The following is a 55617-nucleotide window of genomic DNA, read 5'->3' as shown; positions in this document are numbered from 1 at the left end:
GTACGAAATGGACTACGGACATTTACCCTGTTACGCGCCTTCCGGTGGCAATGTCCTGCAACGCCTGTCCCACCCTTCCTTCCGAACTCGCAGGTTCGCCCGACATACCTGCGCCGCCTTCCCCGGCATGCTTGCGTCTCTGTTTCCAGAATGCGGAAGACCCGATGAGCCAGCTCAAACCTGCTGATACGCAAGACCATAAAATCGATTCACTGCTAGGCGAACTGGGCGAGCTGATTCGCCAGGCGCGGCAAAAAGTGCTACGCGCGGTCGATACGATTCAGGTGCAGACTTGTTGGCAAATCGGCCGGCATATCGTCGAGTTTGAACAACAGGGAGCCCAACGTGCGGGATATGGGAAAAAATTGATTGGCCTACTGGCTAAGGATCTAACCGGGCAATTCGGGAAAGGGTTTGATGAAACCAATTTGTGGAAGATGCGCCTGTTTTATCAAAAATTTCCAATTCGAGACGCACTGCGTCCCGAATTGAGCTGGACCCACTACCGCCGGCTACTGCGGGTCGAAAGCGAGAAAGCGCGCCTGTGGTACATGAACGAATGCGCCGACCTCAACTGGTCAAGCCGCGCCCTTGATCGTCAGATCCTGACGCTCTACTACGAGCGCCTGCTGATGAGTCAGGACAAAGCCGAGGTGGTCGAGGAAGCCACGACCAACATCGACGCGATGAAATGCAATCCGCGGGAATTCATTCGCGATCCGGTCATGCTCGAATTCCTCGGCCTGCCCTCGGCAGGCAAAGTCAGGGAAAGCGGACTCGAACAAGCCCTCATCGATCACTTGCAAAGCTTTCTGCTTGAACTTGGCAAAGGCTTTTCCTTTGTCGCCCGCCAACAACGCATCAGCACTGACGGCGTCGACCTCTATATCGATCTGGTGTTCTACAACTATCTGCTCAAGTGCTTCGTGATCATCGACCTGAAACGCGGCAAGCTCAGCGCCCGCGATGTCGGGCAGATGGACATGTATGTGCGCATGTACGACGAGCTCAAGCGCAGCGAAGGTGACAAGCCAACCGTCGGTATCATTCTGAGCGCGGAAAGCAATGACTCGGTGGCGCGCTATTCCATGCTCAAAGGCAATGAGCAACTGTTCGCCAGCAGCTACAAGACGATACTGCCGAGCGAAGAAGAGTTACGTGCTGAACTCAACCGCGAACAGGCGTTGATCGAAGAACGCATGCTCATTCAATCCAGTGAATGAACCGGCCGGATTGTTCTTGATCAGCGCGGCGACTATGGTTGGCATCTAACCGCCGAGGTCAAGCACCATGAGCTGTCAGCAGACATCCGATGTGGGCGACCCAGAGTTGAGCCAAGCAGCTTTGACTGTAACTGAAGCTACGCCCTTCAAGGAAACCGCAGCCGACGGCTACGCACTCGGCGGCTTCACCTGGCGCCATAGTTCGCCCGATCCACAGCGCCCGGTGGTCATCATCAACGCCGCCACCTCCGTGCGCTGTCGCCATTACTCAAGGTTCGCGGCCTATCTGTTCAGCCACGGCTTCGACGTGATGACCTACGACTACCGGGGCATCGGCGAATCACGCAGCGAATCGATCAAAGGGCTGCGCGCCTCGTGGACCGACTGGGGCGCGCTGGATTTCGAAGCGATGCTCAAACGGGCGCAGCGGGAGTTTCCCGGTCAGCCAATCGATGTAGTCGCCCATAGTTTCGGCGGCTGTGCGGCAGGCCTGGCCGCGTCGGGCACGGTCATCCGACGGCTGGTTACCGTCGGTGCGCAGTTCGCTTACTGGCGCGATTACGCCCCCGAACATCGCTGGCGGATGTTCGGCAAGTGGCATGTGGTCATGCCTTTGATGGCGCTGCTCTGCGGCTATTTTCCAGGCAAGCGGATCGGCTGGCTGGAGGACACGCCAACCGGCGTAGTTTGCGACTGGAGCACGCCCACCGCACGTTACGAGCAGCGCCCAAGCGGTCGCGCGCTGATGAAAAAGGCGGGCGCCCTGCCCTTCGCCAACGTCCGCGCGCAGACCCTGGCCATCAGCCTCAGCGACGACCCTTACGGCACGATCCCGGCAATCGAACGCTTGCTCGACTACTTCTGCAACGCAACTAAAACCCACTGGCGTATCGCACCGCAGGACATCGGCGAACAACAAGTCGGACATTTCGGCTTTTTTCGTAGCGCATACCAAGCCACACTATGGCCCATCGCTCTGACCTGGCTGCAAACGGGCGCACTGGCCCCCGACACACCCGGGCGGCAAGTCCCGCGCAGTTGAGCCCTTCTCCACGCACGACGGAACACACCATGGCCTCCGCCAACAAGCAGCAAAAACGCGCCACCCGGGCCAAAGCCAAGGCCAAGCAGAACCGCACCAAACGCGCCGAAGCGCCGGTCGAGCTGGACCCGAACGATGACCGCATCGATTTCGAATCGGTAGACCTTACCGAACTGTTCAAGAAAATGATCGACGCCGAGAAGATCAGCCAGCAAGCCATGTGCACCGCGTTCCTCGAAGATCCGCTGCTGGAACTGGTGTACGAGCAGGAAGGCGAAGAAGGCGCGATGGATTTCATCCTCGCCGCGCTGATCGAGTATCGCCAGTGGTCGCAGGAAACCGACGAGGCTGGCGCGCTGGCGTGGATCGAATCACCGGCATTCCAGGCTGACTATGTAGCGGCATCCGACGCGATCGCCGCACAAACCCAACAGAAGAACTGAGCTCCCATGGCATCCCTGAACAAGCAACACAAACGCGCCAAACGCGCCAAGGCCAAAGCCAAGCAAATCCGCATGGTTGGGCGCAAACCGCTGGATCAGGACGAAGACCTCGGCCACCTCGCCGAGCCGATCCCGGAATACACCCTGGCGATGTTCAGCAAAATGCGCGACGCCGAAGCGGTCAGTCGCGACGAAATGCTGCTGACCCTGCTGCGCGAACTGGCCTTCATCATTGTCGACCACCCTGAACTGCTCGACATGGAAAACGCCGACAACGAAGGCATGGCCGCCACCCACCTGGCCGCCGACATGCTCATCGACTACCGCATGTGGGCCGACGGCATGACCATCGAACAGGCCCAGGCCTGGCTGAGCGAGCCGCAGTTCATCACTGATTTCGGGGTGGCGCTGGATGCTTATGGGAAGTCGGTAGACACCCAGGAAGACAAGAGCGAATAAGCCCTTCTCAGAAACAAAAAACGGCCGCTAGTCATCCCTGACAGCGGCCGTTTTTACATCACGCGTTGCGACTCAGTTCAACACCACCGCACCACGCTTCTCCAGCTTGCGCCGGCGCGACACCAGCAGACCAGCCACTACCACCATCAGGCTCAGCAGGCCGGTGGCGAGGATTTCCACGCGGTGGGCTTCCTGGAACAGCATGATGGTCAGCGCGGCGACGATGAAGATGATCACCGCCCAGGTCAGCCCCGGGAACAGCCACATGCTGAAGACGATTTTCTCGCCGCGCGCCATGCGCTGCTTGCGCATGCGCAGTTGCGAGAAGGCAATCACCAGATACACCAGCAATGCAATGGCACCGGAGCTGGCCAGGAGGAATTCGAACACCGCAGCCGGCGCCACATAGTTGGCGAAGGTGCAGAGGAATGCTGCGCCGGTAGACAGCATCACCGCCCAGTAAGGCGTGCCGCTCTTGTTGGTGCGGGTCGACATGGCCGGGGCGTCGCCACGCTTGCCGAGGGAGAACAGCATGCGCGAGGAGGTGTACAGCGCCGAGTTCAGGCAACTGGTTACTGCCACCAGTACGACGATGTCGACGATCATCTTGGCGTTGGGAATGCCCATGCGCTCAAGCACTGTCTGATAGGAACCGAGGTTGGCCAGGGTAGGATCGTTCCACGGCACCAGCGCCACCACGATGAAAATCGAAACCAGATAGAACAGGCCGATCCGCCAGATCACCGAGTTGGTCGCCTTGGAGATCTGCTTGCCTGGGTCCTTCGATTCCGCCGCCGCGATGGTGACGATCTCGGTGCCCATGAACGAGAACATGGTGGTCAGGATCGCGCCCAGTACAGCGCCCATGCCGTTGGGCAGGAAGCCACCGCTGTCAAACAGGTGCGAAACGCCACTGACCTGGCTGGTCGGCAGCAAACCGAAAATCGCTGCAAGGCCGAGGCCGATAAAACCGATGATCGCCAGCACTTTGATCAGGGCGAACCAGAATTCGAACTCACCGTAATTCTTCACGCTGAACAGGTTGGTCACGGTCAGCAGCAGGGTGATGACCAGCGCGAAAGCCCAGATGTCCACGCCCGGGAACCACGCATGCAGGATGGTCGCGGCGGCATTGGCTTCCAGCGGAATCACCAGCACCCAGAACCACCAGTACAGCCAGCCGATGGTGAAACCGGCCCAGTGACCGATCGCGCGGTCAGCGTAAGTCGAGAACGAACCGGTGTCCGGCGAAGCCACGGCCATTTCGCCGAGCATGCGCATCACCAACACCACCAACGTACCGGCGGCGGCGTAAGCCAGCAGCACGGCCGGGCCGGCGGCAGCAATGGCGTGGCCGGAGCCGACGAACAGACCGGCGCCGATCACACCGGCGATCGACAACATGGTCACATGACGCGGTTTGAGCCCCTGTTCGAGGCCAGTGGAGCTTGGGGTACTGCTCATAGAGACTACCTTTGCAAGGAAAGCGAGTGCGTCCGGCGCGTCTGAAAATTCTTTCTCGTAAAAAGAATCCAACGGCCTGTTCCTTATTCTGCACGCAATATTTGCGCCAAAATGTTTCAAGTCCTTGAGGGCCGGGGGCTTCGGCATCCGATGCAAGTCCTTGAGTTTAATGGCTATTCGCCAGAGCGTTACCCGGCGACTCACTTTCAAGACGAATCAGCGCACCAGAAACACACAGATAAAGTGTGCGACGCACAGAAAAAGGGCGAATAAGGAACGTTCGGCCGGATAGCGCTTCCAACACCCCGCCAAAGCTGGCAACATCGCGCCTTTTTTTACGCGGCACCCTCGGGTTTGCACGATCAAACACCCGTTCGGTTGTTGACGGGGCGACAGTCTGCTGCGCCGATGCGACAACCCGCCACATGCCACCCGTTTACCGCTCGTAGCGCTGTTGGCTGCCATTGAAACGCTATGCTAGCTTGGCCGCCTCGCCAGGAAGGCCCGCCAACAGCAGGAGCGCAACATATATGAGGAACGCACATGGCTGAGGCCACGCCCGCGCTGGAAATCCGCAACTTGCACAAACGCTACGGACAGCTGGAGGTGCTCAAAGGCATCTCGCTGACCGCCCGCGACGGCGACGTGATCTCAATCCTCGGCTCTTCCGGTTCCGGCAAGTCCACGTTCCTGCGTTGCATCAACCTGTTGGAAAACCCGCACCAGGGCCAGATTCTGGTGGCCGGTGAAGAACTCAAGCTCAAGGCCGCGAAGAACGGCGAACTGGTCGCCGCCGACGGCAAGCAGATCAATCGCCTGCGTTCGGAGATTGGTTTTGTATTTCAAAACTTTAATCTGTGGCCGCACATGAGCGTGCTCGACAACGTCATCGAAGCCCCGCGCCGCGTGCTCGGCCAGAGCAAGGCCGAGGCCATCGAAGTCGCCGAAGCGTTGCTGGCCAAGGTCGGCATCGCCGACAAGCGCCACGCCTACCCGGCGCAATTGTCCGGCGGCCAGCAACAACGCGCAGCGATCGCCCGCACGCTGGCAATGCAGCCGAAAGTTATTCTGTTCGACGAGCCTACCTCCGCGCTTGACCCGGAAATGGTTCAGGAAGTACTTAGTGTCATCCGCGCATTGGCCGAAGAAGGCCGCACCATGCTGCTCGTGACCCACGAAATGGGCTTCGCCCGTCAGGTTTCCAGCGAAGTGGTGTTCCTTCATCAGGGCCTTATAGAAGAGCAAGGATCGCCACAGCAGGTGTTCGACAACCCGCTTTCGGCGCGCTGCAAACAATTCATGTCCAGCAACCGCTAACGGAGCAACATGCATGCAGAATTTCAAAAAGGTCTTCCTGGCCGCCGCCGTCACCCTCGCGTTCAGCGCCGGTGCCATGGCTGAAACCCTGAAAATGGGCATCGAAGCGGCCTACCCGCCGTTCAACAATAAAGACGCGAGCGGCCAAGTGGTCGGTTTCGACAAGGAAATCGGCGACGCCCTGTGCGCGAAGATGAAAGCCGAATGCTCCGTCGTCACCTCTGACTGGGACGGCATCATTCCGGCGCTGAACGCGAAGAAATTCGACTTCCTGATCTCCTCGCTGTCGATCACCGAAGAGCGCAAAGCGGCGGTGGACTTCACCGACCCGTACTACTCAAACAAGCTGCAATTCATCGCGCCGAAAAACGTCGATTTCAAAACCGACAAGGACTCGCTCAAGGGCAAGACCATCGGCACCCAGCGCGCAACGCTGGCCGGCACCTGGCTGGAAGACACCTACGGTGACGACATCAAGGTCAGCCTCTACGACACCCAGGAAAACGCCTACCTCGATCTGACCTCCGGTCGTGTCGACGCGATCCTCGCCGACAAGTACGCCAACTATGACTGGCTGAAAACCGACGCTGGCAAGAACTACGAGTTCAAGGGCGACCCGGTGGTGGAAAGCGACAAGATCGGCATTGCCGTGCGCAAGGGCGACAACGAACTGCGCAACAAGCTGAACGCCGCACTGAAGGAAATCGTCGCTGACGGTACCTACAAGAAAATCAACGACAAGTACTTCCCGTTCAGCATCTATTGATCTGACCTGTGGGACCGGCGCCGTGATCAAGCGGCGCCGGCTCCCGACTTTGCCTGCCGCAATTTGAACAGAAACCCATGATTATCGACCTCTACGGATTCGGCCCGGCGCTCGCCGCTGGTGCGCTGATGACCGTCCAACTGGCCCTCACCGCCCTCTGCCTGGGCCTGGTGCTCGGCCTGCTCGGCGCCTTGGCCAAGACTTCCCCGTACAAGCCGCTGCAATGGCTTGGCGGCACCTATTCGACACTGGTGCGCGGCGTCCCGGAATTGCTCTGGGTGCTGTTGATCTACTTCGGCACGGTCAACCTGATGCGCGCCCTCGGTGAGTATTTCGGCAACCCCGACCTGCAACTCAATGCATTTGCCGCCGGTGTGATCGCACTGGGCCTGTGCTTCGGCGCGTACGCCACGGAAGTGTTTCGCGGCGCCCTGCTGGCCATTCCCAAAGGTCACCGTGAGGCCGGCCAGGCCCTGGGCCTGTCGAAATGGCGCATTTTTACCCGGCTGATCATGCCGCAGATGTGGCGCATCGCCCTGCCGGGCCTGGGCAACCTGTTCATGATCCTGATGAAAGACACCGCGCTGGTTTCAGTGATCGGTCTCGAGGAAATCATGCGTCACGCGCAGATCGGTGTGACCGTGTCGAAACAACCGTTCACCTTCTATATGGTCGCCGCCATCATGTACCTCGGCCTGACGGTGCTGGCGATGACCGGCATGCACTTGCTGGAAAAACGCGCCGCTCGCGGCTTTGCGAGGAGCGCGCAATGAACTGGGAAGTCATCATCAAATGGCTGCCGAAACTGGCACAAGGCGCGACCCTGACGCTGGAACTGGTCGCCATCGCGGTCATCGCCGGCCTGCTCCTCGCCATTCCGCTGGGCATCGCGCGCTCTTCGAAGCGCTGGTACGTGCGCTCGCTGCCTTACGCCTACATATTCTTTTTCCGCGGCACGCCGCTGCTGGTGCAGTTATTCCTGGTCTATTACGGTCTGGCGCAGTTCGATGCAGTGCGTGAAAGCGCGTTGTGGCCGTACCTGCGCGATCCGTTCTGGTGTGCCACCGTGACCATGACGCTGCATACGGCGGCGTACATCGCCGAAATCCTGCGCGGCGCGATACAGGCAATTCCACCGGGCGAGATCGAAGCCGCGCGAGCCTTGGGCATGTCCAGGCCCAAAGCGATGTTCTACATCATCCTGCCCCGTGCCGCGCGCATCGGCCTGCCGGCGTACAGCAACGAAGTGATCCTGATGCTCAAGGCCAGTGCCCTGGCCAGCACCGTGACCCTGCTGGAACTGACCGGCATGGCGCGCACGATCATCGCCCGCACTTATCTGCCGGTTGAGATCTTCTTCGCCGCCGGCGTGTTCTATCTGGTCATGGCTTACGTGCTGGTACGCGGCTTCAAGCTGCTGGAGCGCTGGCTGCGCGTCGATGCCTGCCAAGGCCGCTGACACTTCCTGCGTGCTGACGGGCGAGGACTTACTCGCCCGCTTCACCGCGCTGGATGCTTTTCTGATTGAGCATCAGGCGCTGTGGAAACCTCGACCGTTCACTCACCTACAACTTCCATGGGAAGCGTCCTACCCGGAGTTGTCTGCGTGGCTACGCGGGCGGTCGCTGGAAGATGCAGAACGCGCGCATAACCATCCTGCTGAACTCGTGGATGCGCCTGAGCCGTTCGCTTCATTGGCGAAGTCGTCGGCGCAGCTGAGTGCGGTCGGTGAGTTGCCGGGGCGTGCGCTTGAAGCTGCCGGGCATCGTTTGAATGTCGATGTGCCCGGGCGCAAGTGGCAGCAGATTGAAGCGTTTGCCAGTCGTTTATCTTTCGCTTCGCAGCCGACGCATTGGTTGGACTGGTGTTCGGGCAAGGGACACTTGGGCCGGCGCTTACTGGGGTCGGGACAACAACTGACTTGCGTTGAATACGATCCGCTATTGGTCGCCAGCGGTCAGGCACTGAGTCAGCGTCATCACTTGCACGCCCTGCATCTCGAACAGGATGTACTCGCGGCAGACGCCCCAGCGGTATTGAACGCCGCCCACACCCCCGTCGCCCTCCACGCCTGCGGTGATCTGCATGTGCGCCTGATGCAACTGGCCAGTGCCGCAGATTGCCAGCAAATGGCGATCGCGCCCTGCTGCTACAACCGCATCAGTCGTAACGAATATCAGGCCTTGTCCTGCGCGGGATCGGCATCGCTCCTACAGCTCTCGCTGGAAGATCTGGCGTTGCCGATGAGCGAAACCGTCACCGCCGGTGCTCGCGTCCGACGTCAGCGCGACACCTCGATGGCTCGTCGCCTGGCTTTCGACTTGCTGCAACGGCAACTGCGCGGCGTCGACCAATACCTGCCAACGCCCTCCCTGCCCAGCGCCTGGCTAGACAAACCGTTCGCCGATTACTGTCGCGATCTGGCTGTGCTCAAAGAGTTATCCACAATCGGCGAGCCAGATTGGCCCGCACTCGAAGCAACCGGTTGGCAGCGGTTGGCCGAAGTTCGCAACCTGGAATTGCTTCGCGGATTGTTCCGACTACCCCTGGAGCTTTGGCTGAATCTGGATCGGGCGCTTTTCCTCGCAGAACAGGGATACGTTGTACGCCTCGGCACCTTTTGCGACACCTCACTCACACCCCGTAACCTACTGCTGCTCGCCGAACGCGCTTAAAACGTTACAGCCTGTGGATAACTCTGTTGATGGATTTGCCGTGGATCCAATATTTGCGCCTATTTCGTCGCCTTAACAACACTGGTCATTTTTTGTACACACAAATAAAAACCTGTAAAACAGGGATTTGCGAACAAAATGAGAATGGGTTCACAAAACCTCGCCTTAGCAGTCCTCGCCCCCCCTCAGTTGTGCATAAGCTGCCAATCAAAACGACATAACCGCCGAATAATGGGCGAGCCGAGTGAATAATTGCGGGTCACGAAAGCCGAAGCTGACCTGTACGCCCTGCGTAAATGCCTTACTGCGCGTGAGGTACAAAAGCTGCGCATAAATTTTCGCAGGGCCTGATTTTTCCGGAATGCAAAAATAGTCTGAATTCAGGGGTTTACAGGATCTACCCAATCGCTATAATCGTCGCCCACACGCCGGTATAGCTCAGTTGGTAGAGCAACTGACTTGTAATCAGTAGGTCCCGGGTTCGACTCCTGGTGCCGGCACCATATTCAAAGCCCCGCAATGCGGGGCTTTGTCGTTTCTGGGCTAAAAAACACCTCGCGTCAAATCGTGAAAACGTCCACAAAGTGTCCACACTTCATTTTTTAAACCAGTTCCAAGGCGCTAATTTGCTCCCCCGCTTGGTGGACGTGAGCTTGCGACCAATGCTGAGAATCCTCTCCAAAATATCCGCCGCGTCTTTAAAATCTTCTGAGTCGGATGATCCGCGATAGAGGATACCGCCGGGAGTGATATCGGCCACGACGCTATCCGCCAATTGATAAAAACGTACTATTTGAGTTGCCTCATGCGCGCACATACTGCCTAACTTCGACACGTTGGCTTGATATACAGCGTTGTAAGGTCTGGTGATATTGGCCGAAAACTCATAATTAAAGTCCTCCCGCTGCTCGTCACTCCATCCAGCTATTTCCTTCTCCGCATCTCGTAGCCCTTCTAGGTATCCACGAATCTCAATCAGCTCCACAAGTATTGCTACCTCAACCAGCAAAGCAGCACGGACACTTTTCCGCTCCCTCCTCACTTGACTGTGCCAAACCCACACTGGCCCAGCCACAGCCGTACACCCCGTCACCACGGCGACGAACACAGCTGTCCAGTTAGTCGTAGCAAGCGACTGCACCACTGGAGCCCAATCAATTCCCTCAGTCATTCCCCTTCCCCCTTATCAACCCCACCAAACGAAAGCGGATTCAAATTCACCACCTCAGCCAAATGCCCAGGGCTAAAGTGCGCATACTTCATCGTCATCGCCAACGAAGAATGCCCCAGCACCCGCTGCAAAGTCAGAATATCCCCGCCATTCATCATGTAATGACTCGCAAACGTATGCCGCAAAACATGCGTCATCTGCCCCGCCGGCAACTCCAACTTCACCGCCTCGACAGACTCCCCAAACCGTTTGTAGCAATCACCAAACGGCAACGCAGCCTTGATCATCTTTTGCAGATCACTGGAGATAGGAATAGACCGATTCTTCGACGACTTCGTCCGCGCATAATGAATTCGTCCATTGCGCACTTGCCGGCTCTGCAACTCCTCCGCCTCAGACCACCTTGCACCCGTAACCAAACAGATCCTGGCAACCGTCCCCGCCGCCGCTGAACGCCTATCCAACTCCGCCAACAAAGGCGGAATCTGCTCAGCATCGAGATAAGCCATCTCGGTCTCGTCGTACTTCAACGCCCGAACCTTCCCGATAGGATTCTCCCCTTTCCACTCCCCCAGCCGTTCAAGCTCATTGAGCACAGCCCGCAGATAGCCAAATCGTGATTTAACGTGTTCGCACTGACAGGCTTAGCCTTTTCACCTTTCTTGCGCCCACTGCCGATCGTCGACCTGACGAACTTGCCCGCCAGCCGATCGGCTCGATAAGGTGTGAAATGGCTTGTACTGATATCTTCAGCTCTTCAGCTCTTCAGCTCTTCAGCGAGTGGATTGACCATACGCTCAGCCATGGAATCAAGCGCCCGCTTGCGCTCTTCACCGCGCTTGAGCGTGCGGCCATGGCTATCAAACCAAAGCAAAATGAGGCATCTACGCGCTAGGGTTTGGGAGCGCCGTAAACGGCAATTCCGATCGTAGCGTCAAAGCGCTTCTTCATCGTGGACAGCCATGGTGGACCACTGCGGAAAACTAGCCTCGACACTGCGTGGTAACGATTCATCACGTTAGCGATTGCAGATGTACCATTAATCCGGAAGACCGCTTAGCCTTGCATGATTTGAAGCGGCGAGGTATCACTGACACCGTTGGTACCAGGGCGGATAAACAGGTAGCAAGTGGTCACAGGGATCAGGAGGTGATGGACGTTTACGACCATAGTTTACCGATTGTAAATCCATCAGCAGAATAGCCAGCACACAAAAACCGCTTCATCAAAGAATAAAAATTTCCAATAAGCAATGAGGCGCATATGGAGACTTATCTGATAGAAGGAACTGTCCACCCAGAGCGAGCCCAGATATCAATGAAATTTGGGTTTTCGTGTCAGCATCTTGCGAGCAACACGACAACCTCGATCAGTGTAAATATTCAACTGAACAAAATTGTCGCGTGGGTCGACACCGAGGCTGAATGGCCCCTTTACGACCTTAGAAACTTCATTAAAACAGCCATCTCAAATGAGCTTTCAGTAGTCGGCTTTCTGCACGGTTATGCCTATGAACTGGACGTTACGCGGATTGTTCAACGGGAGCGGGATATAGATTGGGTGATTGGCATCGATGTCCCTTGCATCGCTGAAAGGAACGCGTCACTAGATAAAGAGGCGATGTATTCACTGATCCGAGAAAAAACTATCGGAAAGGAAGGAACGTTGCTGCACCGCTGCTTCATCGATTTATCCATGGCCATGAAGCACGCGGACGACACCGGGTTTTACTGCTATCGAGCAGTGGAGGCACTACGACAAGACTGCATCATAAAATTTGGTCTTCCCCCTGGTGACAGAAATAAGGCCGCTCAATGGGCCAAGTTACGAGAGATTGCTCAATGTTCAGAAGCTACAACTCGAGAAATTGAAGCGGCAGCTGCCCATACGCGCCATGGCGGGATTAGTACCGCGTCCGACCAAGAACGTGCGAGGTTATTTACGATCACTTGGGACGTCGTTGAGGGATATATTAGAAATCTATGAATGACGCTAATCGCATGCGCGGAAAGGCACACGTAACACGGCCACCACTCCCCATTGATCTAAGCGGATCGCAACGATCATCATGTAACAACATTAGCGCTGACCTGTTGATTTTGTTACAGGTAGCAGCTTCCATGTAATTAGTAGGTCCCGGGGTCGACTCTTGGAGCCGGCACCATACAAAACGAAGCCTCTGCAGAAATGAAGGGGCTTTGTTGTTTATGGGTGTTTATATTTTTAGCCGCGTTTCAGCTTCAGTAGAAATAGCGCCTCTCCTCCGCACATGTCGATCTATACGCAAGACGCCCTTCTTCCACAAAGCACGGCTTTTGCCCAAAACCCCCGAATTTCCGCCTTTATGCCAAATTATGAACTGGCAATAATTATGGCGCGCCCATAAAAAGGTGTAATTGCGTGAGCAGCGTTTCTCAGCTCACTGAACCGGCGGAGTCAATGGCAACGCGGCTTCCCAGTGAAGAGTGCTTGATGCCTCGACGCTTGGGTCCTCCGCCGCAAAGAACCGCATCGGCGTTACGCGCGCGACCTCACCGGCCTTCATCTGACGTACAGACTCCAGTGAGTCCTGCTGGAATTGCTCCAATTCTTCGACCACTGATTTTCCTCTTTTTGCTGCTTAGAAAGGGCTAAGGAAAACTCGCGATCGACGAAACGGGTGGTGCGAAACCCTTAGAAATTCGTTGTAACGAGAAGCCACTACTAGCCACCGTTGCTCATCCGCCCTTCGCAAAGCTACCGTTCAGCTCGTCGCTGCCAATTCAGCGACCGGGCCTGAGAACCCGGGTAAGATGCAGGCGCACCAGCGCCCCAACTCACGTTTGCCGGCGCATTTTTTGTGTCTGCATTACTGTGCAATGGCGGCTGTGCGTGGGAGACCTTCGGGTCTGCCGGGTTCCTGTATCTCCGGTTTCTCAGCCTGCGCATAGCTGCCACCTTTTCGCCTGAGAACGAAATGGCAGCTCTCATTTGATACAGGGAGTTCACAAATGAAAGCCATTGATCCGTCACCAACACCGGTCACTTCACACCGCCCATCTCGAACGGCAGGTGAAACGAAATGACCAACTCTCAAGATCTGAAAACCCTCGGCCTCACACACTTTTCCTTTCAATCCAATCAAGCGATGTTCCGCACCAACCGTGGTGTGCCGGTAATAGCCGCCCTTTCCCACGCCTCACACTTGCTTCACATTTCACGCCTGCTCATTGCGGACACGTCAGTCTCGCGCGATCCGGACCTTCACGCTTATGCCTCGCAGTATCTGCAGGAGTTAAGCAAGGCGCTGATCGATGATGTAGTGAAAGTGATGGATGTGCCGCCGGACAAGCCGTTGATGTAAACGCCGGTGTCAGGCCCTCGCCGATGCGAGGGCTTTTGCGTTTCAGACCTGACTGATCTCAAGCACAAACGAAATCTTCTGCTGACTCGCACTCCACACATACCGCAAATGCTTGCCCTGCTTCGGAATCGATACCGCTGGAGGTCGAAACGCGGCTACACATTCATGGCCCGGCAGGCGAACGCTGTTGTAGAGCAGTCCCCACGACTCGGTTTCGCGCAGTTGACGGGCGAATAGCTGAGACGGCCCATAAGCCTCCGGATCCGGATTGTGTAGCTCGGGGTGATCGTGACGAATGTCGTGTAACGCTTTAACCACCCGATTGACGTAAGTCCGCATGGTCAACTCAAGATCCGCTTCCTGAGTCGCCGCAAGAAATCGCTCCTGGTGATAACAGGTTTCGGAGATGGCCGCGGCTTGGCTGCTCGCAGCGTAGTAAACGCCGAAGGTGCCGTCACAGAAACGGCTGCGTTTGCCGAGGTGAGTGAACGCGGCCATCACCGGGCTGGAACCGGGGCCGGACAGGCGATCTTCGGGACGTACGCGGGCGAGTACGCCGGCCTGTTCGATCAGGCGATCATTGGTCAGCGCTTCGATGGCGTAGGCAACTTCGAGGTCCTCGGGGTCGAGGACGTCTTCGAACAGCGCAATCGGCGGGAAGCTGCTGTTGACGATCCGGTAGGCTCGCGGCCATTGCACATCCACCAAATCGGGCACTTTCAACCGCGCACACCGTCGAGGTAGCGGCGCACATCGGCAATGTCGACCACCCGGCCCGCCAGCATGTAATCCAGCGCGGTTTTGCCGTTGAACGGTGCCGCCGTGTTGGGGCTGCTGACCCAATCGTAGGCGCGCTCGCGGCTGTTGCTGAAGATGATGCTCAACGCCTTGTGAATACCCATCAGATAAGAGATGCGCTCGAGGGTGTCATGGGGCAGGCGTATGTTTGGCAGGTGTTTGTATTTATAGAATGTGGTGTTGCCGACTCCACCGAGCAGGGTGCGTTGTTGCTCGGCGCTACAGCCCCAATGCTCCATGAGGCTGAAGAAGAACTTCAGCGCAACCCGGCCGGCTTCGGGGGCGTCGAGTTGTTCGCGTGGATTTAACGCAGTAGATGAAGTTGGCATGTGGCCGCCTCCAGAGAAATCATCATGCCTTGAGGTTAGTACATATCTGTACATTTACTCAAAATTAATACACTGATGAACAACCGTGCAGACTGAAAAATCCATACTGCTTGCGCACATTTTTTGATCTCAATCACCTCCATCCCAGCAAAAACCCCGATCCTCTGTCAGCCTCCAGCCATCGGCGGGGAAATCAATTCGCTACTAAATCCGCGACAACTATGCTCAGGTGCAGGAATATAGCCGGCATATGGCGCCGTTTCGGTCGTTTCGTAAACAACAATACCCAGCCCACTTCAGAGGGCATTACCCATGGATAGCAGAACCTTACGCAACCTCATGCGCATCGTGCAGACCGGCTCGTTGTCGGCTGCAGCCGAGCATTCGTGCCTGACCGTGCAGGCGTTGGCCGCACAGTTGAACAAGGTCGAAGAGCAGTTCGGTTTCCGCTTGTTTCGCCGTTCCAACAAGGGTCTGACGCTGACGCCGCAAGGCACGGAGCTCACGCCTTACATCGACAAAGTGTTAATTGCCACGCGACAGATGGAAGAAAAGGTCGAGGCGCTGAAGGTACCCGGGCAGCGGACTTTGAAGGTGGCGTTGAACAACACCCTGTCGCCTGATTTCAACCGGCGCATGATCGGACGCCTGATCGAGGTGTTTCCCGATTACCAGATGGAATTCAGCTATGCCGAGTCGATGGAGAATCTCAGCAAGCTGAAGAATGAGGATTTCGATCTGGCGGTGCTGATCGGCCCGCAGCGGCCGGGGCTACCGAGCATCGTGCTGCCGGATGTGCAGGTGCAGGTGGTCGGTGCGCATTGCGGTCAGGAAAACGATCCGCTGACCTTGCTGGGCAACAAGTTTCAGGTGCGTCCTGCGGAAGATTGTCCGTATTCCCACAGCTTCTTGCGCTTTCTCGACGCCGGATTGGGCAATCACGAGAACGGCCAGCGTATGGTTTATTCGTGCAGCGAAACCCTGACGCTGTCGTTGATCACGCAGATGGACGCAGTCGGCATGGTCTCGCGGGAAGCGGCGCAGAAGAACGGCTTGACGATTTTTCCCGGTTTCGAGGATTTCCTCGAAGTGCGCCTGGCGGTGAACAATCCGGAGTTGTCCCACCAGGCGCTGAACGACGTCGTTGATCTGCCGCTACATGAACGAACCGAGCGCAATGTACGCAGCCGTCCCCACCGCCACACTGAGAAAGAGGTTTTTGCTGAAATACGCACATAGCAACGTCGGAATCGCGGCATAGAATTCCGGGCGATCGAGCTGGATCTGCCGGTCCTTGATCAACAAGGGCGTGAGGCTGATCGCAGCGACGATCGCCACTGGCAGATATTCCAGCGCCCGCGCCACGAACGGCGGCCAGTGTTCGGTGTTGATCTGCAGCGGCAAGGCGCGTGGCAGAAAGGTCACGGCCATCATCAGCACCACCACCAGAATCAGGAACGTTTGGTCAGGCATACACCCACTCCGCAGCCCACAAACGTGGCGATAAATACGTTGAAGGGCGAACTGCCGATCAGGCTCAGCGCACCCATGCAGACCACGGCGGCAGCGGCAGCGATCAGTTTGTTGCGCGTGTTGCACAGCGAGACCAGCACGTAGAGCATCATCGCCGTCAGCGCGTAGTCGAGCTGATACTTGATCAAGTGCGCCGCGTACTGCGCGCAGACCGCGCCAAGCAAACCGCCGAGCACCCACGAGGTGTGACAAAACAGGTTGAAGCCGATCAGGTAACGCACGTTGACCGGTGCGCCCGTGCCGAGCTTGACGCTATGAAAGGCGAAGGATTCATCCGTCAGGCCACCGGCGTAAGCCCAACGCTCCATGCGACTCAAACCCAGCGCGCGCAGGGCCTTGGCCATGTACACCGACATCAGCATGTGCCGCGCATTGATCAGAAACGTGGTCAGCACAATGGTCGTCAGCGATGCGCCACTGGAGATCAGCGCCAGCGCGGCGAACTGCGAAGCGCCGGCATAGACAAACAAGCACATCGCCACCGGCAGCCACATCGGCAGGCCGGCGTTGACCGCCATCAACCCGAAGACAAACGACACGGTGAAATACCCGGCGACCACCGGGCTGGCTTCGGCAAACGTGCGCGACGGCTGATGAGTCGCCATCAGCGGCGCGCTGCCGGACCTTTCATTCATAGATCCCTCTCAAATGTCCGTTCGCCGTGAGGCTCGCAAAAACCCTGGGCGGTCCAGAATCGCTTGCCCGCGAGGTTAGCATCGTCGACGAACAGAAACATCCGCAGCACCCCGACCCGTTTCATGTCGGACGACGCCGCTTCGACCAGACGCTGACCAACGCCCTGGCTGCGGTAGCGCGGGCTGACGGCCAGATGATTGATCGTGCCACGACTGCCAAGCATGCCACCAAGCACCGCGCCGACGATCTCGCCGTCCACATCGAAAGCCAGATACGCCGTGGTGGTTTTCTGGATCAACACGCCGCGCAGGCATTTGGCGTCCTGCCATTCGCAGAACGACACTTCGTCGAACTGGCGGAAGAAGCGCTCCATGCGTTGCGCATCCTTGGCGGTGGCGCGGCGCAGGACCACTGGCATCGAGCACTCGACGCCGTCGATTGGGGTGATCTGATTAGCGAACAATGTCGAAAGCGGTCCCGGGCCGCGAGAAGGAAATCGCCAGAATCTGCCGGTACGCCATGGCATGGGTGTGGGTATTGCGCGCCGGGGTCACGTAATGGCGCATGTCGCGATCGAGGAAGTACGTGGTGTCGAGAATTTCCTCGTAGGTGGTCGCCGCCAGTTGATGCTCGTGGATGTCGTACAGTCGACTCTCGGCACCCTCTACGTTACTGCGGCCCCAGAAGTGCACACCGCTGAACGGATAGCCGTCGCAATGAATACCTTCAGGAGTGATTTCCAGCTGTTTGCCGGGTTTGATCTCGATGCGGATCTGATGGATCTGGCACTGCCAGATTTCATCGTGCAACTCTTCCGGCAGCACACTTTTGTACACTTCGAAATCGGTGTCGATCAGGCTGCGCATCACCGGTGAAGAAATCACTTCCTCGGAAAAGTCCTGAAAGTGCCGTACCACGCCGCCGACGTAAGCGTTGTTCTCTTTCGATTGCACGTAAGCGCGATGCTCAAGTTGTTTGAGCTCACGGGTTTTCGGGTTGTATTCAAAGTCGCTGTAACGACGGTAACGCATGCCGGCCTCGGCCTGACCGTAGTAGCTGTCAGGCTCCATGTTTTCCCAACTTTTGGTCAGTCTGACGAAGTCGGCAAAATGACCGTAGAGATTGAAGTCACCACCCTGGACGTTGACAAACTTGTCGCGCCGTAGCGATTCGCCCACTTCTCTGTTCAAAACGATCATTACCCAATTCTCCGCTGCGTTGAACGCCCTAATCTATTGGGTGGAGAATTTGCGTCCATGAGAAAGAATTTCAGGCATTTGAAGTACTGCTTGAAACGGAATCTGCAGCGCTTGAAAAACGACTTTTACATGACAAGAACACCGGTTATTTCCGGTTTTCGCTAAAAAACCGTCGAAAAAAAACCCCGAACGAATCGGGGTTTTCTCATTTTCTTACAGCGGATCGATCATCAGAAGATGTTGATCGGATAGTCCACGAATACACGCAGCTCGTTACCGCTGACGTTGTACTCGCTGGATTTCTGCGATACGCGCAGGATCGAGCTGCGCAACTTCACGCTCAGGTCTTTGGCCGGGCCACTTTGCACGACGTACTTGAACTGGTTGAAGATCTCGCGCTCGGTGCCACCTTCGCTGGTGGACGTGGTGATGTTGTCGCCGCGCACGTAAGCGAAGTTGTAGCTCAGACCCGGAACGCCGAACGAACCAAAGTCCAGGCCGTAACCCAGCTGCCAGCTGCGTTCGTCTTCGGCGTTGAAGTCAGACCAGTAGGAGTTGGCCAGATAGATGGAGTTTCCACCGTCGCCGACACGACCCTGATCTTTCTGGTAGCCGCCATAGGCGTAGCCCAAGTTGCTGTCGCCAGTGGAACGCTGATGCGCCACGGTGAACGAGTGCGGGCCGGTGGCGAAGGTGGCTGCCAGGCTCCAGATCTTATTGTCGTCGCCAGTTACACCGTTTTCGCGGACATAGGAGTTGTCCAGCTTGGTGCGATAGCCGTTGAAGTCCAGGGTCAGCGACTGATCCTTATTGAACGGGATCACGTAGTTGGCGTTCACGTACTGTTTCTTCAAGACGTCTTCAACGTCGGAGGCGTACAGCGCGCCTTTGAAGTGTTCGGTGAACTGATAGCTGCCGCCCAACACGTTGATCGACTTCAGACCGCCGCTGTCACGGCCTTCATCGCTCTTGCGCGACTCGGCGGTGAAGCGGCCGGCGTTCAATTCCAGGCCTTGGATTTCACGGGAAGTGATCAACGTACCGGTATAGCTTTCCGGCAGCAGACGCACGTTGTCGTAGCTCAGCACCGGCAGGGCCGGCATCTGATCACCGTAGGTCAGTACGGTGTTGGACACGCGGAACTTGACCGCAGCACCGCCCTTGGCGATGTCGTGGTTCGCGCGACCGTCATTTTCCTGTTTGAAGAAGTCGATGCCTTGCGCGCCGGTGCGACCTTTGCCGCCGTCCAGACGCAGCGCGTACAAACCAAAGGCGTCAACACCGACACCTACGGTGCCTTGGGTGAAGCCGGACGAGAACGTGCCGATTGCCGCCTGGCCCCACTCGGCTTTGTCCGGGCGGCCGTCTTTGTAATCACGATTGATGTAGGCGTTGCGCAACAGCACTTTGAGGCTGCTGTCTTCAACGAAACCCTTGGATTCGGCCTGGTCGTTAGCCATGGCCTGTGTAGCACTCAACATCCCCAGTGCGATCAGACTGATTCGCTTGTTCAACATTTTGTTTTCCTTATTACGGGTTGAAACGCGCTGTGTCGAACGGCTGAAACGGCGCTTTCTGCACTCTTGTATTCACCCCGAAACAAAAAAGCCCGCCGACGTTAACGTCATGGCGGGCCTGCTCCTTATTTTGAGTCATGGCGGTTAGCCACAGGCGTTGGGCCGAATCGTAGCCGCGCCCTGAACTGTGTGTCAATTTCAAGAATCGTCTTTAAATAGGCGAAAAACGTCTAAGAAAGGTAATTTTTTTGCTGGGCTGTTGCAGAAAAAACGAATTAAACAGGGAGTTTGAATTGTGGGAGCGAACCTGCTCGCGAAATCGGTGGGTCACTCAGTGAACTCATTGGCAGGGCTAACGTCTTCGCGAGCAGGCTCGCTCCCACCTGTGAATACCTGTAGATAAAATTCAGGCAAAAAAAGCGCCGCCATCCCGGCAGCGCTTTTGACCAATCCCTGTTGTTCCTATCCTTCCATCACATCCCACAAGGCTTCCAGCTCGGCCTCGCTAAACAAACCAGCGGGATAACGCTCGATCATCATCCGGCGCGGATCAGGTTGTCTGATCTGACGCGTTCCATTGGACTTCAACCAGTGCGCGACCAGCTGGAGCGATTCGCCGTTGACGGCCATGGGATGCACAGTCCGCTCGCTGACTACGTTCACTTCGGCGTTCATTTCAGCGCTCTCTCCCCGTTCATGAGCGGCTAAGTTATCCAAGGTTTGTGACAGAACTGTTGAAGTTCCCCGCCCTCCCTAGTGCACCAGGAGCAATACAAGAGGTATGCCAAGGCGCACGGATTCCCGACAAGCGCACATAAAAAAGCCCGCAGTCCTGATGGGCTGCGGGCTTGCTTTCATGCCTGGCGAGCTAACCGTTGCGTCGCTGTTTTACTAACCAACTCAAGCTGTTACGACTCAACTCACTCTTTGTGCGGCGCTGGCTGCTGTTGGGTAAGGCAGTGAATATTGCCGCCGCCCAGTAACAGTTCGCGGCCCGGTACCATCACCACTTCGTGCTGTGGGAACAGCTTCTGCAGGATTTCCCTGGCCGGCGCGTCCATCGGGTCGTTGAAGCTCGGCGCGATGATGCCGCCGTTGACGATCAGGAAGTTCACGTAGGAACCGGCCAGACGCACGGAAGGATCGCGTTCCTGCGAACCGTCCACCGCATCAACCCCGGCGCATTCTTCTTCGGTCGCATACAGCGGCCCCGGAATCGGCATTTTGTGCACCGTGAACGGGCGGCCCTTGGCGTCGGTGCTGCTTTGCAGCACTTGCATTGCGGCCTGGCAGCGCGGGTAGTTCGGGTCCTGTGGATCATCGGTCCACGCCAGCAGCACTTCGCCCGGACGCACGTAGCAGCAGAAGTTATCCACATGGCCGTCGGTTTCATCATTGAACAGGCCGTCCGGCAGCCAGATGATCTTGTCTACGCACAGGTTGTCGCTGAGTACGGCCTCGATTTCTTCGCGGCTCAGGTGCGGATTGCGATTGCGGTTCAGCAGGCATTCTTCGGTGGTGATCAGCGTGCCTTCGCCGTCGACATGAATCGAGCCGCCTTCGAGTACGAAACCTTCAGTGCGATAACGCGGGCTGCGCTCAATCTCGAGGATCTTGCCGCCGACCTGCGAATCGCGATTCCATGGCGCATACAGGCCGCCATCGAAACCACCCCAGGCATTGAAATCCCAATTAACGCCGCGCACTTCGCCCTGGTTGTTGATGACGAAGGTCGGGCCGCTGTCGCGAACCCAGGCGTCGTCGCTGGACATTTCCACCACGCGGATATTCGGCACATCGAGGCGCGCGCGGGCGTTTTCGTACTGGCCGGCGGAGACGGCAACGGTCACCGGCTCGAAGCGGGCGATGGCTTTGGCCACGGCGGCGTGCGCGGCCTGCGCCGGCTTGCCGCCCAGACGCCAGTTGTCCGGGCGCTCGGGCCAGATCATCCAGGTCTGGGTTTGTGGCGCCCACTCGGCCGGCATGTAGAAGCCGTCGGCGCGCGGGGTACTTTTCAATGTGGTCATCAGGACTCCAGGGAACCGTCGAGGGTTTTCAACGCGCCGTACAGATTCGGCCGGCGGTCGCGGAATGAACCCCACGCGCTGCGAATATGTTCCAGCTCGTCGAGGTTGAACGTGTGCACAAGAATACCTTCTTCGGTTTTATTCAGCTCCTGCACTTTTTCGCCAAACTGGTTGGCGATGAACGACGAGCCGTAAAAGGTGATGTCGTAGCCGTCCTGCTCTTCATTGCCGATGCGGTTACTGGCGATCAGCGGCATCAGGTTGGCGCCGGCATGGCCCTGCTGCACCCGCTGCCAGTGATCGCGCGACGAGATGGTCTTGTCATGCGGCTCGCTGCCGATTGCGGTTGGATAAAAGAGAATTTCCGCGCCTTGCAGGGCCATGCTGCGCGCCGCTTCCGGAAACCACTGGTCCCAGCAGATGCCGACGCCGATTTTCGCGTAACGGGTATTCCACACCTTGAAGCCGGTGTCGCCCGGGTTGAAGTAATACTTCTCGTGATAGCCCGGGCCATCGGGAATGTGGCTTTTACGATAAATCCCGAGGTTGCTGCCGTCGGCGTCGATGATCGCGATGCTGTTGAAACGCGCGCGGCCTGCCAGTTCGTAGAAGCTGATCGGCAGCACCACCTGCAACTCCTTGGCGATTTTCTGAAAATGCTTGATGGCGACGTTGTCTTCCACCGTCGTTGCCAGTTGCAGGTAATCCGGATTCGGCTTCTGGCAGAAGTACGGCGCTTCGAACAGTTCCTGGATAAGGATGATCTGCGCGCCTTTGGCGGCGGCTTCGCGGACCAGTCTTTCAGCAGTTTCGAGGTTGGCTTCCAGGTCCCAAGAACAGGCCATCTGCGTGGCGGCGACGGTAACGATACGGCTCATGAATCATCTCCGGGCTAGTGCTTTGACGGTTGAAGAATTCAACCGAAAAGAAAACGCGCGCACCGGACAAGAGATCGCCATGCCGGAGCAATGGCGACTTTATAACCGATAAATATCGACTTTAAAAGCTGTAAAGAAGGAATACCTCTGCTTCAACGCAAATTAAATCGATACAAATCGGACTTCAGACCAAAAACAAATGTGGGAGCGAGCCTGCTCGCGAATGCGCTGTGTCAGGCCACCGCATGTGGCGGCGGATACACAACTTTCGCGAGCAGGCTCGCTCCCACAGGGGATGTGCCTTGCTTACAGGCCCTCGGTAAGCACCCGATCCAGCATATCGACGAAGAAATCCACACTCTGGCGCGACGTCACCATCGGTGGCTTGATCTTGAGGATATTCAAGTCATCGCCGGTCGGCTGCATGAAAATCCCCAGCGCACGCAGGCGATCACACAACAATGCAGTCTCGGCAGTTGCCGGTTCCAGCGTCTGGCGATTGCGGATCAGCTCCAGCCCCAGATAAAACCCGGAGCCGTGCACCGCGCCGACCAGCGGATGTTTATCGATCAACGCTTCCAGGCGCGCCTTGAAGTGGCCGCCGACCACCTGGGCGTTCTCCCAGAGTTTTTCTTCTTCCATCACATCGAGCACCGCCATGCCGATCTGGCAACTGACTGGACTGCCGCCCGCCGATGAAAAGAAATACCCCTCGGCCTCCAGCGCCTCGGCGATTTCCCGGCGAGTGATCACCGCGCCAAGTGGCTGACCGTTACCCATGCCTTTGGCCATGGTGATGATGTCCGGCACCACGCCCTGCTCTTCGAAACCCCAGAAAAAATGGCCCATGCGCCCATAACCGACCTGTACTTCATCGGCGATGCACACCCCGCCCTGCGCGCGGACCTTTTCATACACCTGCGGCAAATAGCCCGGCGGTAAAGAAATGCCCCCGGCATTACCGTAGACCGGCTCGCAGATGAAACCGGCCAGTTGGCGCTTTTGCTCGGCAAGTTTCTGCAGGTGATGGTCGACGCTGCGCACGTAATCCGGCGCCGAATCGGGGCCACGGTATTCGCCGCGATAAGTATTCGGCGCCGGCACTGGATGCACCCAGTCCGGACGACTGTCGAGCGCTTTTGGGTTGTCGGCAATCGATGTCGAAACCGCGTCGGCGCCGACCGTCCAGCCGTGATAGGCCTCAAGCACGCTGATCATGTCGCGCCCGCCGCTGAAGGCCCAGGCCAGACGGATCGCCAGATCATTGGCCTCGCTGCCGCTGTTGACCAGAAACACCCGATCCATGCCCTTCGGCGCCAGCTTCAGCAGGCGCTCGGAAAACTCGGCCACCGCCGCATAGTTGAAGCGCGAGTTGGTATTGAGCAGTGACCACTGCCGCGCCGCGACCGCCGCCATGCGCGGATGACCATGACCGAGCACCGCGACGTTGTTGAGCATGTCGAGATATGAACGGCCGTGCATGTCGATCAAATGATTGCGCCAGCCGCGCTCAATACGAGGTGGATCGACGTAATAGTGTTTTTGCGTGCGGGCGAAACTGGCGTCGCGGCGTTCGAGCAGGGTTTTCGCGTCCAGCTCCGGCTCGGCGTCGCAGGCCAGCCCGAGCAAGGTCGCCGGCGACGGGCACAACGCCTGCCACGCGGATGCACGGGACGGCGTGCAGAACAGTGGCGCGTCGAGCTCTGCTTCTCGGCACAACTGCACAATCAGCGGCCCAGTGACTTCACCGAGTTTCTGGCCTTTATCCAGTGCCGCGCCATGGTCGACAACTGGCGTCACGCCCCACAGGCGAACACTGAACTGTGGGCCATCGAGTTGCAGCGCACCGTTTGCCGCTTGCTTCAGAACGCCGGCGAACGGCGTTTGCACTTCGCTTCCAGACGGCACACGCAATTCGACATGCAATGGGAACGTGTCCGGCTCAGTCGCGCTGTCCGGCCGAGTACGTGACAAGCGGTACTGGCCATAACGCGTCGCCGCCAGCCCATGCACCGCTGCGGCTTCTGTCAGCAAGCGCTGATCGCTGCCCGGCTGCTCCCAGTTGCCAGCCTCGAAGTGCGGGCTCAGCACGCCCAGATCGATCAGCGCAAATTCGCGCCCGACCAGTGCGGGCAACAGCGGCGCGAATTCTGCGTGTTCGTTCCTCGGTAAGGTCTGGCCCACGGCAGTGAGAATGGCCGCCTCCATCAATGCCAGTGGCACCGAGGTCGCGACACGGAAGATCTCCCATTCATGACTCAGATTGTCGCGGCTGTAGGTATTGGTGGGATCGATGCTCACCTGTTGCTCGCCACTGAGCACCAGCACCGCCGATCGCGCCACGATCAATGGCCACAGCGCTTGCAACTCTGCGTACTGCAACGGATTGACCGCGTGATACGCCTTGACTGCTGGCAGGATGACAAACGGATCGCCATCGGCGTGATGCAGCAATGCCGCACAGGTCACCGACAGATCGGTGATGCGCCAAGTGCGTACCAGATCACCGAAGTCGATAACCCCCTGCAGTTGCCAATGCCGCTGGGTATCGCGCGCCCAGACGACGTTGTCATCGGTGATATCCATGTGAATCGCCTGCACCGGCAGTTTGTCCAGCAACGGCTGCAAACGGCGCTCGGCCTGCTCGGCGGCAGCGCTGATCGCCGCACGCTGTTGCGCGTCTGTGATGACCGGCATCAGATGACCGATCAAAGCGTTGGCGTGACGCGCGTCCCACTGCAAGGTGCGCTCAAGGCCCGGGTGATCGAAGCCTGCCAGGGCCAGATCCATCTCGCCACAGAGCCGGCCAAACCCGGCGACGACGTCCTGGCCAAGATGAGCGAAATTGGTTAACGGCTGCCCTTCGATGTACTCCAGCAACCGAACATGTACCGCTTCGCCATTGGCTTGCAGCGACAACAGATCTGCACCGTTATTGGCAGCGATCACGCGCGGTACTTTGATCGCCGAGTGCTCGGCCAAGTATTTGAGTCCTGCGTGCTGGGCTTGCAGCTCCACAAGGGCGTAATCGCCACGACAGACTTTCAACACGAAGCGCCCACGCGCACTGTCGACGCGATAATTCAGATCCTGCTGACTGCCCAGCGCCTGCAGCGTGCCGCTGAGCCCGTAATGTTCGGCCAGCCATTGCAGCGCCTGCGCCTCTGAAACCTGCGGACCGGGCAAACTGGCGCGATGAATCAACGTGGCGAGCGGCATGAAACGACCCCTGAAGTTTTATTAGGCGCTTATATCGCCATTGCCTCAGCGGTTACGCAACCCCTCATGACGTTGGCCGGTCAAACGAAAAGCGGCAATGCCGTCGCCGAAAGCCGTCCAGGCAAACTTTCCTACAAGACATTCAGATTGTGTTTCAGTGCAGCTCTGTGCAATCTGCGCCGCAAATTCACAGCACGGATGCAAGCCCACGTCATGTCCCATCGTCGCCTCGCCCTTACGGACAAAAAAGTCCGCAATATCCCTCGCCGCTTGCGAGCTCTGGCCGCTTGGGCCGCCGATTTCGAGGGGTATTTTCCAGCTGACCTTACTCTTGAGGACAAATACTGGAACTGGAAAATTCCGATCCACATGGCGATGGTTGAAGGAAAACAGGCAACAACCGATCTGAAAAGGCAATGTGCCCAGCACTTGATCGACGCGGCACAGCACATTCGCCTGGCTCGCCCGGAGCATGCGCTTGATTGCAAAGTGGTCGCAGCCCTTTGTGTTCCCGGCATGTTTTCCAGCGAAATCTGTATCTATACGGATCTGGAATACCACCGCGGTCATATCCCGGCCTCCGACAGCGAATATGTCGAAACCGGCAAAAGCCTGGCTCAGGAATGGGGGCTTGTGTTGCCACAGGGCATGGGCGAACGAGGTTTGCGCTACGAGGTTGAAGGCTGGGATGGGCAGACTTATGAAGAGGAACGCTGGTATTTTGGCGAGGTCGATTGACGCTACGGCGCAGTCCGCGCTCGCGCCCGGCAGCACTTTGCGCAAGAATGTCGGCCATTCACACCTATCACTGGAAATCCTCATGAATGTCATCACCACCGACCTGCCCGGTGTTCTGATCATCGAACCCAAGGTGTTCGGCGACGAGCGCGGTTTTTTCTACGAGAGTTTCAACGCCAAGGCGTTCCAGGAAGCCACCGGTCTGGATACGCAATTTGTCCAGGACAACCATTCGCGCTCGCAAAAAGGCGTGCTGCGTGGCCTGCATTACCAGTTGCAGAACACTCAGGGCAAACTGGTTCGCGTGACCGTGGGTGAAGTGCTCGACGTGGCAGTGGACATTCGTCGCAGCTCGCCGCATTTCGGTAAATCGGTGGCGGTGCGCCTGTCGGCGGAAAACCATCGTCAGCTGTGGGTACCGGAAGGTTTCGCTCACGGTTTCGTGGTGCTGAGCGAGTTCGCCGAATTCCTCTACAAGACCACCAACTACTACGACCCCTCTTCCGAGCGCAGCATTCGCTGGGACGACCCGGCGCTGGGCATCGACTGGCAATTGGACGAAGCGCCGAAGCTGTCGGCCAAGGATCAGGCGGCCGCGCTGCTCAAGGACGCTGACGTCTTCGCCTGAGGCCGGGCATAATGCGCCTGTCCCTACAGGCGCATCCGGCTCATGAAACCAACCCTCCCCCGCAGACCTCGCTGGCGCAGCCTCGCGCTGTTGGCCCTGTGCCTGGCGCCGCTGCTATGGCCGTTGGAACACCTCGCCGAACGCTACTACCGCAGCGAACTCGCCGGGCAGAATCGCCAGACCCTCGATCTCTACGTCGCCAACCTGCTCGGTACCCTGCATCGCTATGAAGTGTTGCCGCAGATTCTCGGCGATCTGCCGGCCCTGCGTGCCGTGCTTGGTGCGCCGGACGACGGCGTCACCCAAGGCAACGCCAATCGCCTGCTGAAAAACATTGCTGCGCAGACCGGCGCTGAAGTCATGTACCTGATGGACACGTCCGGCCAGACCCTGGCGGCATCGAACTGGGACAAGCGTGACAGCTTCGTCGGGCGCAATTTCGCCTTTCGCCCGTATTTCAGTGAAGCCATGGCCGGGCGCCTCGGACGCTTCTTCGGTCTCGGCACCACTTCGGCCAAACGCGGCTACTTTTTCGCCGCTGCGGTGCGCAACGGCGAGAAAATCATCGGCGTGCTGGTGATCAAGGTCGACCTCGACCACACCGAAAGCCTGTGGGGCAAAACTCCGGAACAATTGTTGGTCACCGACCATAACGGCGTGGTCATCCTGACGTCGCGTCCGGAATGGCGCTTCCGCTCCACTCGCGGGTTGAGCGATGCCGAGCGCGCTGCAATCACCGCGATCCAGCCCTACCCGACCCGCGAACCACGGCCGCTGAATCTAAGCCCCGACGCCTGGCTGACGCAGACTCACGACATCGCCGAAACCGGCTGGAGCGTAAGCATTCTCGCCCCGCGCACACTGATCGATCGCCCCGTGCGAACGGTAGTCGCGATCGGCGGCGCCACGCTGTTGGTGGTCATGCTGCTGGTGGGTCTGATGATGCAGCGTCGCCGGCATTACCTGGAGCGCATCGCTTTTGAGGCCAAGGCGCGCCGCGAGCTGGAGGGTCGGGTTGCCGAACGTACCAGTGATCTGGAAGGCCTCAACCGCCGTTTGAAGCAGGAGGTGCTTGAGCGCGAGCACGCCCAGCAGGAGCTGGTGCGCGCTCAGGACGATCTGGTTCAGGCCGGCAAACTGTCGGCGCTGGGCACCATGTCGGCGAGCATCAGTCACGAACTCAATCAGCCGCTGGCGGCGATTCGCAGTTATGCGGAAAACGCCGAAGTGCTGCTCGATCATCAGCGCACCGACGACGCGCGTGGCAACCTCAAGCTGATCAGCGAACTGACCGGGCGCATGGCCTCGATCATCGCCCACCTGCGCGCCTTCGCCCGCCGCGATCGCCACGCACCGGAAAGCGTCGCCCTGCAACCGGCGCTGGACGACGCGCTGGCCTTACTCGCCAAACGTCGGCGCAGCATGGAAGTTGAGCTGATCCGCGACTTGCCCGCAGCCACGCTGTGGGTCGAGGCCGGCGAAACCCGCTTGCGCCAGGTGCTGGGCAATCTACTGGCCAATGCTCTCGATGCCCTGACCGAAAAAGGCCCGCCGCGCAAATTGTGGCTGAGTGCCGAAGCCACCGCCGACGGCGTCAATCTGTACATTCGCGACAACGGCCCCGGGTTCTGCATGGAAGCCCTTGGCCGCGCCAGCGAGCCCTTCTACACCACCAAGACCCGCACCCAGGGTCTGGGTCTGGGGCTGGCCATTTGTGAAACGCTGATGCGCGCCTTTGGTGGCGAGCTGTCGTTCGCCAACCACAAGCAAGGCGGCGCCCTGATCACCCTGCGCCTGCGCGCCGGTGCGCCCGGAGTCAGCCTGCAACCGTCCGAGGATCGAAGTGCATGACCATCGACAATCGCATCCAGGTAGTGTTGATCGACGACGATCCGCACCTGCGCCAGGCCCTCGGCCAGACCCTGGACCTGGCCGGCCTGAAAATCCTGCCGCTGTCCGAAGCCAAGGGCCTGGCCGCGCAACTTGAGCGTGACTGGCCGGGCGTGGTGGTCAGCGACATCCGCATGCCGGGCATGGACGGCCTCGAACTGTTAAGCGAGTTGCACGCCCAGGACCCCGAGTTACCGGTGCTGCTGATCACCGGCCATGGTGACGTACCGCTGGCGGTGCAAGCGATGCGCGCCGGCGCTTACGATTTTCTGGAAAAACCCTTCGCCAGCGACGCGCTGCTCGACAGCGTTCGTCGCGCCCTCTCGTTACGGCGGCTGGTGCTGGACAACCGCAGCCTGCGTCTGGCCTTGAGCGACCGCAACGAACTGAGCGCGCGGCTGGTGGGGCACTCGACGCCAATGCTGCGCCTGCGTGAGCAGATCGGTGCGCTGGCGGCGACCAAGGCCGATGTGCTGATCCTCGGCGAGACCGGTGCCGGCAAAGAGGTGGTGGCCCGCGCGCTGCATGATTTGTCGAGCCGCCGCAATGGCCCGTTCGTGGCGATCAACGCCGGCGCCCTGGCCGAATCGGTGGTGGAAAGCGAGCTGTTCGGCCACGAGCCCGGCGCCTTCACCGGCGCGCAGAAGCGTCGCATCGGCAAATTCGAATTCGCCAACGGCGGCACGCTGTTTCTCGACGAAATCGAAAGCATGAGCATGGACGTGCAAGTGAAACTGCTGCGCATGCTCCAGGAGCGGGTCGTCGAGCGCCTGGGCGGCAATCAGTTGATCCCGCTGGACATCCGCGTCATTGCCGCGACCAAGGAAGACCTGCGCCAGGCAGCAGATCAGGGCCGCTTCCGCGCCGACTTGTATTACCGCCTCAATGTCGCGCCGCTGCGCATCCCACCGTTGCGCGAACGCGGCGAAGACGCACTGGTGCTGTTCCAGCATTACGCCGATGAAGCCAGCGCCCGCCACGGCTTGCCGCCCCACGAACTGCAACCGGCGCAACGCGCCCTGCTGCTGCGCCACACCTGGCCGGGCAATGTACGTGAACTGCAAAATGCCGCCGAACGCTTCGCCCTCGGGCTTGAGCTGGCACTGGACAACAGCGCTGATGGCAGCGGTGGCACGCCGGTAGAAGTGGTCAGTGGCGGCCTCAGCGAGCAAGTGGAAAACTTCGAGAAATCGCTGATCGCCGCCGAACTGGCGCGCTCGCACAGCTCGGTGCGCAGCCTCGCCGAAGCCTTGGGTATTCCGCGCAAGACTCTGCATGACAAGCTGCGCAAACACGGTCTGAATTTCGGCGACAGCAGCCACGGGGACGACAACGAATGAGCAGCGAAAGCGAATACCTGCAAACGGTGCTGCATCACGACATTCCGCTGACCGCCGAGATGGGTCTTGAGGTGCTCGAGTGGCGCGAGCAGCAACTGAGCCTGCACCTGCCCCTCGCACCCAACGTCAATCACAAGAGCACCATGTTTGGCGGCAGCCTGTACTGCGGCGCGGTGCTGGCCGGTTGGGGCTGGTTGCATCTACGTTTGAAGGAAGAAGGGATTACCGACGGACACATCGTCATTCAGGAAGGGCAGATCAGTTATCCGCTGCCGGTAACCGGTGACGCCGTGGCCCTCTGTCCGGCACCGGATGCGGCCGTGTGGAAGCGCTTTGTGGCGATGTATCGGCGTTATGGGCGAGCACGGTTGACGCTGGATACGCGGATCCTGAATGCGGGAAGCAAGGACGATGCGGTGAGGTTTACCGGGCAATATGTCTTGCACCGGTGAAGCACAAGATCGTCCAAACTCGGGCCGCGTTCGGACGATCTTTTGATCTCAGGAGCGTGCCAACTCCAACAGTCGCGCACGCCATGCAGCCTTCGCCGGCAGTGCCAGAAAGAATTCATTCAACAGCGATTCTCGCGGCGGATAACTGAACGCCTTGCCGTTCAGATCCAGCACCTCGCCCCCCGCGCCTTCCAGCACCCCCTGCGCTGCCGCCGTGTCCCACTGCGAAGTCGGCGCAAGACGTGGATAGCAATCGGCAGCACCTTCGGCCAGCAGACAAAACTTCAAGGAACTGCCGATATTGGCCAGTTGCAACTCACCAAGACTGGCGCTCAACCCGGCCAGCAACCGCTCTTGCTCGGGACTTGAATGTCGACGGCTGGCGACCACGGTGAACGCCTCCCCCGGTGCAGGCACATCGCGCACCTGAATCGTCACTGGCGTTGCGTCCTTGTCGCCGCGCCAGGCACCCAGGCGGCTACCGCCGACGTAAAAGCGCCCGTTGGTCGGCATCGTCACCACGCCAAACACCACCCGGCCGTTTTCAATCAGCGCGATGTTGACGGTGAATTCTTCGCTGCCACTGATGAATTCCTTGGTACCGTCCAGCGGATCCACCAGCCACCAGCGCTGCCAACCGGCGCGTACGCTCTGCGGGATATTGGCGTCCTCTTCCGAGAGCACCGGAATGCTCGGATCCAGCGCCGTCAGCCCGGCAACGATAAGGTGATGCGCAGCCAGATCGGCAGCCGTCACCGGTGAATCATCGGACTTGGCCGTGACTTCAACGCCGGCACGCCAGAACGGCAGAATTACCTCGCCAGCCTGCAGCGCCAACTCAATTACCGGTGCCATCAACGGATGGGGAAAATTCATCGACGTCTCACTCATAGCTGAACACCCCGCGCTGGCTCAGCAGGTCACGAGTCAAATACAGTGCCGCCAATGCGCGGCCTTCGGTAAATTGCGGATTGAGCGCCAGCGCCGACAGTTCGCGCAGGTTGACCTTGTCGACCCGCATCGGCTCCGGCTCATCGCCTTCCAGCCGTTCTTCGTAGAGATCGGTGGCCAGCACCACTTGGATCTTCTGGCTCATGTAACCGGGTGACAGCGACAGTTCGGTCAGATGTTCCAGCTGACGCGCGCCATAACCGGCCTCTTCCTTGAGCTCCCGCTCGGCTGCTGCCAGCACGTCTTCGCCCGGCTCGATCAGGCCTTTGGGCAGAGACAATTCGTATTCGTCGGTGCCGCCGCAGTATTCCTCGATCAACACCGCGTGTTCGGCATCAAGCATGGCGACGATCATCACCGCGCCGTAGCCCGCACCCTTGCCGACCAGACGCTCGTAAGTGCGCTCCACGCCATTGGAAAATCGCAGCTTGAGTTCTTCGACGCGAAACAGGCGACTGGTGGCGACGATCTCGCGGGCGAGTACGGTGGGTTTCTGGCGCATGCAAAGCTCCTTGGCGTGAACGCGCTACTATAACGCGGCTTTCCCGATTGTTTGCGTCGGATATCTTTTCACCGTACGAGACGTTGCCATGCCTTCTTTACCGTGGTCCGAGATCGATACCGTCCTGCTCGACATGGACGGCACACTTCTGGATCTGCACTTCGACAACCACTTCTGGCTCGAGCATCTGCCCCAGCGCTACGCCGAACTGCACGGCATCAGCCGGGCCATGGCCGAGCTGGAGTTGCAGCCATTGTTCGAACGCCACGCCGGCCAGTTGCAATGGTATTGCCTGGATTTCTGGAGCACGGAACTGAAATTGTCGGTGCGTGAACTGAAACAGGAAACCGCGCACTTGATCGCCCTGCGCGCGGATGCCGATACCTTTCTCGACGCAATCAAACGCGCCGGCAAACGGGTGATCATGATCACCAATGCGCATCGCGATTCGCTGTCGTTGAAACTGGAACGGATCGAACTGGCGCCGTACTTCGAGCGGCTGATCAGCTCGCATGACTATGGTTATCCGAAAGAGAACCCGCAGTTCTGGGATGCCTTGCAGGCCGACATCGGTTTTGATCCGGCGCGCAGCCTGTTTATCGATGACACCTTGCCGATCCTGCGCAGTGCACGGGACTTTGGCGTGGCGCATCTGCTCGCGGTGAAAGAACCGGACAGCCGCAAAGGGCCGAGGGACACCGCAGAATTTGCCGCAGTCGAGGATTATCGCGATCTGATTACTGGACTCTGATCCCTGTAGGAGCTGCCGCAGGCTGCGATCTTTTGATCCTGATTTTAAAAATCAAAGTCGAAAGATCGCAGACTTCGGCTGCTCCTACATGACTGCGTTATTTTGGAATGCGCAGTTTTTGTCCCGGATAGATCTTGTTCACATCCTTGAGCATCGGTTTGTTGGCATCGAAGATTTTCTGGTACTGGTTGGCATTTCCATAGACGCGTAGCGAAATCGCACTAAGCGTGTCACCTGCCTTGACCTCGACAAACTCGGCGGCCACCACGACCGGGCCGGTCACGGTGATCTGATCATCGACGCTGCCTACGCCCGAAATGTTGCCTACCGCAAGCAGGATCTTTTCCTTTTCTTCCTGGCTCGCCACTTCACCGGTGACCGTCACCTTGTCGCCATCCACGGTCGCCTGCACGTTAGGATTGCCCAGCCCGACCTTGCTGATATGTTCCTTCAACTGCTCACTGGCGTTGGCATTGCCCGGGGTCAACAGATCGATCAGCTTCTCCCCGGCCTCTTTCACAAAGCTCAACAGACTCATAGCGCACACTCCTTGATTTGGGTTCCAGTCGTCCAAGCCTAGACCACCCCAGCCAAACCCGGTTCCAGTCCGACCAATGACGCTGCCGCGCCGCAGGCGGTAGAATCGCCAGACCCCGCCAACCGCCCGGAGCGAAGATGGACATCAAGCAACTGAAATTCCTCATCGCCCTCGACGAAACCCGCCATTTCGGCCAGGCGGCCGCGCGCTGCCACATCACCCAGCCGACCCTGTCGATGCGCTTGCGCAGCCTCGAAGAAGAACTCGATCTGCCATTGGTCAATCGCGGCCAGCGCTTCGAAGGCTTCACCGCGCCGGGTGAACGCGTGCTGGCGTGGGCGCGTACGGTGCTGGCGGCGTATGACGGCTTGCAGGCGGAAGCGGCGGCCTGTCGCGGCAACCTGATCGGTACGCTGCGCCTGGGTGTGGTGCCGCTGTCGAGTTTCGATCCGTTGCCGCTGATGCAACGTCTGCATGCGGCGCACCCGGAACTGCGCTTCGAACTGTCGTCGCTGAGCTCGGAGCAGGTGCTCGAACACTTGGCGAACAACCGCATCGACATTGGCGTTTCGTATCTGGAGCGTCTGGACAGCGAGCGTTTCGATTCACTGGCCTTCAACGAGACGCGCATGGGCCTGCTCTACGACGAGCGCTCGTTCAGCTTCGGCGAAGCACCACTGAGCTGGGAATCGCTGATCGAACTGCCGTTGTGCATGCTCACCAGCGGCATGCATTTTCGCCAGTCCATCGACCATAACTTCCACAGCCGTGGCCTGACGCCGCAACCGCTGCTGCAAACCGACGCTGTGCATCAACTGCTGCAAGCGGTCCACGGCGGTTTTTGCTGCGCGATCATGCCGCTCGACGGCGGCGCGGAAAACCTCGCCGATCACCTGCGTCTGCAACCGATCGAAAATGCCCACACCCTCGCGCCGCTGGGGCTGATCATGCGCCGTGGGGCACCGCGTTCGGCGCTGGCTGAAGCCTGCTTCGCGCTCTATCAAAAATCGCCGAAGGAGGCGTGATCGACGGCATCTATCGGTAGATCGGTAATAGCGATTAGACGCGACAACTTGCCGCGCCTAGTCTTGACCTAGATCAAACCGTCGGTGATGCCATGAACGCCAAGCGCCCAGCCTGCGCGGCGCCAGCAATTGAAACGCCTGCGCCTGCCGCCAGCCAGACCTACAGCTACAGCGATTTACCCCTTGAGGCATCGGCCAGCACCGCGCTGGCCGAGGAAGTCGCGTTGGCGATCGCCTATAACGGCATCAGCCAGGCAGTGATGCTGGTCACCCCGACCGACCTCGAAGATTTCATCGTCGGTTTCAGCCTCGGCAGCGGCATCATCGAAGACGCCAGCGATATCTATGATCTGCAACTGACAGGTGCAGGCTCGGCACAATACGCGCAGGTGACCATCGCCAATCGCGCATTCTGGAACCTCAAGCAACAGCGTCGGCAGTTGGCCGGCACCAGCGGTTGCGGATTGTGCGGCGTCGAAGCGGTCGAACAGGCGTTGCCCGATCTCAAGGTATTGCCTGGCGCAGCCTTGCCACCGATCGAATGGCTCGACGGCTTGCGCCAGCGCATCGGCGCGTTCCAGCCACTCGGCCAGCACTGCGGCGCGGTGCATGCGGCGGTGTTCATGAACGCCAGCGGCGAATTGCTGCTCGGTCGTGAAGACATCGGCCGCCATAACGCGCTGGACAAGCTGATCGGCGGACTGATCCGCCAGAAGATATCCACAGAGGGCGGGCTGGCGATCGTCACCAGCCGTTGCAGCCTCGAATTGATCCAGAAAGTCTTGCGTGCCGGCATCCAGACCCTGGTCAGCCTGTCGGCACCCACCGGCCTGGCCGTGCAATGGGCCCGGCGCCACAACCTCAATCTCATCCACCTGCCGCAGAAAAGTGCGCCGCGGGTGTACAGCCCCGCGATGGAGAATCAAGCGTGAGCCAACATCATCAAGCCGACCAGAAACCTGTCCCGCGCTACAAGCCTTACAAAGGTGCCGCCGGCGGCTGGGGCGCCCTGATCAGTGTGGCCCAGGCGTGGCTGACCAGCGACAATGCCCTGAAAAACCTGCGCATGATGCTCAAGACCAACCAGAACGGCGGTTTCGACTGCCCGGGTTGCGCCTGGGGTGATTCGCCGGAAAGCGGCATGGTCAAGTTCTGTGAGAACGGCGCCAAAGCAGTGAACTGGGAAGCGACCAAGCGTCGCGTCGATGCGAAATTCTTCGCCAAGCACAGCGTCACTTCTCTGCTGGAACAAAGCGATTACTGGCTGGAATATCAGGGCCGCCTGACCGAGCCGATGGTCTACGACGCCGAATCCGATCGCTACAAGCCGATCAGTTGGGAAGATGCCTTCGCCCTGATCGGCAAGCATCTGCGCAATCTGCCGAGCCCGGATCAGGCCGAGTTCTACACCTCGGGGCGCGCCAGCAATGAAGCGGCATATCTGTATCAGCTGTTCGTGCGGGCTTACGGCACCAACAATTTCCCCGACTGCTCGAACATGTGCCACGAGGCCAGCGGCGTGGCGTTGGCGCAGAGCGTCGGTGTCGGCAAAGGCACGGTGACCTTCGACGACTTCGAACACGCCGACGCGATTTTCGTCTGGGGCCAGAACCCCGGCACCAACCACCCGCGCATGCTCGAACCGTTGCGTGAAGCAGTGAAACGCGGCGCCCAAGTGGTATGCATCAACCCGCTGAAAGAGCGCGGTCTGGAGCGTTTCCAGCATCCACAGCACCCCATCGAAATGCTCACCAACGGCGACAAGCCGACCAACACCGCGTACTTCCGCCCGGCCCTTGGCGGCGACATGGCTGTGCTGCGCGGCATGGCCAAGTTCCTTCTGCAATGGGAGCGCGATGCACAGAAGGCTGGCGAGCCGGCGGTGTTCGACCATGATTTCCTCAATGCCCACAGCGCCAACGTGCTGGAGTACCTCGCCATCGTCGACGACACCTCGTGGGAGCAGATCGTCGAGCAATCGGGCCTGACCCTGGTCGAGATCGAGCAAGCCGCGCGCATGTACGCCAAAGGCAAGAACGTGATCATGTGCTGGGCCATGGGCATCACCCAGCACCGTCATTCGGTGCCGACCATTCAGGAAATCGCCAACCTGATGCTGCTGCGCGGCAACATCGGCAAGCCGGGCGCCGGCCTGTGCCCGGTGCGCGGCCACAGCAACGTGCAGGGCGACCGCACCATGGGTATCAACGAGCGTCCGCCGGTGGCGTTCCTCGACTCGCTGGAGCGTCGCTTCCAGTTCAAGGTGCCGCGCCACAATGGCCACAACGTGGTCGAGGCAATCCATGCGATGGCCGAAGGTCGTGCCAAGGTGTTCATCGGATTGGGCGGCAACTTTGCCCAGGCCACGCCGGACAGCTCGCGCACTTTCGAAGCGCTGCGCAACTGCGACCTGACCGTACAGATCAGCACCAAGCTCAACCGCAGCCACCTCGCTCACGGTAAAGACGCGCTGATCCTGCCGTGCCTGGGCCGCACCGATATCGATATCCAGACCGAAGGGCCGCAAGCGGTCACCGTGGAAGACTCGTTCAGCATGGTCCACGCCTCCAACGGCCAGCTGCAGCCGCTGTCGAACCAGATGCGCTCGGAGCCGTCGATCATTGCCGGCATCGCCGCTGCGACGCTGGGCAGCCAACCTGTGGACTGGAACTGGCTGGTGGCCGATTACGGGCGCATTCGCGAACTGATCGCCGACACCATCCCGAACTTCAAAGACTTCAACGACAAGATCAAAAACCCGGGCGGTTTCTATCTGGGCAACTCGGCTGGCGCTCGCAAGTGGAACACCCCGTCGGGCCGTGCCAATTTCCGCGCTAACCAGTTGCCGAAAGATCTGGTTCACGAGCGCACCCGTGCTACCGGGCAGGTGCCGGATCTGATCCTGCAATCGATGCGCTCCCACGATCAGTACAACACGACGATCTATGGTCTCGATGACCGCTACCGTGGTGTGAAGGGCCAGCGTGACGTGCTGTTCGCCAATGAGGCCGACATTATTCGCCTGGGCTTCCGTCCGGGACAGAAGGCCGACATCGTGTCGATCTGGGACGATGGTCGCGAGCGCCGGGTGAAAGGTTTTACATTGTTGGCGTTCGATATTCCTGCCGGGCAAGCGGCGGCGTACTATCCGGAAGTCAATCCGCTGGTGCCGCTGGAAAGTACGGGGGATGGCAGCCACACGCCGACGTCGAAATTCATTGCGATCCGGCTGGAAGCGGCGAGTGAGAGTGGGTTGATCATGGCTAAATCCGCTTAACGCGGAGCCCGATCCGGCCCCTTCGCGAGCAGGCTCGCCCCCACACTTGGAATGCATTTCAAGGGTGGGAGCGAGCCTGCTCGCGAAAGCGATCGACCTGTGAACAGATCTGCGGTGGCGAAGATTTTCGACCACCCACAAAAAAGGCCGTTTTTGCATAAAAACGGCCTGTCCGAAGTAGCTAAAGACCGGCGAAAATCGGTTAAGTTCCGGTGAAAAAACAGTAACTTGCATTATTGTATACAAGTCGTGTTATTCGTCGGATTTTGATTGTCACGCCCATTGCAGAGCCTCAGGATCGGCGCCGTCATCCCTTTGAGGCTCATCCTCTATGAAGTTCTCCTCGATTCTCTTGTTGTCCCTTGGCCTGGTCAGTGGCTTCGCTTCTGCCGGAGGCACCACCGAAGCAGGTGTGGGCGGCGCATTGGGCGGGGTTCTTGGCTCGGTCGTCGGTCAATCGTTAGGCGGCAATACAGGTTCCACCATCGGCGCGGCCCTGGGCGGCGCGGGTGGTAGTGCGGTCGGCGCAGACAAGCGCAGCCGTGGCGAAGCGGCCATCGGCGGTGCACTGGGTGCAGCCGGCGGTAACGTCGTCGGCCGCAGCCTCGGCGGCACCACCGGCAGCCTGATCGGCTCCGCCGCTGGTGGCGGCGCAGGTGGCGCGCTGGGTAACTACATGGGCAACAAGAGTGACGACGATGATCGTCGCTACGACCGTCGCCATGATGACCGTCGCTACTATCGCGATCGTGGTCATCCAGGTCGCGGCCATGCCTACGGCCACCGCAAGCATCACAAGTACTATCGCCACCACTAAGGCGAAGGCTTGAACAAAAAATCGCAGCTTTTGGGCTGCGATTTTTTTTGCGCGTCTAGACCACCAGCCGCTCCAGCGCCCCGCGCAAACCTGCCGGAATCGGCACCGGCTGATTGCTCGCCCGATCGACAAACACATGCACGAATCGCCCCGCCGCACACGCCTCGCTTTCGCCGACCTTGAACACCGCCAGTTCATATTGCACCGAACTGTTGCCCAGCTTGCCGACCCGCAGTCCGATCTCGATCAGATCCGGGAAAGCGATCGAGGCAAAGTAATCGCAGGCCGAACTGACCACGAATCCCACCACTTCGCCGTCATGGATATCCAGGCCACCGACCTGAATCAGATAAGTGTTCACGGCCGTATCGAAGTAGCTGTAGTAGGTGACGTTGTTGACGTGACCGTAAGCGTCGTTGTCGTGCCAGCGTGTGGTGATGGGCTGGAAGTGCCGGTAGTCGGAGCGTTGATTCATGCAAGGTTCTCGCATTTTCCTACTTGAAGTTGATCATAAGGACGAACACTTTACCTGTGGGAGCGGGCTTGCCCGCGAAGGCGTCAGCACAGCCGACCGGTGTCAACGATCAGCAAACCCCTTCCCCTGCGCGGCCAGCTCACTAATCAAGCGCGCCGGCTTCCATTGATCGCCCTGGCGCGTCGCCAGCGCCAGCAAGCGCTGATGGATATCCGCCAGCCCTTGCAGATCCGCCCAGGCCATCGGCCCGCCCTTCTCCGCTGGAAAACCATAGCCGTTCAAGTACACCAGATCGATGTCATGGGCAGATCCGGCAATGCCTTCCTGGAGGATCTTCGCGCCTTCGTTGACCAGCGCCAGCAAACAGCGTTCAAGAATTTCTTCGGGGCCGATGTCGCGACGCTGGAAACCCAGCTCTTCGCTGACTCGCAGAACCAGCGCGTCCACTTCGGGATCATGCTCGGCCTGGCGACTACCCGGCTCATAGTGGTAGTAACCGTTACCGGACTTCTGCCCGAACCGGCCCATTTCGCACAGACGATTATCGATCTGAACCTCCGGTGCATCCTGCCCCTTGCCCGCGAGTACGCGGGCACGCCATTCCAGATCGATACCGACCACGTCGTACATGCGAAACGGCCCCATGGCAAAACCGAAGCCCTGTAGCGCGGCATCCACCTGCTGTGGATAAGCGCCTTCGAGAAGCATCTTGCGCGCTTCCAGTACATACGGATGCAGCATGCGGTTGCCGATAAAACCGTGACAGTTGCCCGACACCACGCTGACCTTGCCCATGCGCTTGCCGAGCGCCAGCGCCGCCTCCAGTGCCGCTGGCGAGGTCTGCGCACCTCGCACGATTTCCAGCAGTTTCATGATATGGGCCGGGCTGAAGAAGTGCAGACCCAGTACCTGTTCCGGGCGCCGGGTCGCAGCCGCGATAGCGTCGATGTCCAGCGCCGAGGTGTTGCTCGCCAGCAGAGCCTCGGGCTTGAGCAAGCCATCCAGCTCGCGAAAGATCTTCTGCTTCAGTTCAAGGTTTTCGTACACCGCTTCGATCACCAGATCGACATTGCGAATCGATGGGTAATCCGCCGCTGCTGATACGCGAGCAATTCGCGCATCTGCCTCGGCCTGATCGATGCGCCCCTGACGCACGTTGTGTGCATAGGTTTCGGCGACCGTTGTCAGTGCTTGCTCGAGCATCTGTGGATTGTTATCCACCCACTGCACACTCACGCCGGCATTGGCCAGGCACATGACGATGCCACGGCCCATGGTGCCCGCGCCGATCACGGCAGCCTGCTGAATATCGAAGGATGTCTGGCTCATGTTGTTCTCTTGTTGGCGATCCGAAGACAGATCCCAACCTTAGTCAGGCAACGAGGCTTTTTGAAGTTTATTAGCGTGATGATCGACATTCAGCGGATGGATAGAGGCACTGCCTTGATGACTCTTAACGTAGGAGGCGCCGACGGCTGCGATCCTTTGATCTTGAAGAAATCAACATCAAAGGATCGCAGCCTTCGGCAGCTCCTGCAGATCAGAGGTGCTCTTGCGCCCAATCGCGGACCTCGGCGTAGGGGTACTCTTCCAGCGCCGCGTATCCTGGAATCGCCCGCGCCTTGAGTTTGGTGAACAAAGGGACGCTGATTCCGCACAGGAATCGCGTCAGGCGTTCGGCCGATGGAATCCGCCCTGTGTGCTGCTCATGCCTGTGGATAAATTCATCACACAGTTCTGCGAAGTTTTTATCCACAAGCGGCGGCAAGGGCGGCGGCTCGGGCAACCGCGCAATCTGGCCGTAACACACCGAACAATGCCCGCAATGCTCGGGGGCATTGTGATCACCGAAATACTCGGCTAAGCGATAACCCAGGCAGCGTTCCGTGGCGAACACATCAAGCATGGCGTGAATCCGAGCCACTTCGGTCTGTTCATGGCGAGTGAAATACTCGTGCAGCTCAGCGCTCAGGGCGTCGCTGGCAAAATCACTGCGCAGCAGGCTGTAAACCTCGGTCATTTGCTTGCTTTCAAGCTCGACCCAGCCCTTCTCCTGAAAATAATCCAACGCTGTCACCACCCGATTGCGCTCGGCGGAATACTGCGAGTACATCGCCTCGAAATTCACCGTGGCCCAAGTGCGTGCTCGCGTAGAGGTCTGGATGATCGCCGCTACGAAATCCCTGCGCTCGCCCTCGAAGCGCTGGAGCAGCGCTTCAGGCTCAAGCAGATATTTGAAGCGGTATTCGGCGTAATAGGCGTAACGCGGCGCGATCAGACCTCGCAGTTCCAGCTGCACCAGCAGAGTCTTCAACGGCAACGCGCGAATATTGCTCTGATCCGCCAGCGGCCCAAGCAGAAACTCCCACTGCCCCTCAGGCACCGAAGCTTTCAGTTCATCAAGCACATAACGAATGCCATCACGCTCGGGTGTATCGCCGTAAACGAAGTTCTCGAGCACATTGAGGCTGTCGCGGTTGGCCAGGACCAGGCAGTCTGAGGGCTGTCCGTCGCGTCCGGCACGGCCAATCTCCTGACTGTAGTTTTCGATGGATTTGGGCAGATCGAAATGCACGACGTTACGGATGTCGCTCTTGTCGATGCCCATCCCGAAAGCGATGGTGGCGACGATGCAATTGGACTGCCCGGCCATGAAGCGGCGTTGGATGCTTTCACGCTGATCGTGGGGCAAACCGGCGTGGTATGCCTCGGCCTGGATTCCATTGCGTTGAAGATGTTCAGCAATGTGCTCGGCGGTCTTCTGCAACGTCACGTAGACAATGCTCGGTCGCCCGGGACGCTCGGCCATCCATTCGACCAGACGTCGACGTTTGTCCTGACCGCGTACAGGCTCGACCAGCAAATTGAGGTTGGGCCGATAGAACCCGGTGGTCACCACGTCATCAGGGGCGATGGCGAATTTGGCCTGCATGTCGGCGATGACCTTCGGTGTAGCCGTGGCGGTAAGCAGCAGTGCCTGCGGGATGTTGAACTGACGCTGGTAGTCCGGCAATTTCAGGTAATCAGGCCGAAAATTGTGCCCCCATTCGGAGATACAGTGAGCCTCGTCGACTACCAGCAACGAGATCGGCACCTGCTGCAGGAAGTTGCGGAAGCGCTCGTTTTTCAGGCGTTCGACGGAAATCATCAGAATCTTCAATTCACCCGAACGCGCACGGGCCATGACGTCATTGGCGTCCTCGCGGCTCTGTGCCGAATCGATGCTTCCGGCCGAAATGCCGTGGCGCTTGAGAAACGCCAGTTGATCCTGCATCAACGCCAGCAGCGGCGAGACCACCAGTGTCAGGTGCGGCAGCAGAAGCGCCGGCAACTGATAGCAAAGCGATTTGCCGGAGCCGGTAGGAAAGATCGCCGCCGCCGACCGCCCCGCCAGCACCGCGCTGACAGCGGCCTCCTGACCGGGGCGAAATTGTGGATAACCAAAAACCTGTTCCAGGGTGTGGTGCATTTGCTGTCACTCCTTTGACTGCTGCCATGCCCAGAGCCTAGCGGGCGATTGCAGCGAGTCGAGAAAAGGTCGGGGTTGAATCGATACTGAATGATACATGGGAAGCGAAAACCAAGCGTGTAACAATCGAAGCGCCTCGACAAACTTTCGAAAGCTCAGCTACATATATATAACAAATTTAAACATTACAAACGCAGACACAACAGCACCCTTTATTTATAACAACAATTCAAACTAACTTGACTGCTCTTATTCATAAGCAAGAGCAACGAAATGACAACTTTAACAATATTTTTCTGCGGCACCGGCTCCAACAAGTTTGATGACAAACATAAAAGCTTCTGGGACGGCGAAATCGTTTCTACGCTCGCTGCACACCACAGCGGACGCGAATTTGCCGAGTGGATCGTCGTCGATGGCCCTGGCAGCGGCAATCTGCAAGCCGACGACCTGTTCACCAAGACCTCTGAGTACGGCATGTCCGGCACCCTGTTCGGTAAAGGCTGGGACGAAAACGTGCAACACGCCGTGAACATTATCAAAGGCAAATGCGACTGGCAGCGTAAACAACTGACTGAGGCAGAATATAACCGTCTGAAAGCAGCAGGGATCCCTATTGAAGATGTAAAAGTGGAAGGCTCCTGGTTTTGGCGCCAGTATAACTATGGCGACCGGAGTATCACGCAACAGAAGTTGCAGGAACAGATCATCAAGACTTTCCGCAAGGACGGCATTATTCCCACGCGTGTCAATCTGCTCGGCTGGAGCCGTGGCGGTATCAGTTGCCACATGCTCGCCAATGCAATGTTCAAGGATGCTGCACTCAAACATATTCCCGTAAACATCTTTGCGATTGACCCAGTTCCGGGCATCGGCAACTTCCAGGAAAACCGCGTCAAACTCGCATCCAACGTCAAGGAATACATCGCCTTCTATGCCCGCGACGAGCGCTCAAAAGGCTTCAGCTGCGTGATCCCGCAAACCGCCACCGGCAGCAAAACCTCGATCTATCCAATGGCCGGTCGCCACGCCACCCTCGCTGGCAACGCCACGGCACTCGGCGGCGAGCCGAGCAGCAGCAGCGACCTCAACGCACTGATCGAACCCGGCCTTATCGTTCGCCATCTGGCGGAAACCTGCCTCAAGCGTTGGGGCGTACCACTGGGCAAAACTCTCAACCTGAGCGATGCCGACCTGCGCCGCCTCACCGGCGCCATCGTTAGCGACGAAGCGCGCTACAAGAAGATGCACAGCCAGTCCTACACCTGGTTCACCGAGCTGGACAAAGGCGAGCGCTATGTCTCGCTGGGCAGCAAAGGCGTGCCGTTTTCAGCAGTCAAAGGCACGATCTACCGCCCGGCAACCGGACTGACCACAAGCCTGCTGGATATTTCCGGTTACCAGCATCTGCGTTGAAAGGCGTTGAAGAATCGGTAGCAACGTCTGGTGCTTTGTTCGTCCCGTTCCTACTTCACGCGATGCCTTGTCGGCTATCGCGAGCGGGTGGTGCGAACCTATAGTCGTGGGTATCGCTGCTTTGGTCAGCGACCGACATCACCCATGCTCTGTACCTGCTGACAGGTCGGCTGCGAGCTGCTGCAAGTCGCGCAGACACAGATGCTCAACTGGAAAGCCCCTACCTAAGCCGAGCAGCCTGATCGCCGCCGATCATCTGTCGGCGACCAGGCACCAGTCATCGTTATCAACACTTCAGCATTGCCTGGAAGTAAGTCACTGGCGTACATTGACCATGATTTTTATTGAGACTTCAGTCTTCACCCGCCGAGTAAGAGAGTTACTGGACGACGATGCCTACGCCACCTTTCAAAAGCAGTTGGTCGCAAACCCGTCTATTGGCGATGTAATCGAAGGAACCGGCGGGGTGCGTAAAGCACGAGTCGCCTCCAAAGGCCATGGCAAACGGGGTGGCGCACGGGTTATCTACTACCACTTCGTTTCAGCATCACAGATCGCGTTGTTGATGATCTATCCAAAAAACGAGCAGCAGGATCTTACCCATGACGAACGGAAAGCACTGAAGGCCATGATTGAAAACTGGAGGTAACCATGAGCAAGTTTTTTGATGAGCTGATGGAAAGCGTGCAGGAAATGGATGAGATTCTTCGGGGTGAAAAAAAGCCGTCCCGCGAATTCTATGTGGATGCATTACAGGTTAAACAGATTCGCAAAGCGACGGGAATGACGCAGGCAAAGTTCGCAGCCTTGATCGATGTCCAGTTGGGAACGTTACGCAATTGGGAGCAAGGTCGTCGTCAGCCGACTGGGCCGGCCAAAGCACTACTCAAGGCCATTCATAACGATCCTGTTCATGTGCTGAGTGCACTGGCTGATTGACAGATAGCCAGGGCAAGCCAAGTCTTTGAGTCCAACCAAGCTGCATTTCAGATCGGAAAAAAAAACCGCCCCAAAGGGCGGTTTTTTATTCACTGCAAACCATTACTTACAACTTCGGCCCAGCCGCCTTGATCGCGTCGCTCACTTCGAACTTCTTGAAGTTCTCGATGAACAGACCGGCCAGTGCTTTCGCTGCCTCGTCGTACGCTGCCTTGTCAGCCCAGGTGTTGCGTGGGTTGAGCAGGTTGGTGTCGACGCCCGGAACGGCCAGTGGCACGTCGAGGTTGATGGTGTCGAGGTGCTCGGTGGCAGCACCGATCAGAGCGCCGCTCTGGATCGCGGCGATCACTGCGCGGGTGGTCGGGATGTTGAAGCGTTGGCCGACGCCGTAGCCGCCGCCCGTCCAACCGGTGTTGACCAGGTAGACCTTGGAGCCGAAACCGCGAATGCGCTTGATCAGCAGTTCGGCGTATTCGCCAGCCGGACGCGGGAAGAACGGCGCGCCGAAGCAGGTGGAGAAGGTCGACTTGATGCCGCTGCCCGAACCCATTTCAGTCGAGCCCACCAGCGCGGTGTAGCCGGACAGGAAGTGGTAGGCCGCTTGTTCTTCGTTGAGGATCGATACTGGCGGCAGTACGCCGGTCAGGTCGCAGGTCAGGAAGATCACCGCGTTTGGCTCGCCGCCCAGGTTCTTCTCGGAACGCTTGGCAACGTGCTCCAGCGGGTAGGCGGCGCGGCTGTTCTGGGTCAGGCTGACATCGGCGTAGTCGGCGTGCTTGGCGTCGTCGATGACGACGTTTTCCAGCACCGCACCGTGCTTGATGGCTTTCCAGATAACCGGCTCGTTTTTCTCGGAGAGGTCGATGCACTTGGCATAGCAACCGCCTTCGATGTTGAAGACCACGCCTTCGCCCCAGCCGTGTTCGTCGTCACCGATCAGGTAACGGCTTTCGTCGGCCGACAGGGTGGTTTTACCGGTGCCCGACAGACCGAAGAACAGGGTCACGTCGCCGTCTTCGCCGATGTTGGCAGCGCAGTGCATTGGCAGCACGTCAGCGGCCGGCAGCAGGAAGTTCTGCACGGAGAACATGGCTTTCTTCATCTCACCGGCGTAACGCATGCCGGCGATCAGCACTTTCTTCTGCGCGAAGTTGATGATCACGCAACCATCGGAGTTGGTGCCGTCACGCTCAGGCACGCACTCGAAGTTGGCGACGTTGAGCACTTGCCATTCTTCACGGCCAGCCGGGTTGTACTGGGCCGGGTTGATGAACAGGCAACGACCGAACAGGTTCTGCCAGGCAGTCTGCGTGGTCATTTTCACGGCCAGGTAGTGATCTTCCGCCGCGCCTACATGCACGTGGGAAACGAAGTGCTCTTGCGCGTTGTTGAAGGCCTCGACGCGAGCCCACAGGGCATCGAACTTGTCGGCCGGGAACTTGCGGTTGATCGGGCCCCAGGCGATAGCGGCCTGGGTGGAAGGCTCTTCAACGATGAAACGGTCGACTGGCGAACGGCCGGTGCGGTGACCGGTGCGAACAACCAGAGCGCCGGTATCGGCAAGCTCGCCTTCACCGCGATTCAGGGCTTCTTTTACCAGATCATCAACACTCAGATCGGTGTACACGGCGTTATTGGCTTGCGTCATGAGGTTCCCCGTCGGCCAGTGGCCGAGTGTGCTCCAAACGTTTTGTAGTAGAAAGTCGTGCACTACTACCGCGAAAAAAGTGGGCCGGATTATGCCAGAAAAGCCCAAAAAGAGTAGGGTCCTCCCGTCGTAACGGCGATATTCCGTCATTACGCAGTGAATTTACCTGCGCTGAACCGTTTTAGTGACGGGTATCTGACGGCGTATCGACGCCCGCGCCAGCGAACAATTGAGCAATATCGGCCGCGTCGAACAGGTACTGCTGATTGCAGAACTGGCAATCGATCTCGACGGTGCCACCCTGTTCGGCCACCAAAGCTTGCGCGTCTTCCTGCCCAAGACTGACCAGCGCATTGCCGGAGCGTTCCCGCGAGCAGCTGCAGTTGAAGCGCAGATGCTGCACATCGAACAGACGCACCTGCTCCTCGTGGTACAGGCGATGCAGCACGGTTTCGTTGTCCAGGCTGAGCAGTTCATCGGCGCTCAAAGTACTGGCGAGCGCGGTGAGGTGCTGCCAGCTCGCAGCGCGTTCTTCTTCGTCTTTCAGGCGGTCGGCGGGTAATTGCTGCAGCAACATGCCGCGCGCGCGACGACCGTCCGCGAACAGTTTGAAGCGCGTGCCGACCTGCTGCGACATGACGAAATAGTTGGTGAAGCAATCGGACAGGGTTTCGCCGTCGAGATCGACGATGCCCTGATAGCGCTGGCCAACCGTCGGATCGACGGTCAGGGCCAGAACACCGTTCGGCATCAGGTCGCTGAGGGTGGCGTCCGCCGCGATCTGCTCGGCTTCGTAACGCGCCAGGCCACGGATTTCGCGATCGCTGGAGCACTCGATCATCAGCATCGGGATCGGGCCTTCGGAGCGCGCCTGCAAAATCAACAAGCCGTCGAACTTCAGGGTGCCGACCATCAACGAGGCGGCCGCCATCAGTTCGCCCAGCAGTTGCGCCACTGGCTCCGGGTACGGGTGTTTGGCGAGGACTTCGGCGTAGCTGCGCTCCAGCGCTACCAGTTCGCCGCGAGTGTCGCTGTCATCGAAGATGAAGCGTTGAGTGAAATCGGTATCCGCTAGGTCGGTCATAGGTCTGGGTATCTGAATGTGATGACAAAATGATTACAAAACGTGAAAATTTGCGCTTGCTGGCACTTTTTTTGGTGCCGGCGCTTTTTCGCCATGGGAGGCATTTTATGAACAATCCGGGTTTGTTCCAATCAAGGTGGAACCTCGGCCGGCTGGTTCTGTGTAACGTAGTGCCGTTGGCGCTACTGGCTTTCTGGTTATGGCCTACGGGCCAGACGCTGTGTGTGATTTTCGACGAGTGGCTGTTCCGCTCGCTCAATGCACCGCTGGCCAGCAACCCGATATGGCTCCACATCTGGGCAATTGCAAGTCTGCGCCCGTTCGACATCGTCGTCGGACTGATTCTGCTGACGCTGCTGATCAAGGGCGACTGGGTTTTCAGGGCAATTGACGTGCGCCGCGCATTCTTCGGTTTTTTCTCGATCCTGCTGTTGATGGTGGTGATCCGCGCGCTGTTTTCCAAATTCGCCGATCACATGGGCTGGCAGCACAGCAGTCCGTCGATGGTGCTTGAGGGCGCCGTGCACATCAGCGATTACTTTCCGCACCTGGAAAAAACCTGGGAGCTGAAGGATCGCTCGGGCCAGAGTTTTCCCGGTGATCATGCCTCAGTGTTGTTGATCTGGGCGTTGTTCATGGGCGTGTTCAGCCGCACCGTCGGCCAGTTTCTGACGGTCTGGGGTCTGGCTGTGCTGTTCATGTTGCCGCGCCTGGTGGCTGGCGCGCATTGGGGTCAGGACGATTACATCGGCGGCGTGTTGCTGGCGGTGTGGGCGTTGGGCTGGGGTTACTACACGCCATTTGCCTATCACGCGTCGAACCTTTTGTTGAAGCTCACCGCGCCGGTTTTCGCGCTGCTGGGCAAGTTGCCGATGGTGTCGCGGATGAGTGTGGTGCGTAGCGCCTGATACCGCGTCGTACTCGATTCGCGAGCAGGCTCGCTGCCACAGACGACTCGATCAAATGTGGGAGCGAGCCTGCTCGCGAAGAGGTCGGCACAACGTTTCAATCTTCGTTGCTGCTACCGCGAAACTTGAACAGATCACGCCGCTGTTTCTTGCTCGGCTTGCCATCGGTACTCACGCCCAACGACCCCGCCTTGCGCATTGCCGCAGCCGCTTCACGCTTGGCGACACTCGCTTCGGTCTCGGCATACAAGGTTTGCGCCTCGGGCGCGCCACGGCGCACGATCGACAACGCCTCGACCCTCACGGTGCGCACTTCGAAGCCGGTGCGAATCTCGAACTCATCACCGATGCGTGGTTCCTTGCCCGGTTTGCAACGCTCGCCACGGCAATGCACCTTGCCACTTTCAATTGCTGCTTTGGCCAGCGCACGGGTCTTATAGAAACGCGCCGCCCATAGCCATTTATCGAGACGGACCTTGTTGTCGTCCTCCTCCTGCTTCTGTCCCATATGAATTCCTCGCTCAGCCAGTAGTCGGAACTGTACTACCGTTTCTGTCGGGCGCAAGAACCTGGCCCTCCAGATAGACTGTGATCTTCGCCGCCCGAACGGCCTGGAGTGACCGCGTGACAAAATTTCCAACTTCATTGACCTCGCCCAAGGGCGGTTGCCAAGGCTGCCAGCAGAGCGAGCCGCTGGACTTCGATTTTGCCTTCGCCTACCAGCCGATCGTCGACCTGCGCGACCAATCGGTATTCGCCCACGAAGCGCTGGTGCGCGGCGTGGCCGGTGAGGGCGCGCTGTCCGTGTTAAATCAGGTTACAGAAGACAACCGATACCGCTTCGACCAGCTCTGCCGGACTCGCGCCATCGAAGGCGCGGCCAGTCTTAATATGCAGACACACTTGTCGATCAACTTTTTGCCCAACGCCGTCTACCGTCCAGAGCTATGCATTCGCAGCACACTGGAGGCTGCACGAAAACACAACTTTCCGATCGACCGGCTGATTTTCGAAACCCTGGAAATCGAGCACGTAGATAATTATCGCCATTTGACCAATATTCTGCGTGAATACCGCGAATTCGGCTTCAAGACCGCCATCGACGATTTCGGTGCCGGCTATTCGGGGCTCAATCTGCTGGCTGATTTCCAACCGGACCTGATCAAACTCGACATGGCGCTGATCCGCGATATCGATCAAGACCGTATCCGTCAGGTGATCGTGCGGGGGGTTGTCACAATGTGTGCGGAGTTGGACGTTACAGTCATTGCCGAAGGCATAGAAAGCGCCGGGGAACGGGATTTCCTCGCGGACTGTGGAATATTTCTGATGCAGGGCTACTGGTTCGCCAGACCTGCATTCAAAGCGTTGGCCCAGGTGCCGGACGAGGCCTGGAAGCGTTAACCCTTGGTTTTTTTCTTTGAAGACATTTGATCATTTGACCGTCGTCGGTCTGCGCGAGTGGGTCGCGCTCCCGGGCCTGGGAGTCGCCGGTCTGCGCGCAAAAATCGACACCGGCGCCAGCACCTCCAGCCTGCACGCCACCGATATCGAACCGTTCGAACGTGACGGCGAGAAATGGGTGCGCTTTACCGCGCACCTCGGCACGGTGGTGCAGTTGCGTCACCGGCGCTGCGAAGCGCCGCTGGTCACGCGCAAAACCATCAAGAGCTCCAACGGCCATGCGCAAGTGCGCTATGTGATCAGCACCACGCTGGCCCTGGGTGATCGGGTCTGGCCAGTGGAATTTACCCTCGCCTGCCGCAAGTCCATGCGCTATCGCCTGTTGCTAGGTTCCAAAGCCCTGATCGATGGCCAGTTGGTGGTCAATCCGGGCATCAAATATGTACAAGACAAGCCGGTGTTCCCGGTATCTACCTCCTCCACAGGTGTTGCATGAAGATCGCTGTGCTGTCGCGTAATCCGCGTCTGTATTCCACCCGCCGTCTGGTCGAAGCCGGAATCGAGCGCGGGCATGAAATGGTGGTGATCGACACCTTGCGCGCCTACATGAACATTGCCAGCCACAAGCCGCAGATCCACTATCGCGGCAAACCGCTGGAAGGTTTCGACGCGGTGATCCCGCGGATCGGCGCGTCGGTGACGTTCTACGGCTGCGCGGTGTTGCGTCAGTTCGAAATGATGGGCGTGTTCCCGCTCAACGAGTCGGTCGCCATTGCCCGCTCGCGGGACAAATTGCGTTCCCTGCAGCTCCTGTCGCGGCGCGGGATCGGTTTGCCGGTTACCGGTTTTGCCCACTCGCCGGACGACATTCCCGATCTGATCGCCATGGTCAACGGCGCACCGCTGGTGATCAAGGTACTCGAAGGCACTCAGGGCATCGGCGTGGTGCTGTGCGAAACCGCGACGGCCGCAGAATCGGTAATCGAAGCGTTCATGGGCCTGAAGCAGAACATCATGGTCCAGGAATACATCAAGGAAGCCGGCGGCGCGGATATCCGCTGCTTCGTGGTCGGCGACAAGGTGATCGCGGCAATGAAGCGTCAGGCCAAACCGGGAGAATTTCGCTCCAACCTGCATCGCGGTGGTAGCGCCAGCCTGATCAAGATCACCCCGGAAGAACGCATGACCGCGTTACGCGCTGCCAAGGTCATGGGCCTGGCGGTGGCGGGTGTGGATATCCTGCGCTCCAATCACGGGCCGCTGGTGATGGAAGTGAATTCGTCGCCGGGACTGGAAGGGATCGAGACCACCACCGGCAAGAATGTCGCCGGAATCATCATCGAACATCTTGAAAAAAATGGCGGGCCGAATATGACCCGCACCAAGGGCAAGGGCTAGAAAAGCAGCTGCTAGCGGCAAGCTTCAAGCGGCAAGTGAAAAGCGCTCTTGCTTGTAGCTAGTAGCTAGTAGCTAGTAGCTTGTAGCTTGTAGCTTGTAGCTTGTAGCTTGCCGCTGCTTCTAGACTGCATCTCGGGGCAACATCAATCCAAGCGGCAATCTCACCCGCGCCTCAAGCCCACCGCCGGAGCGGTTGCGCAATTCGACATTGCCGCCATGCATCGCCGCAATCCTTTTCACGATCGCCAGTCCCAGCCCGGTACCTTTGCCACCGCGAGCCCGATCACCTCGGGTAAACGGGTTGAAGATCGCCTCAAGCTCGGACGGATCGATCCCGGCGCCACGGTCCATTACGCTCAGGACCACATACGGCGCGCTGGTGTCTCCCGACACATAAGCCGCCACTTCAACGCCGGTGCCAGCATGATTCAAGGCGTTGCCGATCAGGTTGTTGAGCAAGCGTTTCATTGACACACGACGCAGCGGGAACGGCTGGATCGGTTCCAGGCGCAAACGTACTTTTTCTTCGTTCTGGTTGTACGGTGCGGCGACTTCGCGCACCAGATCGCTGAGGTCGACTTCTTCCACCGACTCGTCGCGACCATCGCGAATGAACGCGAGGAACTGGTCGAGAATCGCATCCATATCTTCGATGTCGCGGACCATGTCGTCGGTGAGGTCGGTGTGATCGCCCATCAATTCCAGCGACAGGCGCAAGCGCGTCAGCGGTGTGCGCAAGTCGTGGGATACCCCGGCGAGCATCAGCTCACGCTCGCGCCCGGCCTGCTCGACGTCCTCGGCCATCTGGTTGAAGGCGCGGTAAACCTCGGTCATTTCGCTGGGCGTGTCGCTGATCGGCAGGCGCACGCTGCGGCCTTGGCCGAGTTGTCGTGCGGCATAGACCAGGCGCTTCAGCGGCTGGTTGAGCTGGCTGACGAAAATCCATGCCGACGCCGTCGACAAGAGGCCGATGGCAAGGAACCAGCCGAGCACGTTCCAGATTTTCTGGCCGCGCAGTGGATGCGGATACAACGGCACTTTCAGCCAGCCATCGCCCAGGCTCGGCGCGCGAACCCACAATGCCGGCGGCGAGTGCATGCGCAAGCGCACCTCGGTGTCGGCACCCAGTTCCGCCTGCATCTGACGCTGATAGATTTCGCTGTACGGCCAGTGCTGCTCGCCTTCCGGGACACCGGCGCCCACCACACGAATCAGGGTTGCGGCATCGGCAATTTTTGCACGGTTTTCTTCATCGGCGGCCCAATAGGCGCGCAGCGTCAGAGCTACGCCATGGCTGTATTGGCGATCCACCAGCACGTCCTCGTTCATCAACAGATAAACCAGGGTCAGCGCCTTGGAAAACAGCACGACGATGAGCACCAGCCAGAGGGTGCGGGAGAAAAAGCTTTGGGGGAACCAGACGGGGGTTTTCATCTTTAACCGCTACACACTTGCAGGAGCGAGCAATGCTCGCATATTGCGGATTGCGAGTCTGTGGCAATGGCCGTGCGGCCAGAGCCTTGCAGACCCGCTCCTACAAATCACCGATCACTTGGTGGCGGTGCCATCCGGTACGAACACGTAACCCACGCCCCAGACGGTCTGGATGTAGCGCGGTTTCGACGGATCGGGCTCGATCATCCGGCGCAGACGCGAAATCTGCACGTCGATGGAACGCTCCAGCGCATCCCATTCACGGCCACGGGCGAGGTTCATCAGCTTGTCACGGGTCAGCGGCTGACGGGCGTTCATCACCAGCGCCTTGAGTACCGCGAACTCACCGGTGGTGAGCATGTGCACTTCCTCGCCACGCTTGAGTTCGCGGGTGGCCAGCGACAATACGTAATCACCGAAGGTGACGTTTTCGTCTTCGCTGCCCGGCGCGCCCGGTACCGGTGCGGCCTGACGGCGCAACACCGCTTTGACCCGCGCCATCAGCTCGTCAGGGTTGAACGGTTTGGCCAGGTAATCGTCGGCGCCCAGTTCGAGGCCCTTGATACGGCTCAGCTCATCGCCCTTGGCGGTGAGCATGATGATCGGAATCTGGTTGTTCGCGCCACGCAGGCGGCGGCACGCGGTCAGGCCATCTTCGCCCGGCAGCATCAGGTCGAGGACGACCAGATTGAACACTTCACGCGCCAGCAGACGGTCCATCTGCTCGGTGTTCGGAACGGTACGGGCACGGTAGCCCTTGCTGACGAAGAAACGCTCCAGCAGGCTGCTCAGCCCCGGATCGTCATCAACGATTAGAATTTTTTCGCCTTCAGCCGTTTGTGCAGTGCTGCTCATTGGATGCTCCTTTTAGCTCGGCGCGCATTATGGCGTAGCTGCCGTTATACGCACCGTGTGCATTGTTAGCAGATTTTTCCTTCACTGCCAGAAAACCGGGGTTTATGCCTACAGCCTGCAACGCCCCCGAATGACAGAACGCTGGTTATAATGCGCGGCGTTTTGCGCCAGGCAACGTCTGAATCGTTACCGTAAGTGGCCGGTATTTTTTCCGGCCCTGTGCAGCAACTGTTCGATTTTACGGGTCAATGGGCTGCCTCTTGATCCAGGCAGCGGCAATCTACTAGCCGCTCAATCAGCCTCCAGGCCTTTATCTGCGTGCCTGAGAGCCTGCTTTCATACTATGTCAGGTGGTTTTATGGACAGCATCAACAGCCGCATCGCCGAGGAACTCGGCGTACGCCCACAACAGGTCGAAGCGGCCGTCGCGCTACTCGATGAAGGTTCTACCGTTCCCTTCATCGCCCGTTACCGGAAAGAAGTCACCGGCAGCCTCGATGACACCCAGTTGCGTCATCTGGAAGAGCGCCTGCGCTACCTGCGAGAACTCGACGAACGGCGCATCAGCATCCTCGCCAGCATCGAAGAGCAAGGCAAACTCACTCCTGCCCTCGAGCGCGACATCAAGCTCGCCGACACTAAAACCCGTCTCGAAGACTTGTACCTGCCGTACAAGCAGAAGCGCCGCACCAAGGGCCAGATCGCCCTCGAAGCCGGCCTCGGTGAACTGGCCGACGGCTTGTTCAACGACCCGAACCTGTCGCCGGAAACCGAAGCCGCGCGCTTCGTCGACGCCGAAAAAGGCGTGGTCGATGTCAAGGCTGCGCTGGAAGGCGCCAAGTACATCCTCATGGAGCGCTTCGCCGAAGACGCCAGTCTGCTGGAAAAGCTACGCAATTTCCTCAAACAGGAAGCGATCCTCAGTGCCCGCGTCATCGCCGGCAAGGAAGAGGAAGGCGCCAAATTCCGTGATTACTTCGAACACGACGAGCCGCTGAAAAGCATGCCGTCGCACCGCGCGCTCGCCATTTTCCGTGGCCGCAACGAAGGCATTCTCAGCTCTGCGCTGAAAGTCGGCGATGAGCTGCCCGGCACCATGCACCCGTGCGAAGGCATGATCGGCCAGCAGTTCGGCATCCAGAACCAGAACCGCCCGGCGGACAAATGGCTGGGCGAAGTGGTGCGCTGGACCTGGAAGGTCAAGCTCTACACCCACTTGGAAACCGACCTGCTGGGCGAGCTGCGCGACGGCGCCGAAACCGAAGCGATCAACGTCTTCGCACACAACCTGCACGACCTGCTGCTGGCCGCTCCGGCTGGCCCGCGCGCAACCCTGGGCCTCGACCCGGGCCTGCGTACCGGCTGCAAGGTGGCCGTGGTCGACTCGACCGGCAAGCTGCTCGATCACGCCACGGTTTACCCGCACGTACCGCATAACAAGTGGGATCAGACCATCGCCATTCTGGCCGCCCTGTGCGCCAAGCATTCGGTGGACCTGATTGCCATCGGCAACGGCACTGCCAGCCGCGAGACCGACAAGCTGGCGATCGAGCTGATCAAAAAATATCCAGCAATGAAAATGACCAAGGTCATGGTGTCCGAAGCCGGCGCCTCGGTGTACTCGGCCTCGGAACTGGCG

57 protein-coding genes, 1 tRNA gene and 1 pseudogene (1 of these 59 cut by a window edge) are annotated in these 55617 nt (G+C 58.8%); 32 read left to right on the top strand and 27 right to left on the bottom strand.

Features of this window, described 5'->3' with window-relative positions; genetic code table 11:
- The first annotated feature begins 164 nt into the window (after positions 1 to 164).
- From AC4IHP_RS09735 to AC4IHP_RS09720, 4 genes are all read left to right on the top strand, one after another.
- A complete protein-coding gene (locus tag AC4IHP_RS09735) occupies positions 165 to 1223 on the top strand; it encodes a PDDEXK nuclease domain-containing protein (RefSeq protein WP_122705202.1) in 1059 nt (352 codons plus the stop codon).
- Positions 1224 to 1290: 67 nt separating this feature from the next.
- Positions 1291 to 2265 (top strand): alpha/beta hydrolase family protein, encoded by a 975-nt coding sequence (locus AC4IHP_RS09730; protein ID WP_490831576.1) that lies wholly within the window; start codon positions 1291 to 1293, stop codon positions 2263 to 2265.
- A gap of 29 nt (positions 2266 to 2294) precedes the next feature.
- Complete coding sequence (locus tag AC4IHP_RS09725) at positions 2295 to 2708, top strand: hypothetical protein (protein ID WP_016772137.1); 414 nt, start codon at positions 2295 to 2297, stop codon at positions 2706 to 2708.
- Positions 2709 to 2714: 6 nt separating this feature from the next.
- On the top strand, positions 2715 to 3167 hold the full coding sequence (locus tag AC4IHP_RS09720; RefSeq protein ID WP_460123001.1) for a hypothetical protein: 453 nt from the start codon (positions 2715 to 2717) through the stop codon (positions 3165 to 3167).
- A gap of 72 nt (positions 3168 to 3239) precedes the next feature.
- Here the strand turns inward: AC4IHP_RS09720 and gabP are convergent, their stop codons facing one another.
- On the bottom strand, positions 3240 to 4631 hold the full coding sequence (gabP, locus tag AC4IHP_RS09715; protein ID WP_490831575.1) for a GABA permease: 1392 nt from the start codon (positions 4629 to 4631) through the stop codon (positions 3240 to 3242).
- Between the two features lie 543 nt (positions 4632 to 5174).
- Between gabP and AC4IHP_RS09710 the strand changes: the two genes are divergently transcribed.
- The 6 genes from AC4IHP_RS09710 (at position 5175) to AC4IHP_RS09685 (ending at position 9892) form a co-directional block, all read left to right on the top strand.
- A complete protein-coding gene (locus tag AC4IHP_RS09710) occupies positions 5175 to 5948 on the top strand; it encodes an ABC transporter ATP-binding protein (protein WP_024011209.1) in 774 nt (257 codons plus the stop codon).
- A gap of 13 nt (positions 5949 to 5961) precedes the next feature.
- Positions 5962 to 6714, top strand: coding sequence for an ABC transporter substrate-binding protein (locus AC4IHP_RS09705; RefSeq protein ID WP_042608621.1), 753 nt, complete (start codon positions 5962 to 5964; stop codon positions 6712 to 6714).
- Between the two features lie 77 nt (positions 6715 to 6791).
- Positions 6792 to 7487 (top strand): ABC transporter permease, encoded by a 696-nt coding sequence (locus AC4IHP_RS09700; protein WP_016772144.1) that lies wholly within the window; start codon positions 6792 to 6794, stop codon positions 7485 to 7487.
- The gene (locus AC4IHP_RS09695) at positions 7484 to 8173 is read left to right on the top strand and encodes an ABC transporter permease (protein WP_016772145.1); all 690 of its coding nucleotides are present in this window, start codon (positions 7484 to 7486) and stop codon (positions 8171 to 8173) included. Before AC4IHP_RS09700 ends, AC4IHP_RS09695 begins: the two co-directional genes overlap by 4 nt.
- The gene (locus AC4IHP_RS09690) at positions 8154 to 9389 is read left to right on the top strand and encodes a methyltransferase (RefSeq protein WP_490831574.1); all 1236 of its coding nucleotides are present in this window, start codon (positions 8154 to 8156) and stop codon (positions 9387 to 9389) included. The genes AC4IHP_RS09695 and AC4IHP_RS09690 overlap by 20 nt, the downstream gene beginning before the upstream one ends.
- 427 nt (positions 9390 to 9816) lie before the next feature.
- Positions 9817 to 9892 (top strand) — tRNA-Thr (locus tag AC4IHP_RS09685).
- Positions 9893 to 9984: 92 nt separating this feature from the next.
- Here the strand turns inward: AC4IHP_RS09685 and AC4IHP_RS09680 are convergent.
- The 3 genes from AC4IHP_RS09680 to AC4IHP_RS09670 form a co-directional block, all read right to left on the bottom strand.
- Positions 9985 to 10560 carry a hypothetical protein gene (locus AC4IHP_RS09680; protein ID WP_490831573.1) on the bottom strand — a complete coding sequence of 192 codons (576 nt, stop codon included), beginning with the start codon at positions 10558 to 10560 and terminating at the stop codon, positions 9985 to 9987.
- Positions 10557 to 11069, bottom strand: a complete 513-nt coding sequence (locus tag AC4IHP_RS09675; RefSeq protein ID WP_490831606.1) for a tyrosine-type recombinase/integrase — start codon at positions 11067 to 11069, stop codon at positions 10557 to 10559. The genes AC4IHP_RS09680 and AC4IHP_RS09675 overlap by 4 nt, the downstream gene beginning before the upstream one ends.
- Positions 11070 to 11317: 248 nt before the next feature.
- Positions 11318 to 11434: a phage integrase gene (locus AC4IHP_RS09670; protein WP_490831572.1), complete on the bottom strand. Its 117-nt coding sequence runs from the start codon at positions 11432 to 11434 to the stop codon at positions 11318 to 11320.
- 13 nt (positions 11435 to 11447) lie between these two features.
- Here AC4IHP_RS09670 and AC4IHP_RS09665 point away from each other — a divergent pair.
- Both AC4IHP_RS09665 and AC4IHP_RS09660 read left to right on the top strand, forming a co-directional pair.
- Positions 11448 to 11763, top strand: a pseudogene (locus AC4IHP_RS09665) (site-specific integrase); the annotation flags it as partial.
- Between the two features lie 60 nt (positions 11764 to 11823).
- The gene (locus AC4IHP_RS09660) at positions 11824 to 12546 is read left to right on the top strand and encodes a DUF8168 domain-containing protein (protein ID WP_490831571.1); all 723 of its coding nucleotides are present in this window, start codon (positions 11824 to 11826) and stop codon (positions 12544 to 12546) included.
- Between the two features lie 433 nt (positions 12547 to 12979).
- Here the strand turns inward: AC4IHP_RS09660 and AC4IHP_RS09655 are convergent, their stop codons facing one another.
- The gene (locus AC4IHP_RS09655; RefSeq protein ID WP_422394740.1) at positions 12980 to 13159 is read right to left on the bottom strand and encodes a hypothetical protein; all 180 of its coding nucleotides are present in this window, start codon (positions 13157 to 13159) and stop codon (positions 12980 to 12982) included.
- Between the two features lie 462 nt (positions 13160 to 13621).
- Between AC4IHP_RS09655 and AC4IHP_RS09650 the strand changes: the two genes are divergently transcribed.
- On the top strand, positions 13622 to 13903 hold the full coding sequence (locus AC4IHP_RS09650; protein ID WP_490831570.1) for a DUF3077 domain-containing protein: 282 nt from the start codon (positions 13622 to 13624) through the stop codon (positions 13901 to 13903).
- 42 nt (positions 13904 to 13945) lie between these two features.
- On the opposite strand, the gene AC4IHP_RS09645 is transcribed toward AC4IHP_RS09650, so the two are convergent.
- Entirely contained in the window at positions 13946 to 14611 is a 666-nt protein-coding gene (locus AC4IHP_RS09645) for an RES family NAD+ phosphorylase (protein ID WP_490831605.1), read from the bottom strand.
- Positions 14612 to 14622: 11 nt separating this feature from the next.
- Positions 14623 to 15030, bottom strand: a complete 408-nt coding sequence (locus AC4IHP_RS09640; protein WP_490831569.1) for an MbcA/ParS/Xre antitoxin family protein — start codon at positions 15028 to 15030, stop codon at positions 14623 to 14625.
- A gap of 312 nt (positions 15031 to 15342) precedes the next feature.
- Between AC4IHP_RS09640 and AC4IHP_RS09635 the strand changes: the two genes are divergently transcribed.
- Positions 15343 to 16269, top strand: a complete 927-nt coding sequence (locus AC4IHP_RS09635) for a LysR family transcriptional regulator (RefSeq protein ID WP_460122978.1) — start codon at positions 15343 to 15345, stop codon at positions 16267 to 16269.
- Here AC4IHP_RS09635 and AC4IHP_RS09630 read toward each other — a convergent pair.
- The 9 genes from AC4IHP_RS09630 to AC4IHP_RS09590 all read right to left on the bottom strand — a co-directional run bounded on the left by AC4IHP_RS09630 (position 16186) and on the right by AC4IHP_RS09590 (position 26039).
- Entirely contained in the window at positions 16186 to 16503 is a 318-nt protein-coding gene (locus AC4IHP_RS09630; RefSeq protein WP_024011198.1) for an AzlD domain-containing protein, read from the bottom strand. The genes AC4IHP_RS09635 and AC4IHP_RS09630 overlap by 84 nt on opposite strands.
- Positions 16482 to 17198 (bottom strand): AzlC family ABC transporter permease, encoded by a 717-nt coding sequence (locus AC4IHP_RS09625; protein WP_016772152.1) that lies wholly within the window; start codon positions 17196 to 17198, stop codon positions 16482 to 16484. The genes AC4IHP_RS09630 and AC4IHP_RS09625 overlap by 22 nt, the downstream gene beginning before the upstream one ends.
- On the bottom strand, positions 17195 to 17572 hold the full coding sequence (locus AC4IHP_RS09620; protein ID WP_042608609.1) for a GNAT family N-acetyltransferase: 378 nt from the start codon (positions 17570 to 17572) through the stop codon (positions 17195 to 17197). The genes AC4IHP_RS09625 and AC4IHP_RS09620 overlap by 4 nt, the downstream gene beginning before the upstream one ends.
- Before the next feature lie 79 nt (positions 17573 to 17651).
- The gene (locus AC4IHP_RS09615) at positions 17652 to 18398 is read right to left on the bottom strand and encodes a 2OG-Fe dioxygenase family protein (protein ID WP_460122975.1); all 747 of its coding nucleotides are present in this window, start codon (positions 18396 to 18398) and stop codon (positions 17652 to 17654) included.
- A 230-nt stretch (positions 18399 to 18628) separates the two neighbouring features.
- Positions 18629 to 19915 (bottom strand): OprD family porin, encoded by a 1287-nt coding sequence (locus tag AC4IHP_RS09610; protein WP_460122972.1) that lies wholly within the window; start codon positions 19913 to 19915, stop codon positions 18629 to 18631.
- A gap of 462 nt (positions 19916 to 20377) precedes the next feature.
- Positions 20378 to 20590 carry a hypothetical protein gene (locus AC4IHP_RS09605; RefSeq protein ID WP_039756463.1) on the bottom strand — a complete coding sequence of 71 codons (213 nt, stop codon included), beginning with the start codon at positions 20588 to 20590 and terminating at the stop codon, positions 20378 to 20380.
- 245 nt (positions 20591 to 20835) lie between these two features.
- Positions 20836 to 21942 (bottom strand): agmatine deiminase, encoded by a 1107-nt coding sequence (gene aguA, locus AC4IHP_RS09600; RefSeq protein ID WP_490831568.1) that lies wholly within the window; start codon positions 21940 to 21942, stop codon positions 20836 to 20838.
- Entirely contained in the window at positions 21942 to 22820 is an 879-nt protein-coding gene (gene aguB / locus AC4IHP_RS09595) for an N-carbamoylputrescine amidase (RefSeq protein WP_460122963.1), read from the bottom strand. Before aguB ends, aguA begins: the two co-directional genes overlap by 1 nt.
- Before the next feature lie 306 nt (positions 22821 to 23126).
- Complete coding sequence (locus AC4IHP_RS09590; protein ID WP_490831567.1) at positions 23127 to 26039, bottom strand: aminotransferase; 2913 nt, start codon at positions 26037 to 26039, stop codon at positions 23127 to 23129.
- Here AC4IHP_RS09590 and AC4IHP_RS09585 point away from each other — a divergent pair.
- From AC4IHP_RS09585 to AC4IHP_RS09565, 5 genes are all read left to right on the top strand, one after another.
- Positions 26016 to 26777: a DUF3916 domain-containing protein gene (locus AC4IHP_RS09585; protein WP_490831566.1), complete on the top strand. Its 762-nt coding sequence runs from the start codon at positions 26016 to 26018 to the stop codon at positions 26775 to 26777. The genes AC4IHP_RS09590 and AC4IHP_RS09585 overlap by 24 nt on opposite strands.
- An 82-nt stretch (positions 26778 to 26859) precedes the next feature.
- Positions 26860 to 27405, top strand: coding sequence for a dTDP-4-dehydrorhamnose 3,5-epimerase (gene rfbC, locus AC4IHP_RS09580; protein ID WP_490831565.1), 546 nt, complete (start codon positions 26860 to 26862; stop codon positions 27403 to 27405).
- 42 nt (positions 27406 to 27447) lie between these two features.
- Positions 27448 to 29256: a sensor histidine kinase gene (locus tag AC4IHP_RS09575; RefSeq protein WP_460122951.1), complete on the top strand. Its 1809-nt coding sequence runs from the start codon at positions 27448 to 27450 to the stop codon at positions 29254 to 29256.
- The gene (locus AC4IHP_RS09570; RefSeq protein ID WP_460122948.1) at positions 29253 to 30635 is read left to right on the top strand and encodes a sigma-54-dependent transcriptional regulator; all 1383 of its coding nucleotides are present in this window, start codon (positions 29253 to 29255) and stop codon (positions 30633 to 30635) included. Before AC4IHP_RS09575 ends, AC4IHP_RS09570 begins: the two co-directional genes overlap by 4 nt.
- Positions 30632 to 31087 carry a YiiD C-terminal domain-containing protein gene (locus AC4IHP_RS09565; protein ID WP_490831564.1) on the top strand — a complete coding sequence of 152 codons (456 nt, stop codon included), beginning with the start codon at positions 30632 to 30634 and terminating at the stop codon, positions 31085 to 31087. Before AC4IHP_RS09570 ends, AC4IHP_RS09565 begins: the two co-directional genes overlap by 4 nt.
- A gap of 48 nt (positions 31088 to 31135) precedes the next feature.
- On the opposite strand, the gene cysQ is transcribed toward AC4IHP_RS09565, so the two are convergent.
- On the bottom strand, positions 31136 to 31963 hold the full coding sequence (gene cysQ, locus AC4IHP_RS09560; protein WP_490831604.1) for a 3'(2'),5'-bisphosphate nucleotidase CysQ: 828 nt from the start codon (positions 31961 to 31963) through the stop codon (positions 31136 to 31138).
- Positions 31964 to 31970: 7 nt separating this feature from the next.
- A complete protein-coding gene (nudE, locus tag AC4IHP_RS09555) occupies positions 31971 to 32540 on the bottom strand; it encodes an ADP compounds hydrolase NudE (protein ID WP_130910858.1) in 570 nt (189 codons plus the stop codon).
- Positions 32541 to 32628: 88 nt separating this feature from the next.
- Between nudE and yrfG the strand changes: the two genes are divergently transcribed.
- The gene (yrfG, locus tag AC4IHP_RS09550) at positions 32629 to 33291 is read left to right on the top strand and encodes a GMP/IMP nucleotidase (RefSeq protein ID WP_460122941.1); all 663 of its coding nucleotides are present in this window, start codon (positions 32629 to 32631) and stop codon (positions 33289 to 33291) included.
- 97 nt (positions 33292 to 33388) lie between these two features.
- Here yrfG and lysM read toward each other — a convergent pair whose 3' ends face one another.
- Positions 33389 to 33829, bottom strand: a complete 441-nt coding sequence (lysM, locus tag AC4IHP_RS09545; RefSeq protein WP_460122938.1) for a peptidoglycan-binding protein LysM — start codon at positions 33827 to 33829, stop codon at positions 33389 to 33391.
- A 137-nt stretch (positions 33830 to 33966) separates the two neighbouring features.
- Between lysM and AC4IHP_RS09540 the strand changes: the two genes are divergently transcribed.
- The 4 genes from AC4IHP_RS09540 (at position 33967) to AC4IHP_RS09525 (ending at position 38948) form a co-directional block, all read left to right on the top strand.
- Positions 33967 to 34854 carry a LysR family transcriptional regulator gene (locus AC4IHP_RS09540; RefSeq protein WP_460122934.1) on the top strand — a complete coding sequence of 296 codons (888 nt, stop codon included), beginning with the start codon at positions 33967 to 33969 and terminating at the stop codon, positions 34852 to 34854.
- A gap of 92 nt (positions 34855 to 34946) precedes the next feature.
- Positions 34947 to 35786 carry a formate dehydrogenase accessory sulfurtransferase FdhD gene (gene fdhD, locus AC4IHP_RS09535; RefSeq protein ID WP_160768533.1) on the top strand — a complete coding sequence of 280 codons (840 nt, stop codon included), beginning with the start codon at positions 34947 to 34949 and terminating at the stop codon, positions 35784 to 35786.
- A complete protein-coding gene (locus AC4IHP_RS09530) occupies positions 35783 to 38131 on the top strand; it encodes an FdhF/YdeP family oxidoreductase (protein ID WP_490831563.1) in 2349 nt (782 codons plus the stop codon). The genes fdhD and AC4IHP_RS09530 overlap by 4 nt, the downstream gene beginning before the upstream one ends.
- 331 nt (positions 38132 to 38462) lie before the next feature.
- Positions 38463 to 38948, top strand: coding sequence for a glycine zipper domain-containing protein (locus AC4IHP_RS09525; RefSeq protein WP_039756448.1), 486 nt, complete (start codon positions 38463 to 38465; stop codon positions 38946 to 38948).
- Between the two features lie 55 nt (positions 38949 to 39003).
- Here the strand turns inward: AC4IHP_RS09525 and AC4IHP_RS09520 are convergent, their stop codons facing one another.
- The 3 genes from AC4IHP_RS09520 to AC4IHP_RS09510 form a co-directional block, all read right to left on the bottom strand.
- The gene (locus AC4IHP_RS09520) at positions 39004 to 39423 is read right to left on the bottom strand and encodes an acyl-CoA thioesterase (protein WP_490831562.1); all 420 of its coding nucleotides are present in this window, start codon (positions 39421 to 39423) and stop codon (positions 39004 to 39006) included.
- A 102-nt stretch (positions 39424 to 39525) separates the two neighbouring features.
- Positions 39526 to 40752: a 3-hydroxyacyl-CoA dehydrogenase gene (locus tag AC4IHP_RS09515; protein ID WP_490831561.1), complete on the bottom strand. Its 1227-nt coding sequence runs from the start codon at positions 40750 to 40752 to the stop codon at positions 39526 to 39528.
- Positions 40753 to 40963: 211 nt separating this feature from the next.
- Positions 40964 to 42892, bottom strand: a complete 1929-nt coding sequence (locus AC4IHP_RS09510; protein WP_490831560.1) for a RecQ family ATP-dependent DNA helicase — start codon at positions 42890 to 42892, stop codon at positions 40964 to 40966.
- A gap of 273 nt (positions 42893 to 43165) precedes the next feature.
- Here AC4IHP_RS09510 and AC4IHP_RS09505 point away from each other — a divergent pair, with 273 nt between their 5' ends.
- The 3 genes from AC4IHP_RS09505 (at position 43166) to nadS (ending at position 45247) form a co-directional block, all read left to right on the top strand.
- Positions 43166 to 44308 carry a hypothetical protein gene (locus AC4IHP_RS09505; protein ID WP_460122916.1) on the top strand — a complete coding sequence of 381 codons (1143 nt, stop codon included), beginning with the start codon at positions 43166 to 43168 and terminating at the stop codon, positions 44306 to 44308.
- 334 nt (positions 44309 to 44642) lie between these two features.
- Positions 44643 to 44957, top strand: a complete 315-nt coding sequence (locus tag AC4IHP_RS09500; protein WP_460122913.1) for a type II toxin-antitoxin system RelE/ParE family toxin — start codon at positions 44643 to 44645, stop codon at positions 44955 to 44957.
- A gap of 2 nt (positions 44958 to 44959) precedes the next feature.
- Positions 44960 to 45247, top strand: a complete 288-nt coding sequence (nadS, locus tag AC4IHP_RS09495) for a NadS family protein (RefSeq protein WP_016772178.1) — start codon at positions 44960 to 44962, stop codon at positions 45245 to 45247.
- 106 nt (positions 45248 to 45353) lie between these two features.
- On the opposite strand, the gene AC4IHP_RS09490 is transcribed toward nadS, so the two are convergent.
- Together AC4IHP_RS09490 and hslO are read right to left on the bottom strand one after the other, a co-directional pair.
- Positions 45354 to 46895, bottom strand: coding sequence for a phosphoenolpyruvate carboxykinase (locus tag AC4IHP_RS09490; protein WP_016772179.1), 1542 nt, complete (start codon positions 46893 to 46895; stop codon positions 45354 to 45356).
- Positions 46896 to 47076: 181 nt separating this feature from the next.
- The gene (hslO, locus tag AC4IHP_RS09485) at positions 47077 to 47979 is read right to left on the bottom strand and encodes an Hsp33 family molecular chaperone HslO (RefSeq protein ID WP_490831559.1); all 903 of its coding nucleotides are present in this window, start codon (positions 47977 to 47979) and stop codon (positions 47077 to 47079) included.
- 107 nt (positions 47980 to 48086) lie between these two features.
- Here hslO and AC4IHP_RS09480 point away from each other — a divergent pair, with 107 nt between their 5' ends.
- Entirely contained in the window at positions 48087 to 48887 is an 801-nt protein-coding gene (locus AC4IHP_RS09480) for a phosphatase PAP2 family protein (RefSeq protein WP_490831558.1), read from the top strand.
- A gap of 97 nt (positions 48888 to 48984) precedes the next feature.
- Here AC4IHP_RS09480 and AC4IHP_RS09475 read toward each other — a convergent pair whose 3' ends face one another.
- Entirely contained in the window at positions 48985 to 49395 is a 411-nt protein-coding gene (locus tag AC4IHP_RS09475) for an RNA-binding S4 domain-containing protein (RefSeq protein WP_490831557.1), read from the bottom strand.
- 116 nt (positions 49396 to 49511) lie between these two features.
- Here AC4IHP_RS09475 and rimA point away from each other — a divergent pair, with 116 nt between their 5' ends.
- The 3 genes from rimA to rimK are packed head-to-tail and all read left to right on the top strand — an operon-like array spanning position 49512 to position 51689.
- Positions 49512 to 50291, top strand: a complete 780-nt coding sequence (gene rimA / locus AC4IHP_RS09470) for a S6 modification regulatory phosphodiesterase RimA (protein ID WP_490831603.1) — start codon at positions 49512 to 49514, stop codon at positions 50289 to 50291.
- 16 nt (positions 50292 to 50307) lie between these two features.
- A complete protein-coding gene (rimB, locus tag AC4IHP_RS09465; protein ID WP_016772184.1) occupies positions 50308 to 50787 on the top strand; it encodes a retropepsin-like aspartic endopeptidase RimB in 480 nt (159 codons plus the stop codon).
- The gene (gene rimK, locus AC4IHP_RS09460) at positions 50784 to 51689 is read left to right on the top strand and encodes a 30S ribosomal protein S6--L-glutamate ligase (RefSeq protein WP_024011184.1); all 906 of its coding nucleotides are present in this window, start codon (positions 50784 to 50786) and stop codon (positions 51687 to 51689) included. The genes rimB and rimK overlap by 4 nt, the downstream gene beginning before the upstream one ends.
- Before the next feature lie 120 nt (positions 51690 to 51809).
- Here rimK and AC4IHP_RS09455 read toward each other — a convergent pair whose 3' ends face one another.
- Both AC4IHP_RS09455 and ompR read right to left on the bottom strand, forming a co-directional pair.
- A complete protein-coding gene (locus tag AC4IHP_RS09455; RefSeq protein WP_016770645.1) occupies positions 51810 to 53123 on the bottom strand; it encodes an ATP-binding protein in 1314 nt (437 codons plus the stop codon).
- 114 nt (positions 53124 to 53237) lie between these two features.
- Positions 53238 to 53978 carry an osmolarity response regulator transcription factor OmpR gene (gene ompR, locus AC4IHP_RS09450; protein WP_137215064.1) on the bottom strand — a complete coding sequence of 247 codons (741 nt, stop codon included), beginning with the start codon at positions 53976 to 53978 and terminating at the stop codon, positions 53238 to 53240.
- A gap of 358 nt (positions 53979 to 54336) precedes the next feature.
- On the opposite strand from ompR, the gene AC4IHP_RS09445 reads away from it, so the two are divergent.
- Positions 54337 to 55617, top strand: the 5' portion of a protein-coding gene (locus AC4IHP_RS09445; protein ID WP_460122899.1) for a Tex family protein. It continues 1044 nt past the right edge of the window; only the first 1281 of its 2325 coding nucleotides appear in the window; its start codon is at positions 54337 to 54339; its stop codon lies beyond the right edge, outside the window.

It is taken from the genome of Pseudomonas sp. UF-293 (genome assembly GCF_058245595.1).
The sequence above is the reverse complement of the archived record's forward strand: the minus strand, read 5'-3'. Positions and strand labels throughout refer to the sequence as shown.

Coding starts and splice junctions, on each gene's coding strand:
- AC4IHP_RS09735 (WP_122705202.1), top strand. CDS start 165: ATGAGCCAGCTCAAACCTGCTGATACGCAAGACCATAAAATCGATTCA.
- AC4IHP_RS09730 (WP_490831576.1), top strand. CDS start 1,291: ATGAGCTGTCAGCAGACATCCGATGTGGGCGACCCAGAGTTGAGCCAA.
- AC4IHP_RS09725 (WP_016772137.1), top strand. CDS start 2,295: ATGGCCTCCGCCAACAAGCAGCAAAAACGCGCCACCCGGGCCAAAGCC.
- AC4IHP_RS09720 (WP_460123001.1), top strand. CDS start 2,715: ATGGCATCCCTGAACAAGCAACACAAACGCGCCAAACGCGCCAAGGCC.
- gabP (WP_490831575.1), bottom strand. CDS start 4,631: ATGAGCAGTACCCCAAGCTCCACTGGCCTCGAACAGGGGCTCAAACCG.
- AC4IHP_RS09710 (WP_024011209.1), top strand. CDS start 5,175: ATGGCTGAGGCCACGCCCGCGCTGGAAATCCGCAACTTGCACAAACGC.
- AC4IHP_RS09705 (WP_042608621.1), top strand. CDS start 5,962: ATGCAGAATTTCAAAAAGGTCTTCCTGGCCGCCGCCGTCACCCTCGCG.
- AC4IHP_RS09700 (WP_016772144.1), top strand. CDS start 6,792: ATGATTATCGACCTCTACGGATTCGGCCCGGCGCTCGCCGCTGGTGCG.
- AC4IHP_RS09695 (WP_016772145.1), top strand. CDS start 7,484: ATGAACTGGGAAGTCATCATCAAATGGCTGCCGAAACTGGCACAAGGC.
- AC4IHP_RS09690 (WP_490831574.1), top strand. CDS start 8,154: ATGCCTGCCAAGGCCGCTGACACTTCCTGCGTGCTGACGGGCGAGGAC.
- AC4IHP_RS09680 (WP_490831573.1), bottom strand. CDS start 10,560: ATGACTGAGGGAATTGATTGGGCTCCAGTGGTGCAGTCGCTTGCTACG.
- AC4IHP_RS09675 (WP_490831606.1), bottom strand. CDS start 11,069: ATGGCTTATCTCGATGCTGAGCAGATTCCGCCTTTGTTGGCGGAGTTG.
- AC4IHP_RS09660 (WP_490831571.1), top strand. CDS start 11,824: ATGGAGACTTATCTGATAGAAGGAACTGTCCACCCAGAGCGAGCCCAG.
- AC4IHP_RS09650 (WP_490831570.1), top strand. CDS start 13,622: ATGACCAACTCTCAAGATCTGAAAACCCTCGGCCTCACACACTTTTCC.
- AC4IHP_RS09640 (WP_490831569.1), bottom strand. CDS start 15,030: ATGCCAACTTCATCTACTGCGTTAAATCCACGCGAACAACTCGACGCC.
- AC4IHP_RS09635 (WP_460122978.1), top strand. CDS start 15,343: ATGGATAGCAGAACCTTACGCAACCTCATGCGCATCGTGCAGACCGGC.
- AC4IHP_RS09630 (WP_024011198.1), bottom strand. CDS start 16,503: ATGCCTGACCAAACGTTCCTGATTCTGGTGGTGGTGCTGATGATGGCC.
- AC4IHP_RS09625 (WP_016772152.1), bottom strand. CDS start 17,198: ATGAATGAAAGGTCCGGCAGCGCGCCGCTGATGGCGACTCATCAGCCG.
- AC4IHP_RS09620 (WP_042608609.1), bottom strand. CDS start 17,572: ATGGAGCGCTTCTTCCGCCAGTTCGACGAAGTGTCGTTCTGCGAATGG.
- AC4IHP_RS09615 (WP_460122975.1), bottom strand. CDS start 18,398: ATGATCGTTTTGAACAGAGAAGTGGGCGAATCGCTACGGCGCGACAAG.
- AC4IHP_RS09610 (WP_460122972.1), bottom strand. CDS start 19,915: ATGTTGAACAAGCGAATCAGTCTGATCGCACTGGGGATGTTGAGTGCT.
- AC4IHP_RS09605 (WP_039756463.1), bottom strand. CDS start 20,590: ATGAACGCCGAAGTGAACGTAGTCAGCGAGCGGACTGTGCATCCCATG.
- aguA (WP_490831568.1), bottom strand. CDS start 21,942: ATGACCACATTGAAAAGTACCCCGCGCGCCGACGGCTTCTACATGCCG.
- aguB (WP_460122963.1), bottom strand. CDS start 22,820: ATGAGCCGTATCGTTACCGTCGCCGCCACGCAGATGGCCTGTTCTTGG.
- AC4IHP_RS09585 (WP_490831566.1), top strand. CDS start 26,016: ATGAATCAACGTGGCGAGCGGCATGAAACGACCCCTGAAGTTTTATTA.
- AC4IHP_RS09590 (WP_490831567.1), bottom strand. CDS start 26,039: ATGCCGCTCGCCACGTTGATTCATCGCGCCAGTTTGCCCGGTCCGCAG.
- rfbC (WP_490831565.1), top strand. CDS start 26,860: ATGAATGTCATCACCACCGACCTGCCCGGTGTTCTGATCATCGAACCC.
- AC4IHP_RS09575 (WP_460122951.1), top strand. CDS start 27,448: ATGAAACCAACCCTCCCCCGCAGACCTCGCTGGCGCAGCCTCGCGCTG.
- AC4IHP_RS09570 (WP_460122948.1), top strand. CDS start 29,253: ATGACCATCGACAATCGCATCCAGGTAGTGTTGATCGACGACGATCCG.
- AC4IHP_RS09565 (WP_490831564.1), top strand. CDS start 30,632: ATGAGCAGCGAAAGCGAATACCTGCAAACGGTGCTGCATCACGACATT.
- cysQ (WP_490831604.1), bottom strand. CDS start 31,963: ATGAATTTTCCCCATCCGTTGATGGCACCGGTAATTGAGTTGGCGCTG.
- nudE (WP_130910858.1), bottom strand. CDS start 32,540: ATGCGCCAGAAACCCACCGTACTCGCCCGCGAGATCGTCGCCACCAGT.
- yrfG (WP_460122941.1), top strand. CDS start 32,629: ATGCCTTCTTTACCGTGGTCCGAGATCGATACCGTCCTGCTCGACATG.
- lysM (WP_460122938.1), bottom strand. CDS start 33,829: ATGAGTCTGTTGAGCTTTGTGAAAGAGGCCGGGGAGAAGCTGATCGAT.
- AC4IHP_RS09540 (WP_460122934.1), top strand. CDS start 33,967: ATGGACATCAAGCAACTGAAATTCCTCATCGCCCTCGACGAAACCCGC.
- fdhD (WP_160768533.1), top strand. CDS start 34,947: ATGAACGCCAAGCGCCCAGCCTGCGCGGCGCCAGCAATTGAAACGCCT.
- AC4IHP_RS09525 (WP_039756448.1), top strand. CDS start 38,463: ATGAAGTTCTCCTCGATTCTCTTGTTGTCCCTTGGCCTGGTCAGTGGC.
- AC4IHP_RS09520 (WP_490831562.1), bottom strand. CDS start 39,423: ATGAATCAACGCTCCGACTACCGGCACTTCCAGCCCATCACCACACGC.
- AC4IHP_RS09515 (WP_490831561.1), bottom strand. CDS start 40,752: ATGAGCCAGACATCCTTCGATATTCAGCAGGCTGCCGTGATCGGCGCG.
- AC4IHP_RS09510 (WP_490831560.1), bottom strand. CDS start 42,892: ATGCACCACACCCTGGAACAGGTTTTTGGTTATCCACAATTTCGCCCC.
- AC4IHP_RS09505 (WP_460122916.1), top strand. CDS start 43,166: ATGACAACTTTAACAATATTTTTCTGCGGCACCGGCTCCAACAAGTTT.
- AC4IHP_RS09500 (WP_460122913.1), top strand. CDS start 44,643: ATGATTTTTATTGAGACTTCAGTCTTCACCCGCCGAGTAAGAGAGTTA.
- nadS (WP_016772178.1), top strand. CDS start 44,960: ATGAGCAAGTTTTTTGATGAGCTGATGGAAAGCGTGCAGGAAATGGAT.
- AC4IHP_RS09490 (WP_016772179.1), bottom strand. CDS start 46,895: ATGACGCAAGCCAATAACGCCGTGTACACCGATCTGAGTGTTGATGAT.
- hslO (WP_490831559.1), bottom strand. CDS start 47,979: ATGACCGACCTAGCGGATACCGATTTCACTCAACGCTTCATCTTCGAT.
- AC4IHP_RS09480 (WP_490831558.1), top strand. CDS start 48,087: ATGAACAATCCGGGTTTGTTCCAATCAAGGTGGAACCTCGGCCGGCTG.
- AC4IHP_RS09475 (WP_490831557.1), bottom strand. CDS start 49,395: ATGGGACAGAAGCAGGAGGAGGACGACAACAAGGTCCGTCTCGATAAA.
- rimK (WP_024011184.1), top strand. CDS start 50,784: ATGAAGATCGCTGTGCTGTCGCGTAATCCGCGTCTGTATTCCACCCGC.
- AC4IHP_RS09455 (WP_016770645.1), bottom strand. CDS start 53,123: ATGAAAACCCCCGTCTGGTTCCCCCAAAGCTTTTTCTCCCGCACCCTC.
- ompR (WP_137215064.1), bottom strand. CDS start 53,978: ATGAGCAGCACTGCACAAACGGCTGAAGGCGAAAAAATTCTAATCGTT.